Raw genomic sequence first — 51,477 nt, 5'->3', positions numbered from 1 at the left:
TCTTTTCGTCGAGGTCGTAGAAGCACATGATGACGAAGCTGGTCATGGCGAGCGCGAAGGGGAGGACGCCGGCGCCGATGTAGAGGGCGGTGATGGTGCTCTGGGATTGCTGGACGAGTTCGCCCTTGGTGGTGGCGATGTAGCCGGACATGGCGAGGATGACGCCGATGAGGCCGGGGCCGATGGCGAAGCTGAGTTTTTCGAGCATGGCGTAGATGCTGGAGAAGACGCCTTCGCGGCTGTTGCCGGTGCGCTTGCGGTCATATTCCATGATGTCCGGCAGCATGGAGATGCTGACGAGGGTGGTGCCCGAGGCGGCGAGGCCCTGGAGGCCGCCGCGGATCCAGACTTCCAGCGTGGTGATGCTGGGGGTGGCGAGGACCCAGCTGCCATAGGCCAGGGCGAGGAGGACGATGGCGACGAGATAGGCGCGCTTCTTGCCGATGGCGCGCGAGAACCAGACCCAGAAGGGGACGGAGAGGCCCTGGACGATGTATTGCGACATGGTGGCGTTGATCATGCCGACATAGCCGATGCCGAGCACATTGAGGAAGAACAGCAGCTTGGTGGTGGAGACGGTGCTGATGGCGATGTACTGGGTGACCTTGGTGCCCATCAGGATGGCGAAGGGGCGGTTGGTGAACAGCGAGCGGAGCTGGCCGGCCTTGGGCAGCGCGTGCTTGGGCGGGGCCTCGCGGCGGCGGGCGTTCTTGGTGCCGAAGAAGGTGAGGACCATGGTGGTGAAGATGATGACGGCGCAGGCGGCACCCATCCAGGCATAGCCGCGCGAGCCACCGCCGAGCCATTCGATGAGGGCGGCGGCCCCGCTGGCGGCGAGCAGCTGGCCGATAGCGATGAAGACCGAGCGGAAGGAGAGCAGGCGGGTGCGCTCGTGGTAGCCGTCGGTCATTTCGCCGGCCATGGCGATATAGGGGACGGCGAACAGCGAATAGCCGGTGGAATAGATGATGAGCGCGGCGGCCATGTAGATGGTCAGCCAGGTGTCCGACATTGCCGGTGGGGCGAAGATCATCAGGTAGGACAGCGAGGCGATGATGGCGCCGGCGAGGAGGAAGGGGCGGCGGCGGCCGAAGCGGGACTTGGTACGGTCCGACACCACGCCGATGACGACATCGGCGACGACGTCATAGAGCTTGGAGACGGTGAGCAGCAGGCCGGCCAGCGCTGCGGACTGGCCGAGGATGGTCGTCATGAGGACCGGGAAGAAGATGGTGACGGTGTTGAGCAGGATGGCGACGCCAACCGAGCCGACGCCGAAGCCCATGCAGAGCTTGAAGGGCAGGCGCTCTGCGGGGGCGGGGGCCGGGATGGTGTCGGCGGTGGTTGTGGTCATGCAGTCGCCTTGCGGGAGGGGCCGGGTTGGGTGCCACGCAACAGGCGGCCGGGAAGCTGGCCGCTGGGAATGCCGTTTTCATGGGTGACGATGCCGGAGACGATCGTGCAGCGATAGCCGGTGGCGGCCTGGGTGAGGCGGCGGCCGCCGGCGGGGAGGTCGAAGCTGGCGCGCGGGGCGTGGAGAGTGAGCGCCGCCATGTCGATGACGTTGAGATCGGCCTTGTAGCCGGGGCGGATGACGCCGCGATCATGGAGGCCGGCGACGCGGGCGGTGTCCAGCGTCATGGCGCGGACGAGGGTGGCGAGATCGAGCGCGTCGGCGCCGCGGTCTCGCGCCCAGTAGGTGAGCATGAAGGTGGGCATCGAGGCGTCGCAGATGCGGCCCAGATGGGCGCCGCCATCGGCGAGGCCGAGGATGGTCTCGGGGCGGGTCAGCATGTCCCGCACCGTGTCGAGGTTGCCCTGGGCGAAGTTGCGGGCCGGGTGGTAGATGAGGCCGTGACCATCGTCTTCGAGCATGATGTCATAGGCGACTTCGGCCGGGGTAAGGCCGTGGGCGGCGGCGATATGGTCGAGCCGTTCGCTGAGCGGCGGGCTGTAGTTGGGCGGGGTGCCCATGCGGAACATCTCGTGGAAGCTGCGCGCCATTTTCAGCACGCGGGCGTCTTCCATCTGCGGCTCTTCGGACAGCAGGCGGGCGCGCATGGCGGGATCGCGCATCGCCGCGACCTGCTCGGCATGGGGGCGGCCGATCAGCGGCTGGAAGCTGGGGCAGCCTGAGAAGGGGTGGGAGGAGGTCTCGAGACCATAGAGGACGCCGACCGGGCGGCCGACGACCTGGCCGAGCATGTCGAGACCCTGGGCGCGGGCGTCGGCGGTGGCGTCGGCGATGATCTGCCAGCGATCGGGCGCTTCGTTGTGCTGGAGGATGGGGAACATCACCGTCTGGCCGCTGGTGGCGGCAATGCGGCGGAGCAGCTCGAATTCGGGGGCGGTGCCGTTCTCGATGGCGAAGTCGGTGGCGACGCAGAACATGCCGTGGCCGGCCTTGTGCAGCTCGCGGGCCATGGCCTGCAGCTCGTCCTCGCCGGCGAAGGTGCTGGGGGCGACCTCGCCAGAGGCGGTGCGGTGGCCGAGCGCGCGCGAGGTGGAGAAGCCGAGCGCGCCGGCGGCCATGCCTTCACCGACGAGAGCGGCCATGCGGGCGATGTCGTCCGGGGTGGCGGCTTCGAGATCGACGGCGCGGTCGCCCATGACATAGACGCGGACCGGGATGTGCGGGACCAGGATGGCAAAATCGACGTCTATGCGGCGGGTGTCGAGGAAGTCGAGAAACTGGGGGAAGGTCTCCCAGCCCCAGGGGATGCCCTCGGCCATGACGATTCCGGGGATGTCCTCGATGCCTTCCATGACGTCGATCATGATGTCGTGCTGGTCCGGCTTGCAGGGCGCGAAGCCGACGCCGCAATTGCCGAGCAGGACGGTGGTGACGCCGTGGCCGGATGAGGGCGAGAGGTGGTTGTCCCAGGTGATCTGGCCGTCATAGTGCGAGTGGATGTCGACGAAGCCGGGGGTGACGATATGGCCGGTGGCGTCGATCTCGCGGATGGCGGTGCCGGGGATGCGGCCGATGGCGGCGATCAGGCCGTTCTTGATAGCGATGTCGGCGACATAGGGCGGGGCGCCGGTGCCGTCGACGACGGTGCCGCCGCGGATGATGAGATCATGCTTCATGCGAGGAAATCCCGGATCAGGCCGGCGATGGCGGCGGTTTCGAGGTCGAACAGGCCGTGGCCGTGGTTCGGAAGCTCGATGTAGCGCGCATCCGGCAGCAGGTGGCGGTTGGCGCGGGTGAGAGCGAAGAGATCGTCCTCGGGATTGAGCAGCAGCACCTTGTGGGTAAGGGCGGCGAGGGCAGCCTGGAGATCATGGCCGTAGACGGCGTCATAGCCCCAGGGGGCACGGCGGCCGCAGCGGAGATTCTCGGTGACCGAGGCGTGCAGCCAGTCAGGGGTGACGGCGGGGTGGGCGAGGCTTTTGGTCAGCGACCACATGTAGCTGATGTGGCTGCCATCGGGCTGGGGGCCGGGCCATTTCGACAGATTGGCGCGCTTTTCGGCACGGGTCTCGGCGTCATAGGCGGCGATCGAGACAAGGATGAGGCCGGCCATGCGGGCCGGCTGGCGCTGGGCCATGGCGACGGCGATCGAGGAGCCGGTGTGGTAGCCGAGCGCGTTGACGGGGGCGTGGCTGATCTGGCCGGTATCGGCGAGGGCGGCGAGGAGTTCGAGCAGCGCGTCGGCGTGCTCGGCCATGCTCGGCGGCGTCGGGGGCGGGTCGCTGGCGCCGTAGCCGGGGGTGTCCGGGGCGATGAGGCGGTAATGGGGGGCGAGCGTCCGCATCAGCCCTTCATAGAGCCACCCGGACTTGGGGGTGGAATGCAGCAGCAGCAGCGGCGGCGCAGCGGGGTCTCCGGCGAGGCGGAGATGGACCTGGCCCCAGCGGCCGGGGACATAGGTCTTGTGAATCATGCCGGCAGGATGCGGAGGGAGGTGTTGCAGCTGGTCAGCGGCTCGATGCCGGTGGCGGTGACGCGCAGCTGGTCCTCCATGTGCAGGTTCCCCCAACCGACTTCGTAATAGGGCATGTCGAGGCTGAACACCATGTTCTCTTCGAAGACAAAGGGGCCGTTGCCGCCGGGGAGCACCGGGCCGAGCGGCAGCATATGGTCGCCATGTTCGAGGCCGATCGAGTGCGGGGTGGCGAAGAAGAAGCCGGGAAAGCCGGCGGCGCGGACCGCATCGATGACCGCCGAAGTAACCTCGGCGCCGGTGACGCCGGGTTTGACGATATCGAGCACGGTCTGGCAGCCGACCTGGATTGCCTCGACGCGCCGGACCAGCTCGGGGCTGGGGGTGCCGACGACGGCGACCCTGCCCAGGTCGCCGTGATACTGGTTCATCTCGCAGAAGCCGTCGAAGGTGATCGGCTCGTCGGCAAGCACGGTGCCGAGATGCTGGTTGGTGCCGCTCTGGCCGGTGGAGAGGAACAGGCCGCGGGCGCCGCGCTTGGCGCACTCGATATTGTAGGTGCGTTCGAGCTCGATGCGGGGCAGGCCGACACGCAAGCTGGCGATGACGGCTTCAAGGGCTTCCTCGTTGACGGTGGCGACGGCGCGCAGCCGCTCGATTTCCGGGAGCGTCTTGACCATGCGGATTTCACGGAAAATGGTGGTGGCGTCGGTGACGCGGACCTGGGGTAGGCCGATCTCGTGGAGCCAGGGGCCGATGCGGGGATCGTCCGAGCCGAGGCGGGCGCCTTCCAGGCCGGCGTTGGTGAGGGCTTTCTTCAGTGCGTAGGTGGCGTTGACCGAGGCCTCGCCGCGATGGGCTTCCATGAAGGCGATATATTGCTCGTCGCGCGGTGACAGGGTGGCGTGGTTGATCGGCCATTTCATGCCATATTCGACATGCTCGGGGTCCTCGACCTCGGGATCGAAGTCGCGGCGGTCGAGGTAGATCGGGTGGACATAGGGCAGGATGCTGGGCATCCAGCTGAGATCCGGCTTGTGGAAGAAGCGCAGATGCTCGACGCCGGTGACGATGAGCGCGGCCGGCGCGGTCTCGTCGCGGGGGAGCAGCGCGTAATTGTAGAAGGTGCGGCGCATCTTCATCAGCGCGCCCATGTAGTCAGACAGATAATGGATGTTGATGGCGGCGGTGGCGATCAGGCCGTCCAGCCCTTCGCGGTCCATGATGGCGTTGGCGCGGGGGCGGTTCAGCAGCATGGCCGGGCTCCGGGTTGTGGGGCTGGAGAAATACCCTCCCCCGACCCCTCCCTGCGAGCAGGGAGGGGGGAGAACGGGATCAGAAGCGGACGATGCCGCGGACGCCGTAGGTGGGGCGCTCGGGGGCGGCCAGCACAATGGTGTTGAGGCCCTGGGCGAGGTTGCCATTGGGGTTGGTGTTGCGCAGGATGTTCGACGGCGTCTTGTTGTCGAAGATGTTGCGGCCGAAGAATTCCAGCGTGTAGCGCTCCGAGCTGACGCCGAGGCGGACGTTGACGCGGTGGGCGTCACCGATCCAGGCGACGTTCGACGCGGTGGCGAACTGCTTGCCGGTGTAGATATAGTCGACGCGGGCGAGGCCGGTCCAGATATCGGTCAGGCGCGGGGCATAGTTGATCGCAGCGGTGCCGCTGAACTCCGGATAGCGTTCCATCAGATTGCCGACCGGGTTGGCGATGCCATCGATGGCGACGCATTCGGCGCAGGCGACCGAGAGGATCTTGGTGTCGGCCCAGTTGAACGTGCCTTCCAGCGTGAGGTCCTGGGTGACGCTGAGCGCGCCTTCCAGCTCGACGCCCCAGAGGTTGGTCTCGCCGTCCGGGAACGTGATGGTGGCGGTCGAGATGGTGGTGCCGGTCTGGTAGGCGATGTTCTGGTTGATCTGCCGGTCACGCCACTGGCCATAATAGACGGCAGCGAGCAGGCGCAGGCGGCGATCGAGGAATTCGCCCTTCACGCCGAACTCGTACATCGTCAGCTTTTCTTCCGGCACCGCGATCGGCACCGGGCGGCCGGCGCTGGTGGTGATGGCCTGCTGGATGGCCGGGCTGAAGGCGCCGAAGTTGGAGTTGAAGGTGCCGGGGCGGGTGCCCTTGGCCCAGGAGACATAGGTGGAGGCGTCCGGCGCGAACTCGTAGCTGAGGATGACGCGCGGGGTGAAGGCCTTGAAGGTCTCGGTGGGCGCGGTGGTGACGGCACCGGTGACGGCCGAGCTGGCGATATGGGTGATGGTATCCCACTGGTAGCGGGCTTCGCCGGAGATCTTCAGGCCCGGCACCAGCTCATAGGCGGCCGATCCGAAGAGGCCGAAGGTGCGGGCGCGGAAATCGGTGGGCGCGCCGAGGTTGGTGATGTTGGGGCCGGGGCGATGGGCGCGGGTGAAGAAGTTGATGCTTTCCCAATAATAATTGCCGCCGACCATGTAGGTGAGCTTGCCGTCCGAGGGCGAGGCGAGGCGGACCTCGGCCGAGTTGTTCTCGATGTTGTACGGCAGGTAGACGGTCGAGAAATAGCCGGTGCCATCGGGCGGGCGGTTGTAGGTGTCGGTCAGCGCGGCCCAGCGGTTCTTGTTGTGGGCGCCGGCGATCGACAACGTGTGAGTGCCGATCTCCTGGTCGATGAACAGCCGGGCCTGATAGGCCTGGCGCTCGAGGCCGAGGTTGGTGATGAAGCCCGGATCGACGACATTGCCGACCGGCGCGTTGGTAACGCCGCCGAACTGGCCGCCCGGGCTGGGGTTGGTGTTCTGCGACATCCGCGCCGGCACGATATTGCCGACATCGCCGCAGATATAGTTGAAGCGGGTGGTGCTGCCGGTGGGGATGCGGCCGTTGCCGCCGGCGTTGCAGTTGTAGTCCTGCTCGGTCAGCAGCGACTGGGCCGACGGGCCGTCGCTGTCTTCCCAATAGGTGGCGTAGCCGCGGATGGTGGTGGTTTCGGTCGGCTTGGCGATGAAGGCGAAATCGACCGACTTGGTCTCGCGGTCGCCGAGGCGGCCGCCGTAGCCGACATTGTCATACTGGCCATCGGCGGTGAAATAGCGGGCGGCGATGCGCACGGCCAGCTTGTCGGTGAAGATCGGGCCTTCGAGGCTCGCGCGGATGTCGGCGGTGTTGAAGTTGGAATAGGAGGCATCGACCGAGGCACGGACTTCGGTCAGCGACGGGGTGCGGGTGATGAAGTTGATGGCGCCGCCGAAGGTACTGCGGCCGAAATAAGCGCTCTGCGGGCCCTTGACGACTTCGACCTGGGCGATGTCGGCGAGGCCGGCGGTGGCACCGCCGGGGACGGCCATGCCATCGACGAAGACGGTGACGGCCTGGCGGTTGGGGCTGTCGCCGGGGAACATGCCGCGCATCGAAATGGTCTGGAAGCCACGGTCGTTACGGTTGGCTGAGCTGTTCTGATAGCGCAGGCCGGGGACGAAATCGTTGAGTTCGTTGAGGCCGAGGATGCCGCGCTTCTGCAGCATCTCGCCGCTGATCGCGGTGATGGCGACAGGGACATCGACGAGGTTCTCGTCGCGCTTGCGGGCGGTGACGACGATCTCGTCCATGCCGGTGCTGGCGCCGGCTTCGGCCTGCTGGGCCTGAGCGCCGGTGGTGGCGATGGCGAGCGCCAGGCCGGCGACGCCGGACAGTCGGGCGGCGCGCCAGGCGGTGCTGCCGCTGGAAATGCGATTGATCATGATACCCTCCGTAGTGAACCCTGAGTGTTCGCCATCCGGCGCCTTGGCGGCGCTGCTCTTTGGTGACGCGATGCAACATGGATGGCATGCTGCGACGCTGCGTCCACCATCCCGGGGTGGTTTTCCCGACAGTCGGATAAAAATGCGGGATTCCGGTATCCGACTGGTGAGAATTGTGATGGGCGGGCGGATGACAAGGCCGAAGCGGGGGGTTCATATCCGGGGCATCAACAAGGGAGTGGCACATGGCCGATGACGTCGCTGCCGGGCAGATGAGCCTTTTCGCCATGCCGATGGGCAGCGGCGCCCATGCCGCCGGCTGGCGGCATCCGCTGGCGGCGCCGAGCCGGCTGACCGACATCGGCCATTACCGGGCGATTGCCGAAATCGCCGAGCGCGGGCTGTTCGACGCGCTGTTCCTCGCCGATGCGCAGGGGTTTCGGCCGGTGGCGGGGCGCGAGGCCTATGCGGCGGTGGATGCTGTGCGGATGGACCCGGTGACGGTGCTCGGCGCGCTGTCGATGGTGACCGACCGGCTGGGGCTGATCGCAACGCTCTCGACCAGTTTCAACGAGCCTTATTCGGCGGCGCGGCGGCTGGCGACGCTCGACCATGTCAGCGGCGGGCGGGCCGGATGGAATGTGGTGACCTCGACCACCGAGAACGAGGCGCATAATTTCGGCCGCGATGCGCATTATGGCCATGCCGAGCGCTATGCGCGGGCGGAGGAGTTCGTAGAGGTCGCCAGGGCGGTGTGGGACAGCTGGGACGGCGACGGGGTCACCGCCGACAAGGCCAGCGGGCGCTATTTCGACCCCGACAAGGTTCATGCGGTGGCGCATGCCGGCGCGCATTTCCGGGTGGCCGGGCCGGCGACGATGCCGCGGCCGCCGCAGGGGCATCCGGTGATCGTCCAGGCCGGGGCCTCCGAGGCCGGGCTGGCCATGGCGGCGCGGATGGCCGAGGCGGTGTTCACCTCGCACCCGTCACTTGAGAGTGCGGTGGCCTTTTACGGGCTGCTGAAGGGGCAGGTCGAGGCGATGGGGCGGCCGCGCGACGCGCTGAAGATACTGACCGCGGTGCAGCCGATCGTGGCGGAGACGACCGCCGAGGCGGTGGCGATTGCCGATGAGCTCGAGGCGCTGATCCCGACCGAGCTGGCGCTGTCGCTACTGGGGATGCAGTTCGGCGGGTTCGATTTCGCTGGCTTCGATCCCGATGGGCCGTTGCCGGCGATCCCGCCGAACAATGCGTCCAAGGGCTCGCAGACGCGGATCATCGAGCATGCGGCGCGCGAGGGGATGAGCCTGGTGCAGATCGCCCGACATGTGGCAGGCGGGCGGACATCGAAGACGCTGGCCGGGACGGCCGAAGAGGTGGCCGACGAACTGGCGCGCTGGTTCCGGGCCGGGGCGGCGGACGGGTTCGTGATCGCGGCGCCGATCCTGCCTGACATGCTGGCGCAGTTCGTCGACGGGGTGGTGCCGATATTGCAGGCGCGCGGGCTGTTCCGCGATCGCTATCGGGGGCGGACGCTGCGCGAGCATCTGGGGCTGGCGGTGCCGGCGAGCCGGCATGACGGGCATCCGGAGCGGCATGTCGAGCCCGAGATCTGGCAGAGGAAAAAGCCATGAACGTGTTCGGGCTGCTGCCCTATGCCGACGAGACCGAGCTGACCGGGCCGGCGGCGAGCGCCTTCGACCCGGCGTTCATGCGGCGGATGGCCGAGGCGTTCGACCGCCATGGCTATGAGCGGGTGCTGATCGCCCAGAGCGCGGCGTCCCCCGACCCGATGCTGGTGGCGGCGAGCGTGCTCGAATGGACCGACCGGCTGAAGGTAATGATCGCGCATCGGCCGGGATTCGTGGCGCCGACGATGGCGGCGCGGATGCTGGCGACGCTCGATCGGATGAGCGGCGGCAGGGCCGGCGTGCATATCATCACCGCCACCAACGACGCCGAGACGCAGGGCGACGGCGACTTCCTGACCAAGGAGCAGCGCTATCATCGCAGTCGCGAATATGTCGGGCTGTTGCGGCGGATCTGGGCCGGGGGCGAGGCCTTCGACCATGACGGCGACTTCTACCGGACGCGCGGCAGCCGGACGCTGATCCGGCCGGTGGACGGGACGGTGCCGATCTTCTGGGGCGGGGCGTCGGGGCTGGGGGTGCAGTTCGGCGGCGAATGCGCCGATTGCTATGCGCTGGCGGGCGGCACGCGGGCGACGGTGGCGCGGCTGGTCGGCGAGGTGCGGGCGGCGGCGGCGGCGGCGGGGCGCGATTGCCCGCGGATGTTGATGTCGATCCGGGTGGTGATTGCCGAGGACGACGGCGCGGCCTGGGCGCGGGCGCACGAGATTGCCGGGAAGGTGCGGGCAGGTGCCCGGATAGGGCTGGGCAGCGGCTCCGATGCCAGTGCGGCGCGGCGGGTGGCCGAGGCCGCCGCGGCGCGGACCGCCGATGACCCATGCCTGTGGGGCGGGGTGATCGAGGCGACGGGCGGCACCTCGCATGCGATGGCGCTGGTCGGCGGGCCGGACGAACTGGCGGCGGCGCTGCGGGCCTATCAGGCGATCGGCGTCGACGATGTGCTGCTGCGCGGGTTCGACAATCTGGCCGATGCGGACGCTGTTGGGGCGCTGCTGGTGCCGAGGCTTGGATGAGGGTCATGCAGGATGTGCATGACAATCTGCGGGATGCCGGGATTGTAGACTCGCCGGCGATGGTGGCATGAGGCGATGATGACGACAGCGACGAAATCCATGCCGGTCTCTGCGAAGCGGCGGCTCGATATCAACGGCCAGCAGGCCTTCGAGGACCGAACCATGGCGATGATCGCCGCGCTGGCCGCCGAGCTGGCGGTGACGCGCGAACGGCTCGATACGGTCGAGCGGCTGCTGGCCGATGCCGGCGGGCTCGACCGGTCGGCGATCGAGGCCTATCAGGCCGACAAGGTGGCGACCGCCGAGCGCGACGCGATCCGCAAGCGGCTGATCGGCCGCGTCTTCAACCCCCTTCGCGCCGATGCGGCGCGGCAGCAGGAAAAGGGCTGAGCCATGGACACCAATTCCCATCCGATGCTGCCCGGCGCCAGCCATGACGAGGCGGCCGAGCAATTGTTCGTGCGTGACCTCAAGGTCTGGCTGACCGACGAGGTGGAGCCCTATCACCGCGAGCAGGCGCTGGCGCTCGATCCGGGCCCGGGCAGCAATGCGCGGGTGGAGACGCTCTATGAGCGGCTGCACGAGGACGAGAGCTTCCGCGCCTGGGCCGGGCTGCGGCGCACGGCGCAGGAAATGCTGTGGACGGCGATCGGCGAGAGCGTAGGGCGGCAGGCCGATGGGCTCGAGGCGCGCGGCGCCGAAGCGCCGGAACTGGGCTCGGTGACGCTCGACCCGGACTTTGTGGTTCCCGAATATCTGGCCGACCGCGATGTCCATATGATGCCGGGCGGCTATGCGCACGAGGATGGCGGGCTGTTGCAGGGCGCGGTGATGGACCGCGGCGGCGCCGTGTACATGCTTGGCCGCAACGGCGGGCTGATGAACGATGTGCGCGGGCATACGCTCGTGTCGCACCTCTATGCGCGCTTCTCCGATTTGGCGCCGGCGCGGGTGCTGGAGCTGGGCTGCGGGATCGGTGCCAGCCTGGTGCCGGTGGCGACGGCGTTCCCCGAGGCCGAGGTGCATGGCATCGACGTCGGCGCCTCGATGCTGCGCTACGGGCTGGCGCGGGCCCGGCATCTGGGCGTGGCGGTGCATCTGCGCCAGGGCGATGCCGAGGCGGCGCCTTATCCGGACGAGAGCTTCGACCTGATCTTCTCCTGCGTGCTGCTGCACGAGACCTCGCCGGAGGCGATTGCGCGGATCATGGCGGAATCGCATCGGCTGTTGAGGCCGGGCGGGGTGGTGGCGCATCTGGAGGTGCCGATGCGCTACGAGGCGATGGATCTCTGGGGCAAGATCCGCGGCGAGATGGAATATGACTATAATAACGAGCCGAACTGGAAGGCTGCGATCAGCGCCGACTATAAGGCCGAGCTGGTGGCGGCAGGGTTCCGCGATGTCGAGACCGGCTACCAGGCGGCAACGGCGGCGCCGGTGAAGGGCGCGGGTGGTTTTTCCGATACGTCGCAGGGTGTGTTCCGCTCCTGGTTCGTGGCGTCGGCGCGCAAATAGCGCGCGGTGGCCTTGGTTGATCTGATACGCGGTCGAAAGCTTGACCGGGGCCGGACGATCGCGCCGCTGATCGTTGGCGCGGCGGCCTTCATGCAGGCGTTCGACGCCAGCTCGGTGCTGGTGGCGCTGCCGACGATGGCGGCCGAGTTCGGCGTGCCGGTGCTGTCGATGAACATGGTGGTGGTCGCCTATCTGGTGGCGGCAACGGCGTTCCTGCCAGTCTGTGGCTGGGCGGCGGACCGCTACGGCGCGCGGCGCATGTTCCTGGTTGCGGTGGCCGGATTCGGGCTGGCGTCGCTCGGCTGCATCCTGGCGCCAACGCTTGAATGGCTGATCGCGGCGCGGGCCTTTGAAGGCTGCATGGGGGCGCTGCTGCTGCCGATCGGGCGGATCATCGTGCTGCGCGGGGTGGACCGCGACGATTTTGCCGGGGCGCTGGCGATATTGACGCTGCCGGTGATGCTGGGGCCCCTGATGGGGCCGACGCTGGGCGGGCTGATCGTCGACCTCGCCTCGTGGCGCTGGCTGTTCGGGGTCAATATCGTGGTGGCGATCATCGGGCTGATCATGGTGCCGCGCTTTGTCGATGCGGTGCCGAGCCAGGGCGGGACGGCGCTCGACCTGCCGGGGCTGGTGCTGATCGGCGGCGGGCTGGTGGGGGTCAGCTATGGGCTGACGGCGCTGGCGCGCGGGCTGATGCCGCTGGCCGGGGCGCTCGGGCTGATCGGCGGCGGCATCGTCTGCGGGCTGTTGTACGTCTGGCACTGCCGGCGGCATCCGGCGCCGGTGCTGGATTTCTCCAGCCTGCGGCTGCCTGCGGTGCTGGCGACGAATGTCGGCGGGCTGTTCCAGCGGCAGATGGTTAGCGCGGTGCCGTTCCTGCTGATGATGCTGTTCCAGCCGGCGTTCGGCTGGGACGCGGCGACCAGTGGCGGATTGCTGTTTGCCGGGGCGCTGGGGGCGATGCTCGGGCGGTGGCTGATGCAGCCGATCGTGGCGCGGGTGGGGGTCCGGCGGTTCCTGCTGGTCAACAGCGTGCTGTTTGCGGCGACGCTGGCCGGTTGCGCCAGCTTCGGGCCGGACACACCGCATCTGGCGATCATGGCGCTGCTGTTCGTGCAGGGGATGGTGCGGGCGGCGCAGCTGATCGGCATGATGACGATGAGTTATCAGGGCGTGCCGGACAAGGAATTCGGTTCGGTGAGTACGATTGCCAGCGTCAGCCAGCAGTTTGCGCTGAGCGTGGGGATCGCGCTGGCGGTGGGGGCGCTGAGCGCGCTGCAGGCGTTCTATGGCGACTTCACCCTGTCGCGCGAGGTGATCTCGCCGGCGTTCCTGCTGCTCGGCGCGCTCTCGATGATTTCGATGTTCTGGTACTGGCGGCTGCCCGACGAGATGGGGCGGCGCGGGGCGGCGATGGCGCCGGATGCGGGCAATGACCTTTGAGCAGGAGTGGCGTGATGCTGGTTGATCGGATGTTCGTGCGGATGCCGGGCGGGCTGGTGCACATGCGCCATGCGACGGGCGACGGGAGCGCGCGGCCGCTGCTGCTGCTGCATGCCTCGCCGGGGTCGTCACGCGGGCTGGAGCCGCTGGTGGCGGCGCTGGCCTCCCGGCCCGGAGCCGGGCGGGTGATCGCGCCGGACATGCCGGGCAACGGCGATTCCGCCGATCTGGCGCCCGAGGCGCCCGACATGCGCTGGTATGCCGATGCGGTCGATGCGTTGGCCGGCGAGATGGGGCTGGGGACGATCGATGTCTATGGCAGCCATACCGGCGCGCGGCTGGCCTGCGAACTGGCGGCGGCGCATCCGGGGCGGGTGGGGCGCGTGGTGTTCGACGGGATCGGCGAATATTCGGACGAGATGAAAGAGCTGCTGCTGCGCGAGTACGCCCCGGCCATGCAGCCCGATGACTATGGCCGGCAATTCATGTGGGCGTTCAACTTCGTTCGCGACCAGGCGCTGCACTTTCCGCATTTCCTGCGTGATCCCGAGCATCGGCTGATGACGCGGGCGGTGCCTGAGGCGGCGGCGCTGCATGGCTCGGTGATGGAGGTGCTGAAGGGCCTGACCTCCTATCACAAGGCCTATCGGGCGGCCTTTGCCTATCGCTCGGCGAGCAGGCTGCGCGAAGTGGCGGCGCCGTGCCTGCTGATGAAGGCGGCCGACGACCTGCCTTGGCTCAATGCCTCGGGCGACGAACTGGCGGCGGCGATGGCCGATGTCCGGGTGGTGCCGGTGCCCGGCGATGTGACGGCCAAGGCGGCGATGATGGCGGGCTTTCTGGGCTGGTAGTTTCGGCCCGGAGTTCCGACTGTCGGATAGAGCGCCGGGTGGGGCCTGCATCGAGCGATGGCTCAGCCTAGTCTCTGCGTCTGTACAAGGCGAGGGACGGACGGATGCTGCTCAACAGGGCGCGCGCCAATGCGGTGATGGACCGGCACGGGCTGGACGGGCTGGTCGCGGCGTTCAAGGAGAATATCTATTATCTGAGCGACTATTGGGGCTCGATGTTCCTGATGTCGCGCAACTATACGCTGATGGCGCTGCTGCCCCGCGACGAGAGCAAGCCGGCGGCGCTGATCATGCCGGGGACCGGCGTCTATCATCTCGAGCATGTACCGACCTGGATGCCGAGCGTAGCGACCTATATCACCCGGATCCGGCCCGGCCAGCCGGTGCCGCCGCGCGACTTCGAGGTAACGACCGAGGAGATCGAGGACGGGGGCGACCGGGTGGTGACGGCCGACAGTGTGAAAGGCCAGCCGCTGACGCCCTATCCGATCCGCGAGGGCGCCGAGATGGCGGCGCGGGATGCGCAGCTGCTGGCGCGCTATGCGATGCACGATGCCAATCCGCAGGTGTCGGCGACGCGGGCGTTGCAGGCGGCGATTCAAGCGGCGGGGCTGGAGGCCGGGCGGCTGGGGTTCGACGATCCGCGCGTGCTCGGCTGGCTGCAGCAGGTCGGGCTGCAGCGGCTTTCGGGCGTCGATGCGCTGAACATCTTCAAGGAGATTCGGATGGTGAAGAGTCCGGCCGAGATCGAGCTACTGCGACGCGCGGCGAAGATGAGCGAGACGGCGCTCGACCGGGTGATCGAGGCGCTGGAGCCGGGTCTGCCGCTGGAGGACATCAACGCCATCCATGCCCATGCGATGATCGCGCAGGGCGGCCAGTCGGAGTGGATCATCGCCAATATCCGCGGGCTGGCGACCGGGGTTGTGGAGCGCGACGAGCTGATCAAGCTCGATTCCGTGGGCAGCTACAAGCAATATCGCGGCGATGTCGGGCGGTCGGCGATTTGCGGCAGACCGACACGCGTGATGATCGCGCGCAACGAGGCGGTGACCCGCGCGCTGCACATTGCCTATGAGAATATTCGGCCGGGGCGGACGTTCAAGGAGATCGTCGACCTGACGTTGAAGGCCGTGCACGACGAGGGCTTTCCTGGCTTTGTCATTGCCGGGCCGCATTCGGTGGGGCTCGAGCATACCGACCATCCGGTTTCGGTGGGGCCGGAGATGCCGGGGCACCATCCCCTTGTTTTCGAAGAGAATATGGTCTTCACCTTGGACATGCCCTATCATGAGTTCGGCTGGGGGACGAGCCATGTCGAGGACATGATGCTGGTGACGGCGAGCGGCTGCGAGGCGCTGTCGTCGATGGATACGCGGCTGCGGGTGCGGCCGGGCTAAGAGCCGCTTGTGAAATCGGGCAGAATGTCCCATATTATGGCTTGGTATGAGACGGAAATTGGCCATGACAGTTGCGATCAAGGACAGGAAGCGGGCCGATGAAGGGTCGGCAGGGTTTGTGACGTCCTTCATCGACAAGGGCGGGATCGTCGATGTCGAGCGGGTGGCGGACAGGTTCCGGATGACCAAGGGGCAGCTGGCCGAGACGATCGGGCTGGGCGCGGCGACGGTCAGCAAGGCCGATCGGCGGGCGGCGCCGCGTACGCAGTCGAGGGTCCGGGAGATGCTGGAGATCGTGGCGCGGGTGCGGGACTGGGCCGGGGGCGAGACGCAGGCGATGGCCTGGTATCGCTCGCAGCCGATCCCGGCGCTGGACGGGCGGACGCCCGAAGCGTTGGTCAAGGCGGGCGAGGCGGGAGCGGTGCGCGACTATCTCGACCATCTTGCGCTGGGCGGCTTTGCTTGAAATTCGAAGACCGGTGCTACCGGGGGCATGATCCGATGTGGTCCTTCTCGCCGCTCTCGGGCGCCGGGGCAGCGAAGACCGGGGGGCGGTTCAACCGGCGCGGCGAGGCGACGCTCTATCTCGCGCTCGATATCATCACCGCCGTCCATGAGTGCACGCAGGGGCTCGGGCGGCGGCTGGAGCCGCTGACGATCTGCGAATATGATGTGGATTGCGAGCCCGTTGCCGACCTGCGCGACGGGGCGGGACGGGGGGCGCTGAGCGTCGGCATCGAGGACCTGGCCTGTGCCTGGTTGGGGGCAATACGGGCCGGGCGGGAACCGGCGTCCTGGCGGGTAGTGGACGGGCTGAAGGCGAAGGGATTTGCCGGCATGCTGGTGCCGAGCTTTGCGCCCGGCGCCGGGGCGGACGACCATAATCTGGTGCTGTGGCGCTGGGGGCCGGACCTGCCGACGCGGGTGGCGGTGTTCGATCCCAGCGGCCGCCTGCCAAAAGACTAGCTCTCCTGGCGTTGAGCGACGGCCCGATGTCTGGGTGCGGGGCCGAGGCCCGGGCCGCCGGAGGCTCCTTGGTCAGGCGTACCGGTCGCCGGCCGCCAGCATGCCGGCGGCGTCGAGCAGATGGTTCATGTCCTGGAGGCGGATCAGCTCGGGGGTGAGGCTGGTGGTAGATTTTTCGGCCTTGAGGGTGGCGAGCAGGGCGGGGGCGCGAGCGACGAGGCTGTGGAGGAGGAGGAGCGGGTGGAGGGCGATGCGGAAGCCCAGCGCTTCGAGGTCGGCGCCGCTGTCGGTAGGGGTGATGCCGCCTTCGACGAGATTGTGAACCAGCGGCGCGCGAGCGGCGAAGCGGGTGGCGACGGCTTCGAGTTCCTCGGTGGTGGGGGGGCCTTCGATGAAGATAAGGTCGGCGCCGGCTTCCAGAAAGGCTTCGGCGCGGTCGAGGGCTGAATTCAGGCCTTCGACACCGAGCGCGTCGGTGCGCGCGAGGATGAGCAGATGGTCGCGGCTGTCGAGCGCGGCGTGCACGCGGCCGGTGGCTTCGGCGAGCGGGACGACGGTCTTGCCGGCCATGTGGCCGCAGCGCTTGGGAAAGCCCTGGTCCTCGATCTGGACGGCGCTGGCGCCGGCGCGCTCGAGGCCGCGGATCAGGCGCTGGAGGGTGAGGGCATTGCCGAAGCCGGTGTCGCCGTCGACGATCAGCGGAATCTCGATGCGGTCGCGGATGATGGCGGTGGTTTCGATGAGTTCGGAAGCGGTGACGAGGCCGATGTCCGGGCGGCCGAAGCGGCCCATCGACAGGGCGCCGCCGGAGAGGAAGGCGAGGGGGAAGCCGGCCTGCTCGATGAGCAGGCCGGTGAGGCCGTCCCAGCAGCCGGGGACCGAGAGCAGCCGGTCTCCGGCGATCAGGCCGGAGAGGGCGGCGACATGGTCCGGCCGGGTCATTTCAGCTGGCCGGGGATATGGCTTTCATGGTTGGCGAGGTACCAGTCGGCGATCTCCTCGCGGGTGGCCCACCAGACGCCGGGCAGCGACTTGGCGTGGGCGATGAACTCACGCAGCGCGCGGATGCGGTGGGCGCGGCCCGAGACATGCGGGTGGATGCCGACGTTCATGATGCGCCCCGTAGTGGCACCTTCGGCATAGAGCACGTCCAGCTCCTCGATCAGCGCCTGGGCGAACTGGTCGGTGGTGAAGTTCTTGCGGGTGATGAAGGTGAAGTCATTGATTTCGTTGGAATAGGGGGTCGAGACGATCGGGCCGTGCGGGGTTTTCAGCAGATAGGGCTGATCGTCGTTCATGATGTCGCAGTAGAAGGTGCAGCCCTGCTCGGCGAGGATGTCGGCGGTTTGCATCGTGCCCCGCAGCGAGGAGGACAGCCAGCCCTTGGCCTTGCGGCCGGTGAATTTTTCGAATTGCTCAAGGCTGCGAAGCACGATTTCGCGCTCCTTTTCCGGGGCCTGCGCATAGTCCGACAAGAGCTCGCCCTGCTCCCAGTTATGCGCCAGCAGCTCCCAGCCGCGCTTGAGACAGGCGTCGGTCATTTCTTTGCGGCGCTCGAAGGTGACGGCGTTGGTGGTGCAGCTGGCCTTGACGCCCATTTCGTCGAACAGGTCGTAGAGGCGCCAGATGCCGACGCGCTGGCCATATTCGCGCCAGCTGTAGTTGGGCCAGTCGACAGTGTTGCCGGGCAGGATGTCCGGCAGGATCGCCGGGCCGCCGGCATAATAGGGTTTTGTGGTGTCCTTGGTCAGGTCCCAGGTCTCGAGGTTGAAGGTGAGGATGAGCGCGACGCGGGCGCCATTGGGCCATTTGAGCGGCTGGCGATCGGGCAGGGCTGAATAGGCATATTCCATCGTATCTTCTCCGAGATCAGAATTCGGCCATCAGCCGGCCGAAGCCCTGCATCTGGTCCTTGATGCCCATCGAGCGCAGCGCATGCCAGTAGGTGGCGGTGTTGATGGCAATGACCGGCTTTTCCATCCAGAATTCGGCGATGGCGGCGACATGGCCGAAGGCGAGGTTGGTGCCGGCCTGGATGACGGCGTCGACGCCGTCCGAAACCTGGATGGCGGCATTCTTCAGCGTCTGCTTCGATTCATGCGCGATCAGCATTGGCGACGGTGACTTGAGGCCGAGGATATGGACGACCTCATAGCCCTGGTCCTCGAAGAATTTTTCCACATTGTTGTCGCCGACCGGCATGTAGGGGGTGATGATGCCGAGCTTTTTGATCGGGCCGGTGACGCTTTCATAGGCCTTGATCGCGGCATCGACGGCGGTGGAGCCCATGATGACGGGGACGCCGCCGGTGCGCTCGAGCATCTTCTTGTGGAGGCGGTCGGCGCCTTCGGCCCCGTCCCAGAAGGTCTCGGCCGACATGCCCATGATGACGCAGCCGGGGTCCATCGACATCGACACGTCGACGGCATCGAAGGTGGAGTCGCGGATCTGGTTGAGCATCACCATGAAGCTGTCGTCGTCGGTGACCTTGGTGTCCGGAATGGAGATTCGCGAGAAATGATTGGTCACGCCGTGCGGGCGCATGTCTGCATATTCGGGCTCGACACTGGTGTTGGTGGACGGGGCCACCACGGCGAATTTCATCCGGTATCCAAGTGAATCGGTCATGTGCGCGGTCCTTTTGCTGTGGCGTCCGGTGCTCCCACTCCTTGACCGATGTGCGGCGCGGGGACCAGCCGGACCAGCCGGTCCCGGCAGTTTATCCGACTGGTGGACAGTGTGGCGCCCGCGGTTTTACCGACTGGTGAACAAACGCGCCGCGTGGATCGGCAATCGCTTGAAACTGATGCCATAGCTTGCCGCGAATCGAGAGAAAGGTGCGTGCGATGGCGGCGTATATTGTGGCAACGGTGACGATCACCGATCCGGTGCGGTTTGGCGACTATGCCAAGGCCATCGTCGGGCTGAGCGAACGCTTCGGCGGTGAGTCCGTGATCAAGGGTCCCGTGCTGGAGACGCTCGAGGGCGAGGATGCCCGCGGCGAGCGGGTGGTGGTCAGCCGCTATCCGGATATCGAGGCAGCGCGCGCCTATGTCACATCGAGCGAGTATCAGGCGGCGGCGAAATTGCGGGAAGGGGCGGGCACTGTCACCTTGCGGCTTCTGGCCGACCCGGCCTGAGAGGATTTGAGATGATCGAACGGACGCGCGTGGTGGTGGCCGGCGCCGGCCCGGTGGGCGGGGTGCTGGCCTATCGGCTCGCCGAGATGGGGATCGACGTGGTGCTGATCGAGCCCACGCACTACCCGGCCGAGGACATGCGCGCCTCCACTTTCCATCCGCCGACGCTGTCGATGATGCAGGAACTGGGCGTGCTCGACGAGCTGCTGGCGGACGGGTTGAAGGCGCCGGTCTATCAGTATCGCAACCGGCGCAGCGGCCATGTCATTTCGCTCGACCTCGGCGACATTGCCGACCTGACGCCCTATCCGTTTCGCCTGCAATGCGAGCAGTACAAGCTGGCGCGGATTCTGACGGCGCGGCTGGCCAACCACAAGCATGGCCGGGTGCTGTTCCAGCACCGGCTGCTGTCCTATGAACAGGACGCCGACGGTGTGACCGTGCATGTCGAGACGCCGCTGGCGATCGATCATTTCCGTTGCGATTATCTGATCGGCGCCGATGGCGCGAGCTCGACGGTGCGCAAGTGGCTCGATATCGAGTTCGACGGCTTCACCTATCCCGAGCGGTTCCTGACGCTGTCCACCGCCTATCCGATCCATGAACATTATGAGGGGCTGGCCAACGTCAGCTACATGTCCGACGCGCAGGAATGGTGCGTGCTGCTGCGCGTGCCCAAGCTGTGGCGGGTGCTGGTGCCCTCGCAGCTCGACGAGAGCGAGACCGACCTGCTGTCCGACGCCAAGAAGACCGCGGTGTTCGCCGGGCTGGTGCCCGATGGCGAGGCGATCGAGACCTATCACCGGACGCTCTACCGAGTTCACCAGCGGGTGGCGCGGAACTTCCGCCGCGGCCGGGTGGTGCTGGTCGGCGATGCCGCGCATCTGAACAACCCGCTGGGCGGGTTCGGTATGAACTCGGGCATTCATGATGCCTGGAACCTGTCGACGAAGCTGGGCGAGATCATGCTGGGCGGCGGCGATGCCGAGGCGCTGCTCGACCATTATGAGCGGCAGCGGCGGACGATCGCCAACGAGTTCGTGCAGGCCCAGACGATCAAGAACAAGCAGGCCATGGAAGCGCCGGCCGGCGACGGTCCGAGCCCGCAGGAGCTGAAGATGGACGAGCTCGCCGCTGATCTCGACATGCGGCGGCATTATATGGCGCAGCAGGCGATGCTGCATTCTCTGGAGCGTGAGGCAGAAATCGCCTGAGGCGGTCCGGCGCCATCTGTCACGGCGCACGACAAAGGGCCGGTCCTGGATGGGGCCGGCCGTTTTTGTCTTGGTTATCGAAGGAATGGTGGACACACTTGGGCTCGAACCAAGGACCCGCTGATTAAGAGTCAGCTGCTCTACCGACTGAGCTATGTGTCCGTCGCCGTAGCGAGGAGGGGCAGTTAGCAGGGGGGGTGGGGGTTGTCCAGCCCTTCAGTGACCGGAACTGCTGCGGGCGCGGTGGATGCCCATGATCAGGCCGAGCAGGATCAGCACCGTCATCATCGCGGAGCCGCCGTAGCTGATCAGCGGCAGCGGGATGCCGACGACCGGGGCCAGTCCGGTGACCATCATGATGTTGACCGCGACATAAAAGAACAATGTCACGGTGAGGCCCATGGCCGTGAGGCGGCCGAACTGGGTGCCGGCGCGCATCGAGACGCGGGTGCCCCAGATCAGCAGCGTGGCGAAGCCGCCGAGGATGAAAAGGCCGCCGAGCAGGCCCCATTCCTCGGCCATGGTGGCAAAGATGAAATCGGTGTGCAACTCCGGCAGATAGTCGAGGTGGCTCTGGGTGCCATCGAGGAAGCCCTTGCCGCTGAGGCCGCCCGAGCCGATGGCGATCTTCGACTGGGTGATGTGATAGCCGGCACCGCGTGGATCGACCGCAGGATCGAGGAAGATCATCACCCGACGCTTCTGATAATCATGAAGCAGCGCCCAGGCGAAGGGGGCCGCCGCCGCCATCAGCGCCAGCGCGCCGCCGAACAGCCACATCCGGACGCCGGCGAGGAACATCACCGCGACGCCGCCGACCATGATCGAGATGGCGGTGCCGAGATCGGGCTGAAGCATCACCAGCCCGACCGGCAGCGCGATCAACAGCAGCGGCGGCCACAGCGCCATCGGCCGGGTCTCGAAGCCGCGCGGCAGATAATGGTAATATCGCGCCACCGCCAGCACGATGCCGATCTTCATCAGCTCCGAGGGCTGGAGCTGGATGACGCCGAGATTGAGCCATCGCTGGCTGCCGCCGCCGACCTTGCCGATCAGCTCGACGGCCATCAACGCGACCAGGATGATACCGTAGATCGTCCAGGCATGGCGGAGCCAGAAATCGGGGCGGACCTGCGCCAGCGCCAGCATCGCCAGCGCCAAAATGGCGAAGCGGATGCCGTGGCGCAGCGCCCAGGGATCCAGCGCGCCGCCGCCGGCCGAATAGAGGATGACCATGCCGAAGCCGGCCAGCGCGGCGATCACCGCGACGATGCCCCAAGGCAGGCGGGAGAGTTCGCGGACCCAGGGACCGTCGAGCATGGCTATTCCTGCTCGCGTGGCGGTTGGGGGGTGGCGCCCGTGGTGATCGGCGGCGGCGGCGGCGGCGCGTCGGCGCGGAGCCAAGCCGGCATCAACCGGGCCTCTTCGGCAGCGGTGGCGGCGAGCTTTTCGGCGCGCGCGGCGGCCTCGCGCTTGGCGGCCAGGGCCTTTTCGACCGGCACCAGCGCCTTCATCGCCTTTTCCGGGTCTTCGAGGAAGGTCAGCACGTCGCGGGCGATGGGGGCGGCATAGCGGCCGCCGGCGATGCCATGTTCGATGATGACGCTGACAGCATAGCGTGGCTCGGCGGCCGGGGCATAGGCGACGAACAGTGCGTGATCGCGGAATTTCCAGGGCAGCGCCTCGTTGCGGAGCACGCCGCTGCGGCGCTCGGCGCGGGTGATGCGGCGGACCTGGGCGGTGCCGGTCTTGCCGCAGACATCGAAGCCGGGGACGCCGGAACGAGCGGCGCGGGCGGTGCCGATGCCGGCGTTCACGACATCGAACATGCCCTGGCGGGCGACGGCGAGATGCTCTTCCGGGATGCCGAGGGCGGCGAAGGGCGGGGGCTCGTCGTCGCCGACGATCAGCCGCGGCATCACCATGCGGCCTGAGGCGATGCGGGCGGTCATTACCGCGAGCTGGAGCGGGTTGGTGACGAGATAGCCTTGGCCGATCGAGCAGTTGAGCGTTTCGCTGACCGCCCATGACTTGCCGTAGCGACGCTGTTTCCAGTCGTTGTCGGGGACCAGCCCCGAGGCCTGGCCGGCGAGCGGCAGCGCGTATTTCTGGCCGAGGCCGAGCCGGCGGGCCATGGCGGCGATCGGGGCGATGCCGATCTGCCGGCTGTAGTGATAGAACCAGGTGTCGCAGCTCTTGGGCAACGCCGTCGTCATGTCGACGAAGCCATGGCCGCGCCGGGCATGGCAATGCCAGGTGTTGCTGCCCATCGGGTAGCGGCCGGTGCAGCGGACGCCCTGGTCCGGCGTGATGCCTTCCGCCAGCGCCGCCAGTGTCGTGACCATCTTGAAAGTGCTGCCGGGGGGATAGCCGCCCATGGCGCTCTTGTTGAGCAGCGGGCTGTGGTCATCGGCCTGCAGCGCCTTCCACAGGCTGGTGGAGACGCGGGTGGAAAAGACATTGGGGTCATAGGCCGGCATCGACACCATGGTCAGGAGGTCGCCGGTCCGGCAATCGATGACGATGACGCTGGCGCTGTTGTCGCCGAGCCGGCGGGCGGCATAGCTCTGGAGGTCGCGGTCTATGGTCAGCCGCAGGGTCTCGCCGGGCCGGTCCGGGCGGGTGCCGAGCTCGCGCACCACCCGGCCGCGCGCGGTGACTTCCTCGAGGCGGGCGCCGGCGGTGCCGCGCAGCGCCTTGTCCTCATGACGCTCGATCCCGTCCTTGCCGATGCGGAAGCCGGGGTAGATCAGCAGCGGATCGCGCTGCTCCTGATATTGCTCCGGGCTGGGCGGGCCGACATAGCCGAGCAGATGGGCGAAATGCTCGCCGTGCGGATAGTGGCGGCTGAAGGCGCGGACCGGCTGGAGCCCCGGCACATCGGCCATCTGGACGTTGAGCGCGGCATAGGCCGGCCAGTCGAGGTCGCGCGCCACCTCGACCGGCATCCAGCCGGGCTGGATGCTGATGTCGGCACGGATGCGCAGTTCGTCCTCGAGGCCGAGCGGCAGCACGCGGGCAACTCGGGCGAGGACGTCGTCGAGATCCTCGATATCGGCGGGGATCAGCTCGAGCCGGTAATCGGGGCGGTTCTGGGCGAGCGGCTTGCCGTTGCGGTCGACGATCCAGCCGCGGCGCGGCGGGATCAGACGCTGCTTGATGCGGTTGCCATCGGCGGCCTTGGCGTACCGGTCTCCCTCGAACAGCGACAGCCAGGCCATGCGCGCCGTCAAGGCTGTGCCGACCAGCCCCATGCCCCCGCCGAGCAGCAGCGCCCGGCGGCTGAAGCGGGCTTCGCGGGGAGGGCCGCCCAATGTCATGGGAAGACCAGCGTCATGGGAAGACATTGGCCGGACTGGCCATGCCCAGCGCGCGGCGCTGGGCATGGCCGCAGAAGGCGGCGACGGCCGGATAGGCGAGCAGGCTGGTCAGCCATTGCCAGACGAGCGGGGCCAGCGCCATCGGCCGGCCGGCGAGGTCCATCAACAGCCAGCTGCCGAGCTCGAAGCCGGCGACGACGGCGACAGCCATCGCCCAGTCGAAGCCATGGGCATGATGGCCATAGCGCCGCTCGAAGGCGCGGACAAAGCCGGCGGTGAGGGCGAACAGCGTGGCGTTGACGCCGAGCGGCTGGGCGAACAGCATGTCGGCGACCAGCCCGAGGACAAAGGCCACCCAGGGCGGCATCAGCCGGGGCTGGAAGGTGGCCCAGACGAAGATGGCGAGCACGCCCAGCTCTGGGAACAGCGGCAGCGGCAGCGGCAGCGGCGCGGTCATCACCCAGAGCAGGAACAGCGTGGTCAGCGCCGGCACCGCCAGCCGCCAGTGGCTCAGCCACCAGCGTCGGCGCTCGGCCGCATCCATCAGGCGCAAGGGCGGGACGTTGGCGGTGTTCATGGCGCAGGTGAAGGTGCGGGTGCGGCGCCGCGCAGCGTGCCGGCGACGGCGCCCTGGCGCTGGGCCTCGGCCGGCACCGGGGCATCGAATATCGGCCCCTGCGGATCGGCGGGCAAAGGCAGGTAGGCCGCCTCGATGCGAACAAAGCCGGCGCCCATTGGCGAGGCGGCGGGGCGGACCTTGAGCGGCAGGTCCGGGCTGATGATGCGGCCGACCGGGACGCCGGGCGGGTAAATGCCGCCTTCCCCCGAGGTCAGCAGTTCGTCGCCGGCCTGCAGCGGCACATCGGCGCCGGCACGGTCGCTGAGCAGCAGGATGGGGCTATTGTCGCCGCTGACCAGGGCGGATTCGCCGGTGCGGACAATGACCACCGGGACGCGGCTGGCGGGATCGGAGAGCAGCAGCAGCCGGGCACTGTGCCGGCCAACCTCGACGGTGCGGCCGATCAGCCCGTCGGCGCTGATCGCCGGTTGGCCGACGCGAACACCGTCCCGCGCGCCGGCGGCGATGATGGCGGTGCGGACCACCGAGCCGGGGGTGGCGCTGACGATCCGCGCGGTGATGATCAGCCGTCGCTGCGGCTCGGCCACAGGCTGGAAGCGTTTGAGCTGGCGCAGCGCCTGGCGGTCGGCGGCCGCAGCCTGAAGCGCGGCGCGGGCGGCGGCGAGTTCGGCTTCGAGCCGGCGGTTGCGGGAGACGGCGCCGAAATAGGCGCCGACTTCGTCACCCGCGCGGCCGATGCCGTCGACTGGCGCGCGGACCACCGACCAGATTGGCGCGACAATGTCCATCACCACGCTGCGGATGCGGGCGCTGCCTTCCGGGTTGACGCGGGCGATGAGCAGCATGACCAGACCGGTGGCGACCACGGCGCCCGAGACCAGCGCGCCGATGATCGCGAGATTCTGCTCGCGGCGCATGGCGCTCGACCGGCGGGGGGCTGGCGTCCAGTCCATCAGGGTCCTTCACTGGCCGGGTGCGGATCGGGAGGGCAGGGGGCACCGGCAAGGAACCCTTAGCAATATCCCGCATGTCGCCCAAGTCGTCATCCCGGCGCAGGCGTATTTGTTCGCAGGGGTCAGGCGGTGGTCAGCACGCCGCGATACATCGGGTCTTCGAGCGCGCGGCCGGTGCCGATGGCGACGCAGGTCAGCGGGTCCTCGGCGACAGTGACCGGCAGGCCGGTGGCCTCGCGCAGCACGGTATCGATGTCTTGCAGCAGCGCGCCGCCGCCGGTCAGCACGATGCCCTGGTCGACGATGTCGGCGGCGAGCTCGGGCTGGGTATTCTCCAGCGCAACGCGAACACCCTCGACGATGGTGGCAATCGGCTCGGCCAGCGCATCGGCGATCTGGCCCTGGTTGATCTGGATTTCCTTGGGCACGCCGTTCATCAGGTCGCGGCCCTTGATGTCGAGCGTCCGGCCGATACCGTCGGCGGGCGCCTTGGCGGTGCCGATTTCCTTCTTGATCCGCTCAGCGGTGGCCTCGCCGATCAGCAGATTATGGTTGCGCCGGACATAGGAGACGATCGCCTCGTCCATCTTGTCGCCGCCGACGCGGACGCTGGTGGTGTAGGCGAGGCCGCGCAGGGACAGCACCGCCGCTTCGGTGGTGCCGCCGCCGATATCGACGACCATCGAGCCGATCGGCTCGGTGACCGGCATGCCCGCGCCGATGGCGGCGGCCATCGGCTCCTCGATCAGATAGACCTGGCTGGCGCCGGCGTTGTTGGCGGCGTCGCGGATGGCGCGCTTCTCCACGCTCGTGCTGCCCGAGGGCACGCAGATGACGATCTCCGGGAAGCGGGGAAGGCGCGAGGTGTGCACCTTGGCGATGAAATATTTGATCATCTGCTCGGCGACATCGATGTCGGCGATGACACCGTCACGGAGCGGGCGGATGCACTCGACGTTGCCCGGCGTCTTGCCCATCATCACCTTGGCCTCGTTGCCCACCGCCTTGACCGTTCGGGTGCCGCGAATTGTCTCTATTGCCACCACCGAAGGCTCGTTGAGGACGATCCCGCGGCCGCGCACATAAACCAGCGTGTTGGCCGTGCCGAGATCGATCGCCATGTCCTGGCTGAGGAAGGAGAACATCCGGCTGAAGAGCGACATGAGAGCAAGGGACCAGTCAGAAACGCAGCGGGACGAGCGCTGCTGGGGGAGAATCAGGGCTGCCGGCCATTAGTCGCGCTTGGCCGCGCATTGCAAGGCGGCCGGGGGGCCGCGAACGCCGGCTGGTGCTGATTACAGGACGCGCGAAACGCGTTAGAAAGCCGAATGCCTGTGATCCGCCGCCTGCCCGACACGCTCATCAATCAGATCGCCGCCGGCGAGGTCGTCGAGCGGCCGGCAGCGGCGCTGAAGGAACTGGTCGAGAATGCGCTCGATGCCGGCAGCACGCGGATCGCCATCCGACTGGCCAATGGTGGGCTGGACCTGCTCGAGGTCAGCGACAATGGCTGCGGGATGGACCGTGACAGCCTGGCGCTTGCAGTGGAGCGTCATGCCACTTCGAAGCTGCCGGACGAGGATCTGTCGGCGATTGCCACCATGGGATTTCGCGGCGAGGCGCTGCCCTCGATCGCCTCGGTGTCGCGGCTGCGGCTGACCAGCCGGACGATCAACGGCGAGGGCTGGCATCTCGCCATCGACCATGGCCGGCTGGTCTCCAGCGGCCCGGCGGCGAGTCCGGCGGGAACCTGCGTGTGCATGGAGGGGCTGTTCGAGAAGGTGCCGGCGCGACAGAAATTTCTGCGCTCGCCGCGCTCGGAGCTCGCGGCATGCCTCGATGCGGTGCGACGACTTGCGATGGCGCGGCCCGATGTCGGCTTCGAGCTGGTGCATGATGGGCGGCGGCTGCTGGCGGTGGCGGCGGGGCCGGACGATGGGCCGGGGGCGACGCTGAGCCGGCTGTCGGCGTTGCTCGGCGCGGATTTTGTCGATTCCGCGGTGCCGGTGGAGCTGGCGCGCGAGGGCCTGTCGATGGGCGGGCTGGCGGCGATCGCCACCTTCAACCGCGGCGTCGCCGATCAGCAATATCTGTTCGTCAACCGGCGGCCGGTGAAGGACCGGGTGCTCGCCGGGGCCCTGCGCGGTGCCTATCGCGACCTGCTGGCGCGCGACCGGCATCCGGTGGCGGCCCTATTCCTCGAGGTGCCGGGCTGGTTTGTCGATGTGAACGTCCATCCGGCCAAGACCGAGGTGCGGTTCCGCGATCCGGCGCTGGTGCGCGGGCTGATCGTGTCGGGGTTGCGGCGGGCGCTCGATGGGGCCGGGCAGCGGCCGGCGGCGAACATCAGCGCGGCGGCGCTGGCGGCCTTTGCGGTGCCCGAGCCGATGGCTGCGCCCGGGGTGGCCGCCGCGCCGGTGCGGGAGATGGTGCGGGGGGCGGTGGGCGCCGATGTCTGGGCTGAGCCGCCGCGGCTGTTCACCCAGTTTCCGCCGGCCTTTGCCCCGGCCTCCCCAGCGCAGGTCTCCCCGGCGCCGGCACCGTCGGCGGCCGAGCATCCGCTGGGCGCGGCACGCGGACAGGTGGCCGGCACCTATATCGTCGCCGAGACCGCCGACGCGCTGATCCTGGTCGACCAGCATGCGGCGCATGAGCGGCTGACGCTCGAACGGATGAAGGCGGCGCTGGCGGCCGGGCCGGACGGCGGCCGCGTGGCGGCGCAGGCGCTACTGCTGCCCGAGACCGTCGAGCTCGACGAGCCGTCGGTGGCGCGGCTGCTGGCACGCGCCGAGGAACTGGCCGAGCTGGGGCTGGAGATCGAGGGTTTCGGGCCGTCGGCGGTGCTGGTCAGAGCGACGCCGGCGCTGCTGGGACGGACCGATGCGCGGGCCTTAGTAACAGACCTCGCCGCCGACCTCGCGCATTGGGGGGCGGCGCTGAGCCTGCGCGACCGGCTCGATGCGGTGGCGTCAACAATGGCCTGCCATGGCAGCGTGCGGGCCGGGCGGGCGCTGTCGGTCGCCGAGATGAACGCGCTGCTGCGGCAGATGGAGGCGACGCCGCACAGCGGCCAGTGCAACCATGGCCGGCCGACCTTCGTGCGGCTGGCGCTCAGCGATATCGAGAAATTATTCGGTCGTCGCTGATGCGAACGACTTGCATTAGCCTGGCAAATGAGCGATATCGATTCGCAACAGCGCGGCCCTCGCCGGTGCTGAGGAGGTGCCGCCGGTGATCGTCTGCGTCTGCAATGCCCTCAGGGAACGCCAGGTGCGCGACGCCGCGCGCCAGACCGGCCGGCCCTGCGCCGTCACCGTCTATGGCCAGCTCGGCTGCAAGGTGAAATGCGGGCAGTGCCTGAGCTATGCCCGGCAGGTGATGAATTCGGCGCTGGTTTCGGCCTGATTGAGAGCGTTTCGCTTTTGCATTTGCATTGATGAGGACAAGCATTCGCAAGTAATCACCCCGATCGCTGCTAACGCGAACGGCTTGCACAGAAAATCCCGATAAATCAGGGAAAAAGGCCAATTTGGCCCGCTGGCGGCGATTGACCGCCAGCGTCTTCATGCGTCATGAACGGGGCTGAGTAATGGGAGCCTGATCATGCGTGGTGACGCAAAAGTAATTGAATTTCTGAACGCGGTGCTCAAGGGCGAGCTGACGGCGGTCAACCAGTATTGGCTGCACTACCGGCTGCTCGACAACCTCGGCATCAAACGGCTGGCCGACTATGAGCGGCACGAGTCGATCGACGAGATGAAGCATGCCGACCGGCTGATGGAGCGGATCTTCTTCCTGAACGGCCTGCCCGGCATGCAGCAGCTCAACCGGCTGCGCATCGGCGAGAATGTCCCCGAGGTGCTGCAGGCCGATCTCGACCTCGAATATGAGGCGGTGGCGCTGCTCAAGGACGCGGTCGCGCATTGCGAGACGGTTCGCGATTATCCGAGCCGCGACCTGTTCGCCAGCATCCTCGCCTCCGAGGAAGAGCATATCGACTTCATCGAGACCCAGCAGACGATGATCGAGGGCATGGGGCTGGAGAATTACCTGCAGCTGCAGTCCAGGCCCGCCCAGGACTGAGCACCGATAGCAAAACGCCGGACAGCAAAACGCCGGGCGGGAGTGATCCCGCCCGGCGTTTTTGTGCCTGTCGCTAAGGTTCAGGCGGTGGCCGGAACCGCACCCTTGGTCGAGGCATAGAGCGCCCAGAGCTGGGCGATGTCCTGCATGCCGCCGGTCTCGCCGACGGAATCCAGGGCGGCTTTGCCCGCGGCAACCTTGCCTGCCTTGAGCGCAGCAATGCCCTTGAACAACCGGGCCTGGTCGACCCGGGTGCCGCCGGCGGCAATCGCCTTGTCGTAAGCGGCGATCGCCTTGTCATACTGGCCCATGCCCATATAGGCGCCACCGCCGCGGAACGCCGTGTTGGGTGAGGCGGCCATCTTCGGCGCCTCGGTGGTGGCCTGGGTGGCCATCTTCGCGGCCGCTTCGCCAAGATGCTTGTTCATGGCGTCGTCGGGAAGATTGGCCTTCGCCAGCGCGTTAGTGGCGACACCGGCCTGGCCGGCGACCAGCGCCAGCTTGGCGAATTCGGCATAATCCTCGGGACGGGTAAGGTTGCCGGTGGCCTGCATCAGATGGAACATCGCCAGCTTGGCTTCGGGCCGCATCGGGTTCTGGCGGAAGTTGGAGAGCAGCGCCCCCCAGCGCGCCGACGAGCCGTCGCTGCGCACCAGCCGTTCGGTGGTTTTCAGATAGCCCGCCTTGTCCCCGGACTTGAACTGCGCGCCCGCCAGGTTTTCGAGATAAATCGCCTTCGGCCCATTGGCCTTGATCAGGTTGTTGTAGGCGGTGACGGCGCCTTTGTTGTCGCCCTTGCGGAGCAGTGCCTGGGCGATGAGGATCTGCATCTGCTCGCCGCCGCCCTTGCGGGCCTCGGCGATCGCCCGGTCGTACTGGCCGGCGCGATAATAGAGCGGGGCGAGCTGGGACGGGCTGGCGCCGACCTGCTGCAAGGCGGTCGCGGCATCGGCGTAGCGGCCGGCCTGGGTGTAGACATAGGCGGCCATCTGCGCGGACTTCTGTTTTTCCTCGTCGGTGCGGGCAGCGGCGCGGGCCTGGTTGACCGCCTCGATGGCGGCGGCGCTGCGGCCGGCCTTGGCGGCCGACTGCGCGGCGTTGAGTGCCTTGCCGACGGCAGCGGACACGGCGGCGGCGGCCGGCATGGCCGGCAGCGCCATCATCAGCGGCAGGGCAAGAGCGGCGGCCATCAGGCGTGCGGTTGCGGTCTTGGTCTTCGGTCGGATCAGGTCAGTCATGGCATTCCCTTTTCGTTGGGGTGGCCCGGCTTGTGACCAAGGCCCCCGGTCGATAGCAACAGCATCTTCGGCATGGTGCCGGCGCGATGCGCACGTTGATGTGCATATCGTGCCAAATACCGAATGGCCCGGGGATGAACCGATCCCTGACGGAAACTGCAGGCGTCCACCCCCATGGCACAGCCTTGGCCACTTTAGCCAAAGTGTTCGCGGGTGCAACCGGGCTGGTGCATCGATCGGACTGGGGAGGGCAGACGGCCGCGCCAATTTGTTGCAAGAGCGGGACCGAAGGCTTAAGCGCCCGCAGCCACGCCGCAACGCCGGCGGGTCGAAAAATGGGGAGAACCGAGATTCGCGCCGTGATTTTTCCAGGCCAGGGCAGCCAGTCGGTCGGCATGGGCCGTGGCCTCGCCGAGGCCAGTCCGCACGCCCGCGCCGTGTTCGAGGAAGTCGATGATGCGTTGGGGCAAAAACTCTCCCGGCTGATGTGGGAAGGGCCCGAGGAGACGCTGACGCTGACCGCCAATGCCCAGCCGGCGATCATGGCGGTCGGAATCGCGGCGCTTCGCGTGCTCGAGGCCGAGGCGGGGGTGCTGCTGGCTGACAAGGCCGATTTCGTCGCTGGGCACAGCCTGGGCGAATATACGGCGCTGTGCGCCGCTCGGTCGCTGTCGCTCGCCGACACCGCAAGGCTGCTGCGGGTGCGCGGCGAGGCGATGCAGGCGGCGGTGCCGTTTGGCGAAGGCGCGATGGCGGCGCTGCTGGGGCTGGGCTTCGAGGATGTCGCGGCGATCGCGGCCGAGGCTTCGGTCGACGGCGAGGTCTGCGAGGCGGCCAATGACAATGCGCCCGGGCAGGTGGTGATTTCCGGCCACACCCCGGCGGTGGCGCGCGCGATGGCACTGGCGCGGACGCGCGGCGCGCGGCATTCGGTGCTGCTGCCGGTATCGGCGCCCTTCCATTGCAGCTTGATGCAGCCGGCGGCCGAGGCGATGGCGGCGGCACTGGCGACGGCGCGCTTTGCGCCGCTGGTGGTGCCGCTGGTGGCCAATGTCACTGCGGCGCCAGTGCAGGATCTCGACGAGATCCGCCGGCTGCTGGTGGCGCAGGTGACGGGTACCGTCCGCTGGCGGGAATCGGTGCTGTGGATGGCGGGCGCCGGTGTGGCGACGATGGTCGAGCTGGGCGGCAAGGTGCTCGGCCCGATGATCCGCCGCATCGCGCCCGATGTGAAGACGCTGACCGCCGCCGACATGGCCGGCATCGAGGCGCTGGTAAAAGAACTCTAGGACGTAAGGGAGCTGGGACCATGTTCGACTTGAGCGGCATGACGGCGCTGGTGACCGGGGCGACCGGGGGTCTGGGCCAGGCGATGGCGCGGGCGCTGGCCGGGCAGGGGGCACGGCTGGCGATCTCCGGCACCCGCGCCGAGGCGCTGGAAGCGCTGGCGGCCGAGCTGGGCGAGGGTACGGTAGTGCTGCCGGCCAACCTCGCCGATGCCGAGGCGGTGGAGGGGCTGGTGCCCGCTGCCGTGGCCGGCTTGGGTACGCTCGATATTCTCGTCAACAATGCCGGGATCACCCGGGACAATCTGGCGATGCGGATGAAGGACGAGGACTGGCAGTCGGTCATCCAGATCAACCTGGAGGCGGCGTTCCGCCTCGCCCGGGCGGCGGCGCGGCCGATGATGAAGGCGCGCTTCGGGCGGATCATCTCGATCACCTCGGTTGTCGGTGTCACCGGCAATCCGGGGCAGGCCAATTATGCGGCGGCCAAGGCCGGCCTGATCGGCATGTCCAAGGCGCTGGCGCAGGAACTGGCCAGCCGCAACATCACCGTCAACTGCCTGGCGCCCGGTTTCATCGCCTCGCCGATGACGGCGGGGCTGGGCGAGGCGCAGAAGGCGGCGCTGCTCGGGCGGATTCCGGCCGGTCGGCTGGGCGAGGGCAGCGATGTCGCGGCGGGCCTTGTCTATCTCGCCAGCCGCGAGGCCGGCTATGTCACCGGCCAGACGCTGCATGTGAATGGCGGCATGGCGATGCCCTGAGGGGGCAGCGACCCGGCGGGAGAGGGTGTTCGGCGCTTTTCCGCAGGCAGTGCCCTTGTCATGGCCAGCCGTCACCGCTAGTGCCAAAGGCTGATTTGAGCGTTAATCCTGATCCATAGTTCGCAAAGAGGGGTTCCCATGAGCGACGTCGCCGACCGTGTGAAGAAGATTGTCATCGAGCATCTCGGTGTCGAAGCCGACAAGGTGACCGAGGACGCCAGCTTCATTGATGACCTGGGTGCCGACAGCCTCGATACCGTCGAGCTGGTGATGGCATTCGAAGAAGAATTTGGTGTCGAGATTCCCGACGATGCCGCCGAGAAGATCCTGACCGTCAAGGATGCGATCGGCTTTATCGCCGAAAACCAGAAGGGCTGACATACCAGCCGCCCTGGCATCAGCCGGACCGGCTTGACGGCCCTTCGCGATGTCGTGGAGGGCCGTTGCTGTATCAGGCGATGCGACAGGCAATGGCCGCTGGTGGTTGAAAGGATTGGAGAACGATGCGTCGTGTGGTGATAACCGGACTGGGCATGGTGACGCCGCTCGGAGCCGATGTGGAGACCGTGTGGGCGAATATCCTCGCGTCGCGCTCTGGTGCCGGCCCGATCACGCGCTTCGATGCGACCGACTATGCCTGCCGCATTGCCTGCGAGGTCAAGCGCGGCGATGGCTCGGGTGACACGTTCAATGCCGATACGCGCGTCGACTACAAGGTGCAGCGCCAGGTCGATCCGTTCATCGTCTATGGGATCGATGCCGCCGGGCAGGCCCTCGAGGATGCCGGACTGACCGGGATGACCGATGAGGAACGGCTGCGCGCCGGCTGCTCGATCGGCGCCGGGATCGGCGGGCTGCCGGGAATCGAATCGGAATCGATCGTGCTCCACACCAAGGGCCCCCGCCGGGTATCGCCGCATTTCGTCCATGGCCGGCTGATCAATCTGATCTCGGGCCAGGTCTCGATCAAATACGGCCTGATGGGGCCGAACCATGCGGTGGTAACCGCCTGTTCGACCGGCGCGCATGCGATCGGCGATGCGGCGCGGATGATCGCGCTCGACGATGCCGATGTGATGCTGGCCGGCGGCTCGGAAGGGGCGATCTGCCCGCTCGGCATCGCCGGCTTCTCGCAAGCCAAGGCGCTGAGCACCGCCTTCAATGACGATCCGACGCGCGCCAGCCGTCCCTATGACAAGGCCCGCGACGGCTTTGTGATGGGCGAGGGCGCCGGTGTCGTCTGCCTCGAGGAATATGAGCATGCCAAGGCGCGCGGGGCGAAAATCTATGCTGAGGTGATCGGCTATGGCCTGTCCGGCGATGCCTATCATGTCACCGCGCCGCATCCGGAGGGCTCGGGCGCCTTCCGCTCGATGGAGATGGCGCTGAAGCGCGCCGGCCTGTCGCCGCACGACATCGACTATATCAACGCGCACGGCACCTCGACGCCGATGGGCGACGAGCTGGAGCTGGGCGCGGTGCGCCGGCTGTTCGGCTCGGCGATCGAAACGCTGTCGATGTCCTCGACCAAGTCCGCAACCGGGCATCTGCTTGGCGGCGCTGGGGCGGTGGAATCGATCTTCTGCATCCTGGCGATGCGGGACCAGATCGCGCCGCCGACGCTCAACCTCGACGATCCTTCGGACGCCTGTGCCGGCGTCGACCTGGTGCCGCATGTGGCCAAACAGCGCTCCATCCGCGCCGTGCTCAACAACAGCTTCGGCTTTGGTGGCACCAATGCCACGCTGATCATGCGCGGCGTCTGAGCCCGGTTGCCGGTGCCCAGCCAGCGCGTCTTCCGGCTGGTCCTGGCCTTTTGCGCGCTGCTGGTGGTGATCAGCGTGCCGGCGCTGCTGGCGCCCTGGTTCGGCTGGGGCAGCACGCCGGGCGAAGAGGTCGAGCTGGTGGTGCCGCGCGGCGCCAGCCTGGCGGCGGTGGCCGACGATCTGCATGATGCCGGGCTGATCGAGAGCCCACGCCATTTCAGGGGGCTGGCACGGCTGTTGGGCACTGAGCGCCCGGTGCAGGCCGGGCGCTACCGGTTGCAGGCGGGGCTGCCCTGGCATGACTATCTGGAGGCGCTGCAGCAGGGGCGCGTCATTCGCCAGACGCTGACGATCCCGGAAGGCACGCCTTCGGTGCTGGTCGCCGAGAGACTGATGGCGATGCCGGGGCTTGTCGGCCCGGTGGCGGCGCCGGCGGAGGGATCGGTATTGCCGCAGACCTATGATTATGGTGACGGCGAAACCCGTGCCGCCGTGCTGGCGCGCATGCAGGCGGCGATGACGGCGACGCTCGACGAGCTGTGGCCGCGCCGCACGCCTCAGGCGGCAGTGAAGAACCGCGAGGAGGCGGTGACGCTGGCCTCCATCGTCGAAAAGGAAACCGGCAAGGCGGCCGAGCGGCGGACCATTGCCGGCGTCTATTCGAACCGGCTCCGGCTCGGCATGAAGCTCGATGCCGACCCGACGGTCATTTATCCGATTACCAAGGGCAAGCCGCTCGGCCGGCGCATCCGCCGCTCCGAGCTCGATGCCGATACCGGCTATAACACCTATGTCCGTGCGGGGCTTCCCGAGGGACCGATCGCCAATCCGGGCCGGGCCTCGATCGAGGCCGTGCTCGATCCGGCGCCGACCGAGGCCCTGTACTTCGTCGCCGATGGCAGCGGCGGCCATGTCTTTGCCAACACGCTGGCCGAGCATAATGCCAATGTGCAGCACTGGTATGCGGTGCGCCGCAGCCGAGGCGAGATGTGACGCCGATGCGCAATCCTTTCCGGCGCGGGCCGGCCGTGGTGCGCGGCAGCAGCCGTGGCCGGTCAGGCCAGAAGCGTGGCCGGATCGGGCTGGCGGGCGTACTGGTCCGGCTGCTGGCGGCGGTGGCGCTGGCCTGGGGCGGCGGGTTGGTGTGGTTCGGGCTGACATTACCGGCGCCGGCGCCGTTGGCGGCCACTACCGACTCGGTGGTGGTGCTGACCGGCGGGCGCGGCCGGTTGGCGCGCGGGCTGGCCGTGCTGGAGGCCGGCAGCGCCCGGCGGATGCTGATTTCCGGCGTGGCGCCGACGACGACGCGGGCGCAACTGGCCGAGGCGGCGCAGGTGCCGGTGTCGCGGCTGTCCACCACCGATCTCGGCTACGGCGCCGTCGATACGCGGTCAAACGCCGAGGAAACGGCCGGCTGGATCAAGCGCGGCAACCATCGCTCGCTGCGCCTGGTCACCTCGGCCGGGCACATGCGGCGGGCCCGGCTGGAGCTGGCGCGGGTGCTGCCGGCGGGGATCGAGGTGGTGCCCGATGCGGTGCCGCACGAGACCGGGGCGCCGGGGATTCCTTGGGAATACACGAAATTCCTGTGGCGGCGGCTGGCGATCCTCGCCGGCGCCGAATAACGCTTATGGCCTTGCTGCGCACATTGCTGTTCCTGCTGGTCTTCTATGCCGGCACGGTGCCGATCGTGCTCGGCACTTTGCTGTTCAGCCTGTTTGCTGAAGGCGCGCGGTTCATCATCCCGCATCTGTGGGGGCGATGGTTTCTGTTGTGCACACGGGTAATCCTCGGCATACGGCTGCGCATCGAGGGGGCGCTGCCGCGCGAGCCGGCGCTGATCGCCATCAAGCACCAGTCGGCCTATGAAACGATCGCGCTGCTGGCGCTGTTCGACCGGCCGGCGACGGTGATGAAGGCCGAGCTGCAGAAGATCCCGTTCTGGGGTTGGGCAGCGGCGCGACAGGGGGCGATCTTCGTCGATCGCCAGGGCTCGGCGAGCTCGCTGCGAGCGATGATGCGAGCGGCGCAGGCAGCGGTGGCAGCGCGCCGGCCGATCGTGATCTTTCCCGAAGGCACGCGGGTGCCGCCGGGGCAGACGCCGCCGCTCGCTGCTGGCTTTGCCGGGCTGTACAAGATCAGCCGGCTTCCAGTGATCCCGATTGCGCTCGATTCGGGGCGGGTGTGGACGCGCGATTTCGTCAAGCGGCCGGGGGTCGTCACCATGCGTATCCATGACAGCATCGAACCCGGCCTGCCGCGCGACGCCATCGAGGCGCGCGTGCATGCCGCTATCAACAATCTCGAGGGCTGACGATGCGGCGCATTCCGCTGTGGTTGACACTGGTGCCGCTGGTGGCGGCGGTGGGGCTTTATGCGCTGCTGTGGCGGGGCTGGGCCGAGGATTTCCGGACCGAGCTGGTGCGCTGGCTGCCGGGGGACAGCCTGTCGGTCACCGGCTTTCCCTATCGGCTCGAAGTCGAGGTCGAGACGCCGCGGCTGGAGGGGGACGGCACGGTGGCGCTGGTGGCCGAGGCCGCCCGCGCCCGCATCAACCGTGGCCCCTGGCAGCCGGACCTGACGGTGATCGGCGCGGAGGCACCGCGCTTCACCGCCCGCGTCGGCCCGGGGATCAGCGCACGGATCGAGGGCAGCACGGCGCTGACCAGCGTCAACTGGGGCGAGGGGCGGCTGCGGCGGCTGTCGTCGGTGGTGCAGGCGGCGCGGGTGCGGCTGGGCACGCTGGCGCTGCCGATCAGCGCCGATACACTGGAACTGCATCTGCGCGAGCGGGACGGCGAGGCGGTGCCCGATACTTCGCCGGTGCAGGCGGCGCGCGGCCAGCTGGTGCTGTCCGGCACCAGGCTACGGCTGGGGCAGGGGGATGCGCTGACGATGGCGGCGGAGATCCTGGCCACCGGCGCGGCGCGACTCGATGATTATGACCGCTGGGCGGCGGGCGGCACGCTGGAGCTGACCAAGCTGACGCTGGCCGATGCACACGGCGAGGTGGCGCGGGTCAATGCCACGCTGGCGCCGGAGGGGCGGGACCGGCTGCGGGTGGCGGGCACCGTCGTCACCGCCTGTCCGCTGCGGCTCGCCGGATCGGCGGCGCCTGAATATCGGCTGCGGGTGCCGGTGCGGCTGGCGTTCTCCGGCACGCTCGATGCGATCGTGATGACGGCGCCGGCGGACCTGGCCGGGCGGCCGCGCCGGACCAAGGAGCCGGCGTGCCCGAGGATCTCAGGCTAGGGCAGCGGCGACCAGGCTGAGGCTGCCGAGGCCGAGGCTGAGCGGCATCCGCAGCCCGAGCCACCAGGGCGGGGCCAGCCGCAGCATCTCCAGCCGCTGGTCCACCAGCAACGCCAGGACCAGCGCGACCCCGGTGATGACCAGCCCGGTCCCGACGGTCGCTTCGCCGAGCGCGATCAGCACGAGCGGTGCGAAGGCGATCAGCGAGGGCATCACCGCCGCCACCCACAGCCAGCGCGGCGGGCGGCCGGCGGCGGCGCCAAGGCCCCACCAGAGGCCGCCGAGGAAGCTGAGGATCAGCGCCGCATAGCCATGGCCGATCGACAGCGCGGCAACGCGGATGCCCGGCGGCAGACCGGCCAGCAGCGCCGCCACTACGCCGGCCAGCGGTAGCAGCCCGGCCATGCCGAGCGCGCGCGCCCATCCGTTGATCTGCCTGTTCATGGCTTCCCCGATGCCCGCGCGCGCCATCGCCCTCAAGCCGCGTATCGCCGCAGCACCGGCATTTTGGGCTGGCCAGCCGGGGGGCGGCGGGTGCATTCTCACGTGCATGACCAGACCCTTGCACCCCGAGACCCTCGCCCTTCATGCCGGCTGGCGCGCCGATCCGTCGACCGGATCGGTGGCCGTGCCGATCCACCAGACCACCAGCTACCAGTTCCACGATGCCGGCCATGCGCGGCGGCTGTTCGCGCTGGAGGAGCTGGGCAATATCTACACACGGATCATGAACCCCACCGTCGATGTGCTGGAGAGACGGCTGGCGGCGCTGGAAGGCGGGGTGGCGGCGCTGGCGGTGGCGTCCGGGCAGGCGGCATCTGCCATGGCCGTGCAGAATCTGGCGCGGGCCGGGGATAATATCGTGGCGTCGACCGACCTGTATGGCGGCACCTGGAACCTGTTCGCCAATACGCTGAAGGACCAGGGGCTTGAGGTGCGCTTCGTTGATCCGGAGGACCCGCAGGCCTTTGCGCGGGCGACCGACGAGCGGACCCGCGCCTATTATGCCGAGACGCTACCCAACCCGAAGCTGCGGGTCTTCCCGATCCGCGAGGTCGCCGAAATCGGCCGTCCGCTCGGTATCCCGCTGATCATGGACAATACCGCAGCGCCGTTGATCGCCCGCCCGTTCGATCACGGCGCCGCCATCACGCTCTACAGCACGACCAAATATATCGGCGGGCACGGCACTTCGATCGGCGGCATCCTGATCGATTCGGGCACTTTCGACTGGCAGGCACATGCCGCCCGCCAGCCGCTGATGCACCTGCCCGATCCGAGCTACCATGGCGCGGTCTGGTCCGATGTGGGGGCGGCGATGGGCGGCATCGGCTATATCCTGCGCGCCCGGGTGGTGATGCTGCGCGATCTCGGCGCGGCGATGAGCCCGATGAACGCGTTCCAGTTCATCCAGGGGGTAGAGACGCTGCCGCTGCGCATGGCGCGGCACTGCGAGAATGCTGCCGCTGTGGCCGCCTGGTTGGGCGGCCGGGCGGATGTTACCCGCGTCATCTACCCCGGTGTGCAGACCGGGGAGGAACAGCGTCGCCGCGATGCGGTGCTGATCGGTGGCCATGGCGGGCTGCTGGGGTTCGAGCTGGCGGGCGGGCGCGCGGCGGGCGAGCGGTTCATCGATGCGCTCGAACTTTTGTACCATGTCGCCAATATCGGTGATGCGCGCAGCCTCGCCATCCATCCGGCCAGCACCACCCACAGCCAGCTGACGGCCGAGGAGCGCGCGCAGGCCGGGGTTACCGACGGCTATGTGCGGCTGTCGATCGGGCTGGAGCATATCGACGACATCATCGCCGATATCGAACAGGCGCTGGACCGCGCCGGATGAGCGTGTCGCGGCGACTGATGCTGCTGGCCGGGCTGGCACTGGCAGCGCCCGCCTTTGGCGCCGGTTCGGTGTGGACCGGGGAGGACAGCACGGCGGCGGGCGGGATGGACGTCGTCTCCTATTTTGGCGGCACGCCGGTCGCCGGCGATCCGGCGCATGCGGCCGAGCATCAGGGCGCGCGCTTCCTGTTCGCGACGGCGGCAAATCTCGCGGCTTTCACGGCGACGCCGGGGCGCTATCTGCCGCAATATGGCGGCCATTGCGCCTGGGCCGCCGCAGAAGGCCGCCGCGCCGGTGGCAATCCGCAGGTGTGGCGGATAGTGGACGGCAAGCTCTATTTCAATTGCAGCAAGGAGGCCGAGGCGAAGTGGCTGGCCGACCTGGCTGGTAACATCGCCAAGGCGGATGAATGGTGGGCGTGGGAAGCATCGGGTGAGGCCAAATTCTAAGGCCTGTGCTGCCGATGGCTACACCACATGGGACGCGCCAGTCGCCACGACGCTAACGGACCGGCGTAAGTATGTTCCACGTCTGTCTCGAGCAAACACACCGGCTTGATTGCCAGTTCACGAAAATCATGAAAAACCGGGGTATATTCCGAATATAGCGATTTGATGCCGACCCCTTATGGTCGATCGGCAGTCATGACGCTTGATATTAATATCGCTACACTTGCGTTGATTATGCCCGATATATTTTTGGGTGTAACAGGTATTTGTTGAGAGCATTTATGTTTGGCTAAAGTGAATTGGCATGAATTGTCATGCCGGTCGGCCAGCCACCGAATGGCTGAACATGTGTCGCGTTCAAAGGATGTATTATGCGTATGAGTACATTGAAAATGACGAGTGCTTTTGCCTTTGCAATAGCGTGCTTTTCGGCAGCGCCTGTTGCAGCCGCTACCTTTCTGTTTGATTTGAGCGGCGCCCGCAATGCCACATTCACCATCGAAGGCGATCCGGTTGTTCCTGACAGCATCAACAGCCAGCCATTGCTTGGCGGAAGTCAGATCTTTTTCAACAACGTCAATGGTATATTTAACGGCGTTTCGGGAACCGGAAATATCAACTTCGGTACAGGAAATATTATTGCTGCATTGAATATCAGCGCTCCGGGCCTGGGGTTCACGCAATATGGTGGTACCGATCTTTTCTCGTTCGTGGACGGCCAGCCCGTCTTCAATCTGGGAACGTTCAATTTTTCCGGATTCATCGGTCAGAGCACGTTGACCATTTCTGAGGTGCCCGGCACCGGCGCCGTGCCGGAGCCCGAGACATGGCTGATGATGCTCATGGGCTTTGGTCTCGTTGGCGGAATTCTTCGCTCGACCAAGGGTCGTGAGCGTCTGAGCCTCACCGCCAGCTGATATCGAATACGCTACGCGACCGCCGATCTGCATCCGGGATGCAGGTCGGCGTTTTCGTGCTGGCTGTCCGGGCCAAATACGCCGAGCACAAAGCGGCTTTGCCGATGCCACGGGATCACTCTGCACCTTTATGAGCGACGCGGTTTTGCTCCAAGCCACCATACGGCCAGTGCCAGCGTGCCGGCAGCGGTAACGGCGAGTGCTGCCAGTCCCAGCAATTGCCACGGAACGTCCATCGCCAGCGCCACCGCGACGAACAGCAGGGCAGGGGCGAGAAAGCCGACAAGGGCGAGTCCCAGTGCGCGCATCAGCTGTCGTCCCCCGTTCCGTGGGGGCGGCCCCCATGAGATCGACCGAAATCCTCGTTCGCCGTATCCTGGCCTTCGTCGATGATCGAGCGGCGGATGGCGCGGGTGCGGGTGAACAAGGCTTCCAGCGTTTCGCCATCGCCCCAGCGGATGGCGCGCTGGAGGGCGACCAGGTCTTCGGTGAAGCGGCCGAGCAACTCCAGCACCGCTTCGCGGTTGTTGAGGAAGACATCGCGCCACATGACGGGGTCGGAGGCAGCGATGCGGGTGAAGTCCCGGAAACCGCCGGCCGAATATTTGATGACTTCGGATCGGGTGATGGTCTCGAGGTCCGAGGCGGTGCCGACGATCGAATAGGCGATCAGATGGGGCAGGTGGCTGGTGACGGCGAGCACCCGGTCGTGGTGGGCGGCGTCCATCATCTCGACGCGGGCTCCCAGCCGCTCCCAGAAGGCGGCGACCTGCTGGGCGGCGGGGCTGGCCGGGTCGGCGGGAGTGAGGATGCACCAGCGACCCTCGAACAGCGTGGCAAAGCCGGCATCCGGTCCGGAGCGCTCGGTGCCGGCGACCGGGTGGCCGGGCACGATGGCGACATGATCGGGCATGGTCTCGGTCAGCGCCTTGAGCACGCTTTCCTTGACCGAGCCGACGTCGGAGATCACCGAGCCCGTTGCCATGTCGCCGGCGATCTCGGCGGCGACGGCGGCGATGGCGCCGACCGGCACGGCAAGGATCACCAGCTCGGCATCGATGACGGCGGTGGCGGCATTGTCGGTCACGTCTTCAGCGAGTTGCAGCTCGCGAACCCGGGCGCAGACTTCGGGCGAACGGTCCGAGACGGTGAGGTGGACGGTCGGCATCCGCGCCGCGATGGCGCGGGCGAGCGACGAGCCGATCAGCCCCATGCCGATGATGGCGACGCGCTGGAACGGCAGCATCAGCCGGCAGCCAGGATGTCGGCGAGCGCGCTGGCGGCGGCGCGGGTCTCGGCCTCGGTGCCGATCGAGATGCGGAGGCAGCGCGGCATGGCCTGCACCGCCAGGTAGCGGGTGATGATGCCGGCGGCGAGCAAGCCCTCGTTGAGCGCCGCGGCGGTGAACGGGCCGGTCTCGGCGCATTCGAGCAGCAGGAAATTGGCCGCCGGCGGCAGCACGCGAATGCCGGCATTGTGGCGGCGGTTCAGCGTCTCGATCTCGTCCTGCAGCCAGCGGCGCCATTGCAGCGTGTGGGCACGCACCCGTTCAATATACAGCTGGTCGGCGACGGCGGCGACGGCGGCGGCCTGGCCGGTGGTCGGCACGTTGAACGGCGCCCGCACCCGGTGCAGCGCGGCGATGACCGGGGCAGCGGCATAGCCCCAGCCGATCCGCTGCGCCGCCAGCCCGTAGATCTTCGAAAAGGTGCGGATGGCGAAGACGTTGGGGTAACGGTCGGCCAGTGCCAACCCGTCCTCATAATCGCCCTCGGCGAACTCGGCATAGGCGCAATCGAGGACGAACAGCACATGGCCGGGCAGCGCCGCGTGCAGGCGGCGCACCTCGCTGGCCGGGATGATCGTGCCGGTCGGGTTATTGGGGTTGGCAAGGTAGACGACGCGCGTTCGCGGCGTGACCAGCGCCAGCAGCGCGTCGACATCGGCGACATAATCCCGGTCCGGCGCCACCACCACATCGGCGCCGACGCGCCGCGCCGCCAGTTCATAGACGGCGAAGCCATGGCGCACATGGATGACCTCGTCGCCCGGGCCGGCAAAGGCGCTGGCGGCGAGGTGGATCAGCTCGTCCGAGCCGGTACCGGCGACGATCCGCGCCGGATCGAGGCCGTGCAGCGCGGCAAGGGCCTCGCGCAGGCCGGTCGAGGCCGGGTCGGGATAGCGGTGGCCATCGGCAAGGGCGGCCTGCATCGCGGCAATGGCCTGGGGGCTCGGGCCGAAGGGGTTTTCGTTGGAGGCCAGCCGGGCGACGACGGGCCGGCCGTCGATCCTGGCCTTGCCGGGCACATAGGCGTGCATCGCCGCAATCCACGGCTTCATCTGCGGGGCATCGGGGGCGAGCGTGTCCATCGTCGTGCTCTAGGCGCAAATGCCACGGCGGGAAAGACGGCCGCGTGCCGCGCCCGCGATGGGCCGGACCCGCGTGATTATGATGACATTTGATGATGAACGGCCTATCGCCGGGCGCGATGTCTGTTGCTGTGTCCCTCGACCAACGCTTCGGGCCGGATCGCAAGGTCAGGCTGCCCGAGCCGCTGGTGCTGGCCTCGGGCCAGGTGCTGGCGGGGCTCGAGATCGGCTATGAAACCTATGGCACGCTCAACCCGGCCGCCGACAATGCCATCCTGATCTGCCATGCGCTGACCGGGGACCAATATGTCGCCAGCCTCAACCCGCGCACCGGCAAGCCCGGCTGGTGGCACCGGCTGATAGGCCCCGGGCTGCCAATCGACCCCGCCCGGCATTTCATCATCTGTGCCAATGTGCTCGGCGGTTGCGCCGGCAGCAGCGGCCCGGCCAGTCTCGATCCCGTCACCGGCCAGCGCTTCGCCATGCGCTTTCCGGTCATCACGATCGCCGACATGGTGGCGGCGCAGACGCGGCTTCTCGACCATCTCGGCATCGCCCGGCTTGCCGCTGTCGTCGGCGGCTCGATGGGCGGCATGCAGGCGCTGGCCTGGGCGGCGCATCACCCGGACCGGACCCGCGCCGTCGTCGCCATCGCCGCGGCAGCGCGGCATTCGGCGCAGAACATCGCCTTTCACGAGGTCGGGCGGCAGGCGATCATGGCCGATCCGAAATGGCTGGGCGGCGAATATCCGGCCGATCAGCCGCCCGCCGCCGGGCTGGCCGTGGCACGGATGGCGGCCCACATCACCTATCTGTCCGAGGAAGGGCTGACCAGCCGCTTCGGTCGCCGGCTTCAGGACCGCGCCGCGCTGGGCTTCGGCTTCGATGCCGATTTCCAGGTGGAGAGCTATCTACGTCACCAGGGGCTGCGGTTCGTCGAACGATTCGATGCCAATTCCTATCTCTACATCACCCGCGCCATGGACTATTTTGACCTTGCCGAGCCCCACGACGGGGTGCTGGCCGAGGCATTCCGCGGCGCCGGGCGCGCCGGCACCCGCTTTGTCCTGATCAGCTTCACTTCGGACTGGCTCTACCCGACGCCGGAGAGCAAGCGGATCGTCCGGGCGCTGCACGCCGCCGGGGCGCCGGCCAGCTTCATCGAGCTGGAGAGCCCGTTCGGCCATGACGCCTTCCTGCTCGAGGCGCCCGAGATGAACCGGATCATCCAGGGCTTCCTGGCCGCCCATGGCTGAGCTGCGCCCCGCCCTCGCCGCCGTGGCCGATGCCGTGCCGCGCGGCAGCCGGGTGCTCGATATCGGCTGCGGCGACGGCGCGCTGCTCGCCCATCTGCGCGGCGAGCGCGGTGTCGACGGTCATGGCATCGATGTATCGGCCGGCAATGTTGCCACCGCCGTCGCCCGGGGCCTGTCGGTGGTCCAGGGCGATGCGGACATCGACCTGGCCGACTACCCCGATGCCGCCTTCGACGTCGCCATCCTCTCCGACACACTCCAGGCGATGAAGCGCCCGGCGCACATCCTCGACGAACTGCTGCGGATCGCCTCGGCGGCGATCGTCAGCTTCCCCAATTTCGGCCATTGGCGAGCCCGCGCCGCGCTCGGCTTCGGCGGGCGGATGCCGGTAACCAGTACGCTGCCGGTCAGCTGGCACGAGACCGCCAATATCCACTTCTGCACGATCGACGACTTCCGCGCGCTGGTCGCCGAGCGCGGTTACCGGATCACCAGCGCCGCCTTCCTCGCCGGCGGCGAGCCCCGCTCGGCGACGCTGGCCAATCTGCTGGCCGAGCAGGCGGTGTTCGTGCTGGCGCGGTAGGTGCTGCCTCCGGCGGCCGCACTAACGCCTCCGGCGGCTGGGGCCTGAGGCCCCAGACCCCCCAAATGGGCATGCCCCGGGCCTGATTCTGCTTTCGCGACGCCCCTATCGGGGGTCTGGGGCCTCAGGCCCCAGCCGCCGGAGGCCCCTTTTCTTGCACACAGCCCATCCGGCGCATCGCTGGCGCGGCCTCGGTCGCCGGTTCGGCGAGGCCGACCATGGCCGGGCGCAGGCCGTCGCGCTTGCCGAGCAGGGCGACGCAGGTGCGGTCGGGGAGAGACGCCATCCGCCAGTCGAGGATTTCGAACATGCAGTCTTCAAGGAGTGGTTCGACGAGGGTGCGGGTCCAGCCGCGACGCCGCCAGGGCCAGCCGCTGCGGCACGGCAGCAGCAGCAGTGCCAGTCCGGCAGGGGCAAGGACGCGCCACAGCTCGCGCAGCTCGCCGCGCGGGGCGGGGAGGCTGGTGGCAACCAGCGCCCGGTCGAAAATTGCTTCGGCGAAGGGCAGGCGGCAGGGGTCGGCGACGACGCTGCCGGGGCGCGGCGTGGCGGCGACATGAGCGAGCCGCTCGCAGCGCGCCGGGTCGGGCGGCGCGATGCCGGGGGGCAGGATGCCGTGGACGAGCAGCCGTATTTGCTGTCCGCCTGCCAGCAGCCTGTCGAGCGGCGGCAGGACGGCTGTCATGGGATGGCTCAGCGCTCGACGGTGAGCGCGATACCCATGCCGCCGCCGATGCAGAGCGTGGCGAGGCCCTTTTTCGCATCCCGGCGCACCATTTCGTGGAGCAGGGTGGTAAGGATGCGGGCGCCCGAGGCGCCTATCGGATGACCGATGGCAATGGCGCCGCCATTGACGTTGAGCTTGTCCGGATCAAAGCCGAGTTCCTGGCCGACGGCGAGCGCTTGGGCGGCGAACGCCTCGTTGGCCTCGATAAGGTCGAGGTCGGCGATGGTCCAGCCGGCCTTTTCCAGCGCCTTGCGGCTGGCCGGGACCGGGCCTATGCCCATGATCGACGGGTCGACGCCGGCCGAGGCGAAGCTGGCGATGCGGGCGATGATGGGGGCACCGCGCCGGTTGGCTTCGGCCTCGCTCATGATGACGATGGCGGCGGCGCCGTCGTTAAGGCCCGAGGCGTTGGCAGCGGTAACCGAGCCGTCCTTTTTGAACGCCGGCTTGAGGCCGCTGATGCCGTCGATGGTGACGCCATCTCGGATATATTCGTCAGTGTCGACGATGGTGTCGCCCTTGCGGCCCGAGATGGTGACGCTGGCGATCTCGCCGGCGAAGCGGCCTTCGGCGCGGGCGGCGCTGGCCTTGTTCTGCGAGGCAACGGCAAAGGCATCCTGGGCTTCGCGGCTGATCTGGTACTGGGTGGCGAGATTCTCCGCGGTGATGCCCATGTGATAGCCGTTAAAGGCATCCCAGAGCCCGTCCTTGATCATCGTGTCGACAAGCTCGAGGGCGCCCATCTTGGTGCCGCCGCGCAGTGCCTGGGCGTGCTGGGAGAGGCTCATGCTCTCCTGCCCGCCGGCGACGATGATTTTTGCGTCGCCGGACTGGATCGCCTGGCTGGCGAGGCCGACGGCGCGCAGCCCGGAGCCGCAGACCTGGTTGACGCCCCAGGCCGGGGTTTCCTTGGCGATGCCGGCGGCAATGGCGGCCTGTCGGGCCGGGTTCTGGCCCTGGCCGGCGGTAAGCACCTGGCCGAGGATGACCTCGTCCACCTCGTCGGCATTGACGCCGGCATCGGCGAGGGCAGCGAGGATGGCGGCCTTGCCGAGCATGTGCGCGGGAACGCTTCCGAGGCTGCCGAGGAAGCTGCCAACCGGGGTCCGCCGTGCTGCCGTGATTACCGTACCAGTCATGAGTCTGCTCCAGGGGATCGAGTCGAAAACCGTCTCCTCCCTAGGCTGATTGTGCGCGGCTTTCCACCGTTGGCGTGGTCAGCGGGCGAGCAGCCAGTCAGTGAGAGGCCGGTAAAGCCGGTCGGCGGCGTTGCGTCCGACGATCATGCCGACATGGCCGGCGGCGATTTCCAGCCGGGTGCCCGGACCGCTGGTGCTGAGCGCGGCGGCGGCGGGGACGATCCGGTCCTGCATCGCGACCACGTCCAGGATGGGCATGGTGAGGCCTTCGCCGGCTATGTTGTTGCAGACCTGCCAGGCGCCGCGGCCGGGGGCGTCGTCGGCGAAAAAACCGGCCATGTCCCCCGCCGCGGCGAGACTGAGCGGCGGGCCGGAGTTGGACCAGTCCTCGAGCGCGGCGAAGGCCTCCAGCCTGGCCTCGTCGGCATTGGCGAGGCGCGCATATTTTGCGATCAGCGCCGCCTCGTCGAGACTCCAGAAGGCCGGCTGCAGCAGGTCCATGGGCAAGCCACCGAATAGATCGGCGAGCGGGGCGGCGGCGGCCCACCATTCGGCGAGCCGTTGCCGGGCCTTGGCGCTATAGCCGGTGAAGTGCCAAGGCGTGGCGAGCAAAGCCAGCCGGCTGACGGGCGCGCAGGATGCCAGCGCCACCGCCAGCGTTCCGCCAAGGCAATAGCCGAGCACCGGTAACGGTGCGCCGAGGCTGCCCAGCAGCGGCAGCAGGCGCTTTTCAACCAGGCCGGTAAGGCCGAGGCGCTCGGGGGCGGGGCCCCAGTCGACCAGCAGCGGCCGCAGCCCGGCGGCGGCGAGGGCAGCCAGCAGCGACTGGCCTGGGGCGAGATCGAGCACGGTCGGCGGGTTGATCAGCGACGGGATTACCAGCACCGGCTGGCCAAGGCCGTTTCCATAGTCTCTCAACGTCACCACGCCCTCGGCGGCGATGATGGGCCGTTCGGGGCGTGGGGGTGCCGGGGGCATCGACTGGTAGCGGGCGAGGCCGGAGAGCACTTCGGCCATGCCAGCAGGATTTTCGGCGCGATGCCGGGTCATAATCGCCAGAAAAAGCGGCAATGGATGCGGTCCACGGCCTCTTTTCGGCTGATTCTTGCCAATTCGTTGCAGCGCAACGAACGACTGTGCTAGGCTTTGTTGATAATCTGGATCAGGAAGTTCGATGGCCAAATCCCCCACTTCTGCCGATACTGCGCAAGGCAGTGCCAGCGACCCGGTGATCATCAAGAAATACGCCAACCGGCGGCTCTATAACACCGAAACCTCGAGCTATATCACGCTCGATCATATCGCACAGATGACGCGCGAGGGCCGGCACTTTCAGGTGTTCGATGCCCGCAGCGGTGATGACATCACCCATTCGGTGCTGACCCAGATCGTGATGGAAGAGGAAACGGGCGGCAAGACGATGCTGCCGGTGGCATTTCTGCGCCAGATCATCTCGATGTACGGCGATTCGATGCAGTCGATGGTGCCGCATTATCTTGAAGCCTCGATGGCGGCCTTTGCCGAGAACCAGAGCAAGTTCCGCGATGCGGCGCTGAAGCCGTTCGAGCAACTGGCTCGGCAGAACATGGCGTTGTTCGAGGCCGCGACGGCGATGTTGACCGGCGGTAAACCTGCCTGGACCGGCGTCGGGGCGGCGCCAGCGCGGGCGGCCGGCTCCGAGACGTCGGCGGCCGAGACTGAGCTGGCCAAGGTGAAGGCCGAGCTGGCGGCGCTCCAGTCCCGACTCGACGGTCTCGCCAAGAGCTGACCGATTGGCGGCCTGCCGCAACGGCCCGCTGACAGCCCTTGATCGTCCTGCCCGCCGTCGCTATGAGCCCGACCGGGGAGCCGCCTCTGGATCAGCAGAGTCGGCAGCGGACCGGCCCATCTCGGACGGTTCGCGATGGCGGGAGTGGAGCAGGATGAACGTGACTGCACCAATGCGGGATGGCCAATCTCCGGAACCCGGCGACGAGATGATCGTCGACGGGGTGGCGACGAGCATTCCGCACGATTACCGGCCCGGTGCCGACGAACCTTTCATGAATCCACGCCAGCTCGCCTATTTTCGCCGCAAGCTGATCGAGTGGAAGGAATCGATCCTTCGTGAAGCGTCGATGACGCTCCAGACGCTCAAGGCAGAGCCGCTGCGCGAGCCGGACGTCAACGACCGGGCCTCGTCGGAAACCGACTGGGGCATCGAGCTGCGGACACGGGACCGCCAGCGCAAGGTGATCAGCAAGATCGACGCGGCGCTGCGGCGGATCGAGACCGGCGACTATGGCTATTGCGAAGTCACCGGCGAGCCGATCTCGCTGCAGCGGCTGGAGGCGCGCCCGATCGCCACGATGACGCTCGAAGCGCAGGAGCGCCACGAACGCGACGAAAAGATCACCCGCGACGAATAAGCCGATTCGCGATTAGTGCTGCGCGGTGATGGCTTCCTTCAGTTTCAGTTTTTCACGCTTCAACTGGGTGAGGCGGTGCTGATCGGGGCTGGGCCGGCGGGTTTCTTCGGCGAGGCTGGCATCGAGCCTGGCGTGGCGGGCACTCAGCGTGTCGATATGAGCATTGGGCATTGGCTACTCCCTTGTCGGGCAGCACCGGCAGGCCGGGCGCTGCACGTTCCCGGGCCGGTGTCGGGCCGAGGAACAGTCAGTCAATCATGAAAGCCGCAGCCCGCCAACCCGTTTTATGGGCAGGCCGGTTGGCAGGTGCGATCGGCGGGACCGGCGCTTCGTCGATTGCGCCTGTGCCGGTGCAGGGATAAGGCTTTCTTAAGCGGCATGGCGGGAGGCGGGCTTGGACGAGGCCGAGATCAAGGCACGAATCGAGATCCTGCGGCGCGATCATCTTGATCTCGACACGGCCATCCATGCGCTGCGGCTGCTGCCGACAGTAGACATGATCCAGTTGCAGCGCTTCAAGAAGCGCAAGCTCAGGCTGCGCGACGAGATTTCGATGCTGGAGGACATGCTGCTGCCGGACATCATCGCCTGAGCCGCGGATTGCGACGCTGTACCGCAATGCTAGAATAGGGGTGTGTTGCAGGAGGCTGTCGGGTGTTTGGGAGAAGTTTGACGCTGCTGGGCGTTATGCTGCTGCCCGGGTGCATGACGGCGGCGCCCTCGGCCACGGTTGTGGCCGGCCCGGCGTCGACCAGCATGGTCTCGATCATCGGCAGCAGCCGGGCGCGGGCCTGCTACGACGCGGCCAAGGCGCGGCAGCCGGACCATGCGGCCCTGCAGGCGTGCAACCGGGCGCTCGACGGCGAGGCCCTGACGCCTGCCGAGCAGGCCGCCACCTTCGTCAACCGTGGCATCATCCATATGCAGATGCGCGCGCTGGCACCGGCGATTGCCGATTTCGATGCGGCGATCGCCGTGCGACCGGGGACCGCCGAGGCCTGGGTCAACAAGGGCATTGCGCTGATTCGCAGTGGTGATGATGCGGCGGGCGCCAGCCTGCTCACCCGGGGGCTGGAACTGGGGCCGGAGAATCCGGCTGCCGCTCACTACAGCCGGGCCTATGCCTATGAGGGGATGGGGCGGCTGCGCGAGGCCTATGAGGATTATGGCCGCGCGGCGGCGCTGGCGCCGGACTGGCCGGAGCCGGGCGAGCAGCTGCGGCGGTTCAAGGTGGTGCGGGTTCGCACTGCCGGCGCCTGACCGGCGCCGGCAGCGCAGGCTTTATTCGGCCGCGATCCGCGTCGGCAGATCGGCCGCCACCAGAGCGGTGGCGCTGTCTTCGATAGACACCTTGCGCGGCTTCTTGTGCTCGGGAATTTCCCGAACCAGCGCGATGTTGAGCAGGCCGTTCTCATAGGAGGCACCGGTCACCTTGATGGTGTCGGCAAGCTGGAAACGCCGCTCGAATGCCCGCTTGGCGATGCCGCGATGGAGCAGCACCCGCTCCTGGCTTTCGGCCTCGGGCTGGGCCTGGCCGATGACGATCAGCGTGTTTTCCTGCACGGTCAGCTCAAGCTCGTCGCGGGTGAAACCGGCGACGGCCATCTGGATGCGATATTCACCGTCACCCAGTTTTTCGATGTTATAAGGGGGGTAGGCGCTGTCGGCGCCATCGACGCGGCTGGCGAATTCGACCAAACGGTTGAGGTTCTCGAAGCCGATCGACGAGCGAAGCAGCGGAG

54 protein-coding genes and 1 tRNA gene are annotated in these 51,477 nt (G+C 67.7%); 31 read left to right on the top strand and 24 right to left on the bottom strand.

Annotated elements, in window-relative coordinates; genetic code table 11:
* From ACTIFJ_RS01780 to ACTIFJ_RS01760, 5 genes are all read right to left on the bottom strand, one after another.
* A partial coding sequence (locus ACTIFJ_RS01780) for an MFS transporter (protein WP_439532361.1) occupies window positions 1-1,354 on the bottom strand: 1,354 nt, incomplete at its 3' end.
* Entirely contained in the window at window positions 1,351-3,090 is a 1,740-nt protein-coding gene (locus ACTIFJ_RS01775; RefSeq protein ID WP_439532360.1) for an N-acyl-D-amino-acid deacylase family protein, read from the bottom strand. The genes ACTIFJ_RS01775 and ACTIFJ_RS01780, both read right to left, overlap by 4 nt.
* Entirely contained in the window at window positions 3,087-3,887 is an 801-nt protein-coding gene (locus ACTIFJ_RS01770) for an alpha/beta fold hydrolase (protein WP_439532359.1), read from the bottom strand. The genes ACTIFJ_RS01775 and ACTIFJ_RS01770 overlap by 4 nt, the downstream gene beginning before the upstream one ends.
* Window positions 3,884-5,143, bottom strand: a complete 1,260-nt coding sequence (locus ACTIFJ_RS01765; RefSeq protein ID WP_439532358.1) for a M24 family metallopeptidase — start codon at window positions 5,141-5,143, stop codon at window positions 3,884-3,886. The genes ACTIFJ_RS01770 and ACTIFJ_RS01765 overlap by 4 nt, the downstream gene beginning before the upstream one ends.
* A gap of 79 nt (window positions 5,144-5,222) precedes the next feature.
* Window positions 5,223-7,610, bottom strand: a complete 2,388-nt coding sequence (locus tag ACTIFJ_RS01760) for a TonB-dependent receptor (RefSeq protein WP_439532357.1) — start codon at window positions 7,608-7,610, stop codon at window positions 5,223-5,225.
* Window positions 7,611-7,855: 245 nt separating this feature from the next.
* On the opposite strand from ACTIFJ_RS01760, the gene ACTIFJ_RS01755 reads away from it, so the two are divergent.
* From ACTIFJ_RS01755 to ACTIFJ_RS01715, 9 genes are all read left to right on the top strand, one after another.
* Entirely contained in the window at window positions 7,856-9,244 is a 1,389-nt protein-coding gene (locus ACTIFJ_RS01755; protein ID WP_439532356.1) for an LLM class flavin-dependent oxidoreductase, read from the top strand.
* The gene (locus tag ACTIFJ_RS01750; RefSeq protein ID WP_439532355.1) at window positions 9,241-10,272 is read left to right on the top strand and encodes an LLM class flavin-dependent oxidoreductase; all 1,032 of its coding nucleotides are present in this window, start codon (window positions 9,241-9,243) and stop codon (window positions 10,270-10,272) included. The genes ACTIFJ_RS01755 and ACTIFJ_RS01750 overlap by 4 nt, the downstream gene beginning before the upstream one ends.
* A 78-nt stretch (window positions 10,273-10,350) precedes the next feature.
* Window positions 10,351-10,662: a hypothetical protein gene (locus tag ACTIFJ_RS01745; RefSeq protein ID WP_439532354.1), complete on the top strand. Its 312-nt coding sequence runs from the start codon at window positions 10,351-10,353 to the stop codon at window positions 10,660-10,662.
* A gap of 3 nt (window positions 10,663-10,665) precedes the next feature.
* The gene (locus tag ACTIFJ_RS01740) at window positions 10,666-11,787 is read left to right on the top strand and encodes a class I SAM-dependent methyltransferase (protein WP_439532353.1); all 1,122 of its coding nucleotides are present in this window, start codon (window positions 10,666-10,668) and stop codon (window positions 11,785-11,787) included.
* A 12-nt stretch (window positions 11,788-11,799) separates the two neighbouring features.
* Window positions 11,800-13,233, top strand: a complete 1,434-nt coding sequence (locus tag ACTIFJ_RS01735) for an MFS transporter (RefSeq protein WP_439532352.1) — start codon at window positions 11,800-11,802, stop codon at window positions 13,231-13,233.
* Window positions 13,234-13,247: 14 nt separating this feature from the next.
* Window positions 13,248-14,084, top strand: coding sequence for an alpha/beta fold hydrolase (locus tag ACTIFJ_RS01730; RefSeq protein WP_439532351.1), 837 nt, complete (start codon window positions 13,248-13,250; stop codon window positions 14,082-14,084).
* 104 nt (window positions 14,085-14,188) lie between these two features.
* A complete protein-coding gene (locus tag ACTIFJ_RS01725; RefSeq protein WP_439532350.1) occupies window positions 14,189-15,484 on the top strand; it encodes a M24 family metallopeptidase in 1,296 nt (431 codons plus the stop codon).
* A gap of 64 nt (window positions 15,485-15,548) precedes the next feature.
* Window positions 15,549-15,950 carry an antitoxin Xre/MbcA/ParS toxin-binding domain-containing protein gene (locus ACTIFJ_RS01720; RefSeq protein WP_439532349.1) on the top strand — a complete coding sequence of 134 codons (402 nt, stop codon included), beginning with the start codon at window positions 15,549-15,551 and terminating at the stop codon, window positions 15,948-15,950.
* Window positions 15,947-16,450, top strand: a complete 504-nt coding sequence (locus ACTIFJ_RS01715; RefSeq protein ID WP_439532348.1) for an RES family NAD+ phosphorylase — start codon at window positions 15,947-15,949, stop codon at window positions 16,448-16,450. Before ACTIFJ_RS01720 ends, ACTIFJ_RS01715 begins: the two co-directional genes overlap by 4 nt.
* 72 nt (window positions 16,451-16,522) lie before the next feature.
* Here ACTIFJ_RS01715 and ACTIFJ_RS01710 read toward each other — a convergent pair whose 3' ends face one another.
* The 3 genes from ACTIFJ_RS01710 to ACTIFJ_RS01700 are packed head-to-tail and all read right to left on the bottom strand — an operon-like array spanning window position 16,523 to window position 19,078.
* Window positions 16,523-17,392, bottom strand: a complete 870-nt coding sequence (locus ACTIFJ_RS01710) for an isocitrate lyase/PEP mutase family protein (RefSeq protein WP_439532347.1) — start codon at window positions 17,390-17,392, stop codon at window positions 16,523-16,525.
* Window positions 17,389-18,303 carry a polysaccharide deacetylase gene (locus ACTIFJ_RS01705; protein ID WP_439532346.1) on the bottom strand — a complete coding sequence of 305 codons (915 nt, stop codon included), beginning with the start codon at window positions 18,301-18,303 and terminating at the stop codon, window positions 17,389-17,391. Before ACTIFJ_RS01705 ends, ACTIFJ_RS01710 begins: the two co-directional genes overlap by 4 nt.
* 16 nt (window positions 18,304-18,319) lie before the next feature.
* Window positions 18,320-19,078, bottom strand: a complete 759-nt coding sequence (locus ACTIFJ_RS01700; RefSeq protein WP_439532345.1) for a maleate cis-trans isomerase family protein — start codon at window positions 19,076-19,078, stop codon at window positions 18,320-18,322.
* 218 nt (window positions 19,079-19,296) lie between these two features.
* Here ACTIFJ_RS01700 and ACTIFJ_RS01695 point away from each other — a divergent pair, with 218 nt between their 5' ends.
* Window positions 19,297-19,590, top strand: a complete 294-nt coding sequence (locus ACTIFJ_RS01695) for a DUF1330 domain-containing protein (protein ID WP_439532344.1) — start codon at window positions 19,297-19,299, stop codon at window positions 19,588-19,590.
* Window positions 19,591-19,601: 11 nt separating this feature from the next.
* On the top strand, window positions 19,602-20,804 hold the full coding sequence (locus ACTIFJ_RS01690; RefSeq protein ID WP_439532343.1) for an FAD-dependent oxidoreductase: 1,203 nt from the start codon (window positions 19,602-19,604) through the stop codon (window positions 20,802-20,804).
* 86 nt (window positions 20,805-20,890) lie between these two features.
* Here the strand turns inward: ACTIFJ_RS01690 and ACTIFJ_RS01685 are convergent.
* From ACTIFJ_RS01685 to ACTIFJ_RS01660, 6 genes are all read right to left on the bottom strand, one after another.
* Window positions 20,891-20,966, bottom strand: a tRNA-Lys gene (locus ACTIFJ_RS01685).
* A gap of 54 nt (window positions 20,967-21,020) precedes the next feature.
* Window positions 21,021-22,124 (bottom strand): rod shape-determining protein RodA, encoded by a 1,104-nt coding sequence (gene rodA, locus ACTIFJ_RS01680; protein WP_439532342.1) that lies wholly within the window; start codon window positions 22,122-22,124, stop codon window positions 21,021-21,023.
* A 2-nt stretch (window positions 22,125-22,126) separates the two neighbouring features.
* On the bottom strand, window positions 22,127-24,124 hold the full coding sequence (gene mrdA, locus ACTIFJ_RS01675) for a penicillin-binding protein 2 (RefSeq protein ID WP_439532341.1): 1,998 nt from the start codon (window positions 24,122-24,124) through the stop codon (window positions 22,127-22,129).
* Between the two features lie 13 nt (window positions 24,125-24,137).
* Window positions 24,138-24,668, bottom strand: a complete 531-nt coding sequence (mreD, locus tag ACTIFJ_RS01670) for a rod shape-determining protein MreD (protein WP_439532368.1) — start codon at window positions 24,666-24,668, stop codon at window positions 24,138-24,140.
* Between the two features lie 29 nt (window positions 24,669-24,697).
* Window positions 24,698-25,657: a rod shape-determining protein MreC gene (mreC, locus tag ACTIFJ_RS01665; protein ID WP_439532340.1), complete on the bottom strand. Its 960-nt coding sequence runs from the start codon at window positions 25,655-25,657 to the stop codon at window positions 24,698-24,700.
* A gap of 122 nt (window positions 25,658-25,779) precedes the next feature.
* Window positions 25,780-26,820, bottom strand: a complete 1,041-nt coding sequence (locus tag ACTIFJ_RS01660) for a rod shape-determining protein (RefSeq protein ID WP_439532339.1) — start codon at window positions 26,818-26,820, stop codon at window positions 25,780-25,782.
* A 165-nt stretch (window positions 26,821-26,985) separates the two neighbouring features.
* On the opposite strand from ACTIFJ_RS01660, the gene mutL reads away from it, so the two are divergent.
* From mutL to bfr, 3 genes are all read left to right on the top strand, one after another.
* Window positions 26,986-28,803, top strand: a complete 1,818-nt coding sequence (mutL, locus tag ACTIFJ_RS01655) for a DNA mismatch repair endonuclease MutL (protein ID WP_439532338.1) — start codon at window positions 26,986-26,988, stop codon at window positions 28,801-28,803.
* Window positions 28,804-28,879: 76 nt separating this feature from the next.
* A complete protein-coding gene (locus ACTIFJ_RS01650; protein ID WP_439532337.1) occupies window positions 28,880-29,062 on the top strand; it encodes a (2Fe-2S)-binding protein in 183 nt (60 codons plus the stop codon).
* Between the two features lie 198 nt (window positions 29,063-29,260).
* Window positions 29,261-29,740 carry a bacterioferritin gene (bfr, locus tag ACTIFJ_RS01645; RefSeq protein ID WP_439532336.1) on the top strand — a complete coding sequence of 160 codons (480 nt, stop codon included), beginning with the start codon at window positions 29,261-29,263 and terminating at the stop codon, window positions 29,738-29,740.
* An 80-nt stretch (window positions 29,741-29,820) separates the two neighbouring features.
* Here bfr and ACTIFJ_RS01640 read toward each other — a convergent pair whose 3' ends face one another.
* A complete protein-coding gene (locus ACTIFJ_RS01640; protein WP_439532335.1) occupies window positions 29,821-30,978 on the bottom strand; it encodes a tetratricopeptide repeat protein in 1,158 nt (385 codons plus the stop codon).
* Window positions 30,979-31,328: 350 nt separating this feature from the next.
* On the opposite strand from ACTIFJ_RS01640, the gene fabD reads away from it, so the two are divergent.
* From fabD to ACTIFJ_RS01600, 8 genes are all read left to right on the top strand, one after another.
* On the top strand, window positions 31,329-32,267 hold the full coding sequence (gene fabD, locus ACTIFJ_RS01635) for an ACP S-malonyltransferase (RefSeq protein ID WP_439532367.1): 939 nt from the start codon (window positions 31,329-31,331) through the stop codon (window positions 32,265-32,267).
* A 20-nt stretch (window positions 32,268-32,287) separates the two neighbouring features.
* Entirely contained in the window at window positions 32,288-33,025 is a 738-nt protein-coding gene (gene fabG, locus ACTIFJ_RS01630; protein ID WP_439532334.1) for a 3-oxoacyl-[acyl-carrier-protein] reductase, read from the top strand.
* A gap of 138 nt (window positions 33,026-33,163) precedes the next feature.
* Entirely contained in the window at window positions 33,164-33,403 is a 240-nt protein-coding gene (locus ACTIFJ_RS01625) for an acyl carrier protein (RefSeq protein ID WP_439532333.1), read from the top strand.
* A 125-nt stretch (window positions 33,404-33,528) separates the two neighbouring features.
* Window positions 33,529-34,791 carry a beta-ketoacyl-ACP synthase II gene (gene fabF, locus ACTIFJ_RS01620; RefSeq protein ID WP_439532332.1) on the top strand — a complete coding sequence of 421 codons (1,263 nt, stop codon included), beginning with the start codon at window positions 33,529-33,531 and terminating at the stop codon, window positions 34,789-34,791.
* Window positions 34,792-34,803: 12 nt separating this feature from the next.
* A complete protein-coding gene (gene mltG, locus ACTIFJ_RS01615; protein WP_439532366.1) occupies window positions 34,804-35,784 on the top strand; it encodes an endolytic transglycosylase MltG in 981 nt (326 codons plus the stop codon).
* Window positions 35,785-35,789: 5 nt separating this feature from the next.
* The gene (locus tag ACTIFJ_RS01610) at window positions 35,790-36,416 is read left to right on the top strand and encodes a YdcF family protein (RefSeq protein ID WP_439532331.1); all 627 of its coding nucleotides are present in this window, start codon (window positions 35,790-35,792) and stop codon (window positions 36,414-36,416) included.
* 5 nt (window positions 36,417-36,421) lie between these two features.
* The gene (locus ACTIFJ_RS01605) at window positions 36,422-37,105 is read left to right on the top strand and encodes a lysophospholipid acyltransferase family protein (protein ID WP_439532330.1); all 684 of its coding nucleotides are present in this window, start codon (window positions 36,422-36,424) and stop codon (window positions 37,103-37,105) included.
* Between the two features lie 2 nt (window positions 37,106-37,107).
* A complete protein-coding gene (locus ACTIFJ_RS01600) occupies window positions 37,108-38,043 on the top strand; it encodes a DUF2125 domain-containing protein (protein WP_439532329.1) in 936 nt (311 codons plus the stop codon).
* Here ACTIFJ_RS01600 and ACTIFJ_RS01595 read toward each other — a convergent pair.
* Window positions 38,035-38,487: a DUF3429 domain-containing protein gene (locus ACTIFJ_RS01595; RefSeq protein WP_439532328.1), complete on the bottom strand. Its 453-nt coding sequence runs from the start codon at window positions 38,485-38,487 to the stop codon at window positions 38,035-38,037. The genes ACTIFJ_RS01600 and ACTIFJ_RS01595 overlap by 9 nt on opposite strands.
* A 106-nt stretch (window positions 38,488-38,593) precedes the next feature.
* Here ACTIFJ_RS01595 and ACTIFJ_RS01590 point away from each other — a divergent pair, with 106 nt between their 5' ends.
* The 3 genes from ACTIFJ_RS01590 (at window position 38,594) to ACTIFJ_RS01580 (ending at window position 41,252) form a co-directional block, all read left to right on the top strand.
* Window positions 38,594-39,886: an O-acetylhomoserine aminocarboxypropyltransferase/cysteine synthase family protein gene (locus ACTIFJ_RS01590; RefSeq protein ID WP_439532327.1), complete on the top strand. Its 1,293-nt coding sequence runs from the start codon at window positions 38,594-38,596 to the stop codon at window positions 39,884-39,886.
* Entirely contained in the window at window positions 39,883-40,335 is a 453-nt protein-coding gene (locus ACTIFJ_RS01585) for a YHS domain-containing (seleno)protein (RefSeq protein WP_439532326.1), read from the top strand. Before ACTIFJ_RS01590 ends, ACTIFJ_RS01585 begins: the two co-directional genes overlap by 4 nt.
* Before the next feature lie 371 nt (window positions 40,336-40,706).
* Window positions 40,707-41,252 (top strand): PEPxxWA-CTERM sorting domain-containing protein, encoded by a 546-nt coding sequence (locus tag ACTIFJ_RS01580; protein WP_439532325.1) that lies wholly within the window; start codon window positions 40,707-40,709, stop codon window positions 41,250-41,252.
* A 128-nt stretch (window positions 41,253-41,380) separates the two neighbouring features.
* Here the strand turns inward: ACTIFJ_RS01580 and ACTIFJ_RS01575 are convergent, their stop codons facing one another.
* From ACTIFJ_RS01575 to hisC, 3 genes are read right to left on the bottom strand one after another with little or no spacing between them, the layout of a single operon-like run.
* The gene (locus ACTIFJ_RS01575; RefSeq protein WP_439532324.1) at window positions 41,381-41,560 is read right to left on the bottom strand and encodes a hypothetical protein; all 180 of its coding nucleotides are present in this window, start codon (window positions 41,558-41,560) and stop codon (window positions 41,381-41,383) included.
* Window positions 41,560-42,498 carry a prephenate/arogenate dehydrogenase family protein gene (locus tag ACTIFJ_RS01570; RefSeq protein WP_439532323.1) on the bottom strand — a complete coding sequence of 313 codons (939 nt, stop codon included), beginning with the start codon at window positions 42,496-42,498 and terminating at the stop codon, window positions 41,560-41,562. The genes ACTIFJ_RS01575 and ACTIFJ_RS01570 overlap by 1 nt, the downstream gene beginning before the upstream one ends.
* A complete protein-coding gene (gene hisC, locus ACTIFJ_RS01565) occupies window positions 42,498-43,622 on the bottom strand; it encodes a histidinol-phosphate transaminase (protein WP_439532322.1) in 1,125 nt (374 codons plus the stop codon). Before hisC ends, ACTIFJ_RS01570 begins: the two co-directional genes overlap by 1 nt.
* Before the next feature lie 119 nt (window positions 43,623-43,741).
* Between hisC and metX the strand changes: the two genes are divergently transcribed.
* Both metX and metW read left to right on the top strand, forming a co-directional pair.
* The gene (gene metX, locus ACTIFJ_RS01560; protein WP_439532321.1) at window positions 43,742-44,878 is read left to right on the top strand and encodes a homoserine O-acetyltransferase MetX; all 1,137 of its coding nucleotides are present in this window, start codon (window positions 43,742-43,744) and stop codon (window positions 44,876-44,878) included.
* Window positions 44,871-45,461: a methionine biosynthesis protein MetW gene (metW, locus tag ACTIFJ_RS01555; protein ID WP_439532320.1), complete on the top strand. Its 591-nt coding sequence runs from the start codon at window positions 44,871-44,873 to the stop codon at window positions 45,459-45,461. Before metX ends, metW begins: the two co-directional genes overlap by 8 nt.
* 124 nt (window positions 45,462-45,585) lie before the next feature.
* Here the strand turns inward: metW and ACTIFJ_RS01550 are convergent, their stop codons facing one another.
* The 3 genes from ACTIFJ_RS01550 to ACTIFJ_RS01540 form a co-directional block, all read right to left on the bottom strand.
* Window positions 45,586-46,146 carry a hypothetical protein gene (locus tag ACTIFJ_RS01550; protein WP_439532319.1) on the bottom strand — a complete coding sequence of 187 codons (561 nt, stop codon included), beginning with the start codon at window positions 46,144-46,146 and terminating at the stop codon, window positions 45,586-45,588.
* Window positions 46,147-46,154: 8 nt separating this feature from the next.
* Window positions 46,155-47,327 (bottom strand): acetyl-CoA C-acetyltransferase, encoded by a 1,173-nt coding sequence (locus tag ACTIFJ_RS01545; RefSeq protein ID WP_439532318.1) that lies wholly within the window; start codon window positions 47,325-47,327, stop codon window positions 46,155-46,157.
* A 78-nt stretch (window positions 47,328-47,405) separates the two neighbouring features.
* Window positions 47,406-48,344, bottom strand: coding sequence for an alpha/beta hydrolase (locus ACTIFJ_RS01540; protein WP_439532317.1), 939 nt, complete (start codon window positions 48,342-48,344; stop codon window positions 47,406-47,408).
* A 157-nt stretch (window positions 48,345-48,501) separates the two neighbouring features.
* On the opposite strand from ACTIFJ_RS01540, the gene phaR reads away from it, so the two are divergent.
* Window positions 48,502-49,095 (top strand): polyhydroxyalkanoate synthesis repressor PhaR, encoded by a 594-nt coding sequence (phaR, locus tag ACTIFJ_RS01535; RefSeq protein WP_439532316.1) that lies wholly within the window; start codon window positions 48,502-48,504, stop codon window positions 49,093-49,095.
* Window positions 49,096-49,303: 208 nt separating this feature from the next.
* Window positions 49,304-49,735, top strand: a complete 432-nt coding sequence (dksA, locus tag ACTIFJ_RS01530) for an RNA polymerase-binding protein DksA (protein ID WP_439532365.1) — start codon at window positions 49,304-49,306, stop codon at window positions 49,733-49,735.
* Window positions 49,736-49,747: 12 nt separating this feature from the next.
* Here dksA and ACTIFJ_RS01525 read toward each other — a convergent pair whose 3' ends face one another.
* Window positions 49,748-49,906: a YdcH family protein gene (locus ACTIFJ_RS01525; RefSeq protein WP_439532315.1), complete on the bottom strand. Its 159-nt coding sequence runs from the start codon at window positions 49,904-49,906 to the stop codon at window positions 49,748-49,750.
* 223 nt (window positions 49,907-50,129) lie between these two features.
* On the opposite strand from ACTIFJ_RS01525, the gene ACTIFJ_RS01520 reads away from it, so the two are divergent.
* Window positions 50,130-50,327: a YdcH family protein gene (locus ACTIFJ_RS01520; protein ID WP_439532314.1), complete on the top strand. Its 198-nt coding sequence runs from the start codon at window positions 50,130-50,132 to the stop codon at window positions 50,325-50,327.
* 113 nt (window positions 50,328-50,440) lie between these two features.
* Window positions 50,441-50,995, top strand: a complete 555-nt coding sequence (locus tag ACTIFJ_RS01515; RefSeq protein ID WP_439532313.1) for a tetratricopeptide repeat protein — start codon at window positions 50,441-50,443, stop codon at window positions 50,993-50,995.
* 21 nt (window positions 50,996-51,016) lie between these two features.
* Here ACTIFJ_RS01515 and ACTIFJ_RS01510 read toward each other — a convergent pair.
* A partial coding sequence (locus ACTIFJ_RS01510) for an Hsp20 family protein (protein WP_439532312.1) occupies window positions 51,017-51,477 on the bottom strand: 461 nt, incomplete at its 5' end.

The organism is Polymorphobacter sp. (assembly GCF_051860865.1).
Lineage (GTDB): Bacteria > Pseudomonadota > Alphaproteobacteria > Sphingomonadales > Sphingomonadaceae > Sandarakinorhabdus.
The sequence above is the reverse complement of the archived record's forward strand: the minus strand, read 5'-3'. Positions and strand labels throughout refer to the sequence as shown.

What these genes read in the sequence shown, in the direction of transcription:
- ACTIFJ_RS01740 (WP_439532353.1), top strand. Translation starts at nt 10,666, where the DNA reads ATGGACACCAATTCCCATCCGATGCTGCCCGGCGCCAGCCATGACGAG.
- ACTIFJ_RS01640 (WP_439532335.1), bottom strand. Translation starts at nt 30,978, where the DNA reads ATGACTGACCTGATCCGACCGAAGACCAAGACCGCAACCGCACGCCTG.
- dksA (WP_439532365.1), top strand. Translation starts at nt 49,304, where the DNA reads ATGATCGTCGACGGGGTGGCGACGAGCATTCCGCACGATTACCGGCCC.
- mrdA (WP_439532341.1), bottom strand. Translation starts at nt 24,124, where the DNA reads ATGACATTGGGCGGCCCTCCCCGCGAAGCCCGCTTCAGCCGCCGGGCG.
- ACTIFJ_RS01750 (WP_439532355.1), top strand. Translation starts at nt 9,241, where the DNA reads ATGAACGTGTTCGGGCTGCTGCCCTATGCCGACGAGACCGAGCTGACC.
- mreD (WP_439532368.1), bottom strand. Translation starts at nt 24,668, where the DNA reads ATGGATGCGGCCGAGCGCCGACGCTGGTGGCTGAGCCACTGGCGGCTG.
- ACTIFJ_RS01580 (WP_439532325.1), top strand. Translation starts at nt 40,707, where the DNA reads ATGCGTATGAGTACATTGAAAATGACGAGTGCTTTTGCCTTTGCAATA.
- ACTIFJ_RS01595 (WP_439532328.1), bottom strand. Translation starts at nt 38,487, where the DNA reads ATGAACAGGCAGATCAACGGATGGGCGCGCGCGCTCGGCATGGCCGGG.
- phaR (WP_439532316.1), top strand. Translation starts at nt 48,502, where the DNA reads ATGGCCAAATCCCCCACTTCTGCCGATACTGCGCAAGGCAGTGCCAGC.
- metW (WP_439532320.1), top strand. Translation starts at nt 44,871, where the DNA reads ATGGCTGAGCTGCGCCCCGCCCTCGCCGCCGTGGCCGATGCCGTGCCG.
- ACTIFJ_RS01705 (WP_439532346.1), bottom strand. Translation starts at nt 18,303, where the DNA reads ATGGAATATGCCTATTCAGCCCTGCCCGATCGCCAGCCGCTCAAATGG.
- mreC (WP_439532340.1), bottom strand. Translation starts at nt 25,657, where the DNA reads ATGGACTGGACGCCAGCCCCCCGCCGGTCGAGCGCCATGCGCCGCGAG.
- ACTIFJ_RS01710 (WP_439532347.1), bottom strand. Translation starts at nt 17,392, where the DNA reads ATGACCCGGCCGGACCATGTCGCCGCCCTCTCCGGCCTGATCGCCGGA.
- mutL (WP_439532338.1), top strand. Translation starts at nt 26,986, where the DNA reads ATGCCTGTGATCCGCCGCCTGCCCGACACGCTCATCAATCAGATCGCC.
- ACTIFJ_RS01730 (WP_439532351.1), top strand. Translation starts at nt 13,248, where the DNA reads ATGCTGGTTGATCGGATGTTCGTGCGGATGCCGGGCGGGCTGGTGCAC.
- ACTIFJ_RS01625 (WP_439532333.1), top strand. Translation starts at nt 33,164, where the DNA reads ATGAGCGACGTCGCCGACCGTGTGAAGAAGATTGTCATCGAGCATCTC.
- hisC (WP_439532322.1), bottom strand. Translation starts at nt 43,622, where the DNA reads ATGGACACGCTCGCCCCCGATGCCCCGCAGATGAAGCCGTGGATTGCG.
- ACTIFJ_RS01540 (WP_439532317.1), bottom strand. Translation starts at nt 48,344, where the DNA reads ATGGCCGAAGTGCTCTCCGGCCTCGCCCGCTACCAGTCGATGCCCCCG.
- ACTIFJ_RS01575 (WP_439532324.1), bottom strand. Translation starts at nt 41,560, where the DNA reads ATGCGCGCACTGGGACTCGCCCTTGTCGGCTTTCTCGCCCCTGCCCTG.
- bfr (WP_439532336.1), top strand. Translation starts at nt 29,261, where the DNA reads ATGCGTGGTGACGCAAAAGTAATTGAATTTCTGAACGCGGTGCTCAAG.
- metX (WP_439532321.1), top strand. Translation starts at nt 43,742, where the DNA reads ATGTCTGTTGCTGTGTCCCTCGACCAACGCTTCGGGCCGGATCGCAAG.
- ACTIFJ_RS01585 (WP_439532326.1), top strand. Translation starts at nt 39,883, where the DNA reads ATGAGCGTGTCGCGGCGACTGATGCTGCTGGCCGGGCTGGCACTGGCA.
- ACTIFJ_RS01775 (WP_439532360.1), bottom strand. Translation starts at nt 3,090, where the DNA reads ATGAAGCATGATCTCATCATCCGCGGCGGCACCGTCGTCGACGGCACC.
- ACTIFJ_RS01700 (WP_439532345.1), bottom strand. Translation starts at nt 19,078, where the DNA reads ATGACCGATTCACTTGGATACCGGATGAAATTCGCCGTGGTGGCCCCG.
- ACTIFJ_RS01770 (WP_439532359.1), bottom strand. Translation starts at nt 3,887, where the DNA reads ATGATTCACAAGACCTATGTCCCCGGCCGCTGGGGCCAGGTCCATCTC.
- ACTIFJ_RS01610 (WP_439532331.1), top strand. Translation starts at nt 35,790, where the DNA reads ATGCGCAATCCTTTCCGGCGCGGGCCGGCCGTGGTGCGCGGCAGCAGC.
- ACTIFJ_RS01605 (WP_439532330.1), top strand. Translation starts at nt 36,422, where the DNA reads ATGGCCTTGCTGCGCACATTGCTGTTCCTGCTGGTCTTCTATGCCGGC.
- ACTIFJ_RS01570 (WP_439532323.1), bottom strand. Translation starts at nt 42,498, where the DNA reads ATGCTGCCGTTCCAGCGCGTCGCCATCATCGGCATGGGGCTGATCGGC.
- ACTIFJ_RS01660 (WP_439532339.1), bottom strand. Translation starts at nt 26,820, where the DNA reads ATGTCGCTCTTCAGCCGGATGTTCTCCTTCCTCAGCCAGGACATGGCG.
- ACTIFJ_RS01760 (WP_439532357.1), bottom strand. Translation starts at nt 7,610, where the DNA reads ATGATCAATCGCATTTCCAGCGGCAGCACCGCCTGGCGCGCCGCCCGA.
- rodA (WP_439532342.1), bottom strand. Translation starts at nt 22,124, where the DNA reads ATGCTCGACGGTCCCTGGGTCCGCGAACTCTCCCGCCTGCCTTGGGGC.
- ACTIFJ_RS01600 (WP_439532329.1), top strand. Translation starts at nt 37,108, where the DNA reads ATGCGGCGCATTCCGCTGTGGTTGACACTGGTGCCGCTGGTGGCGGCG.
- ACTIFJ_RS01765 (WP_439532358.1), bottom strand. Translation starts at nt 5,143, where the DNA reads ATGCTGCTGAACCGCCCCCGCGCCAACGCCATCATGGACCGCGAAGGG.
- ACTIFJ_RS01745 (WP_439532354.1), top strand. Translation starts at nt 10,351, where the DNA reads ATGACGACAGCGACGAAATCCATGCCGGTCTCTGCGAAGCGGCGGCTC.
- ACTIFJ_RS01725 (WP_439532350.1), top strand. Translation starts at nt 14,189, where the DNA reads ATGCTGCTCAACAGGGCGCGCGCCAATGCGGTGATGGACCGGCACGGG.
- ACTIFJ_RS01755 (WP_439532356.1), top strand. Translation starts at nt 7,856, where the DNA reads ATGGCCGATGACGTCGCTGCCGGGCAGATGAGCCTTTTCGCCATGCCG.
- ACTIFJ_RS01545 (WP_439532318.1), bottom strand. Translation starts at nt 47,327, where the DNA reads ATGACTGGTACGGTAATCACGGCAGCACGGCGGACCCCGGTTGGCAGC.
- fabG (WP_439532334.1), top strand. Translation starts at nt 32,288, where the DNA reads ATGTTCGACTTGAGCGGCATGACGGCGCTGGTGACCGGGGCGACCGGG.
- ACTIFJ_RS01690 (WP_439532343.1), top strand. Translation starts at nt 19,602, where the DNA reads ATGATCGAACGGACGCGCGTGGTGGTGGCCGGCGCCGGCCCGGTGGGC.
- ACTIFJ_RS01515 (WP_439532313.1), top strand. Translation starts at nt 50,441, where the DNA reads ATGACGGCGGCGCCCTCGGCCACGGTTGTGGCCGGCCCGGCGTCGACC.
- ACTIFJ_RS01525 (WP_439532315.1), bottom strand. Translation starts at nt 49,906, where the DNA reads ATGCCCAATGCTCATATCGACACGCTGAGTGCCCGCCACGCCAGGCTC.
- ACTIFJ_RS01695 (WP_439532344.1), top strand. Translation starts at nt 19,297, where the DNA reads ATGGCGGCGTATATTGTGGCAACGGTGACGATCACCGATCCGGTGCGG.
- ACTIFJ_RS01550 (WP_439532319.1), bottom strand. Translation starts at nt 46,146, where the DNA reads ATGACAGCCGTCCTGCCGCCGCTCGACAGGCTGCTGGCAGGCGGACAG.
- ACTIFJ_RS01720 (WP_439532349.1), top strand. Translation starts at nt 15,549, where the DNA reads ATGACAGTTGCGATCAAGGACAGGAAGCGGGCCGATGAAGGGTCGGCA.
- ACTIFJ_RS01590 (WP_439532327.1), top strand. Translation starts at nt 38,594, where the DNA reads ATGACCAGACCCTTGCACCCCGAGACCCTCGCCCTTCATGCCGGCTGG.
- fabF (WP_439532332.1), top strand. Translation starts at nt 33,529, where the DNA reads ATGCGTCGTGTGGTGATAACCGGACTGGGCATGGTGACGCCGCTCGGA.